General features: G+C 39.9%; 56 protein-coding genes (2 of these 56 cut by a window edge). 21 read left to right on the forward strand and 35 right to left on the reverse strand.

All coding sequences use genetic code 11. The features are described from left to right. Both MSI_RS14980 and MSI_RS14985 read right to left on the reverse strand, forming a co-directional pair. Positions 1-35: the start of a hypothetical protein gene (locus MSI_RS14980; RefSeq protein WP_009103412.1), read on the reverse strand. Its footprint begins 214 nt before the window's first position; the window shows 35 of its 249 coding nt (coding positions 1-35); its start codon is at positions 33-35; its stop codon lies beyond the left edge, outside the window. Positions 36-148: 113 nt separating this feature from the next. Continuing rightward, positions 149-346: a hypothetical protein gene (locus MSI_RS14985; RefSeq protein ID WP_009103414.1), complete on the reverse strand. Its 198-nt coding sequence runs from the start codon at positions 344-346 to the stop codon at positions 149-151. 209 nt (positions 347-555) lie between these two features. On the opposite strand from MSI_RS14985, the gene MSI_RS13770 reads away from it, so the two are divergent. Further along, positions 556-1,158, forward strand: coding sequence for an isochorismatase family protein (locus MSI_RS13770; RefSeq protein WP_009103416.1), 603 nt, complete (start codon positions 556-558; stop codon positions 1,156-1,158). Between the two features lie 4 nt (positions 1,159-1,162). Here MSI_RS13770 and MSI_RS14260 read toward each other — a convergent pair whose 3' ends face one another. From MSI_RS14260 to MSI_RS14640, 11 genes are read right to left on the reverse strand one after another with little or no spacing between them, the layout of a single operon-like run. After that, positions 1,163-1,297 carry an HAD hydrolase family protein gene (locus MSI_RS14260; protein ID WP_202799322.1) on the reverse strand — a complete coding sequence of 45 codons (135 nt, stop codon included), beginning with the start codon at positions 1,295-1,297 and terminating at the stop codon, positions 1,163-1,165. Positions 1,298-1,299: 2 nt separating this feature from the next. Beyond that, on the reverse strand, positions 1,300-2,115 hold the full coding sequence (locus MSI_RS02640) for an adenosylcobinamide-GDP ribazoletransferase (protein WP_009103422.1): 816 nt from the start codon (positions 2,113-2,115) through the stop codon (positions 1,300-1,302). Next, positions 2,112-2,684, reverse strand: coding sequence for a bifunctional adenosylcobinamide kinase/adenosylcobinamide-phosphate guanylyltransferase (locus MSI_RS02645; protein WP_009103423.1), 573 nt, complete (start codon positions 2,682-2,684; stop codon positions 2,112-2,114). The genes MSI_RS02640 and MSI_RS02645 overlap by 4 nt, the downstream gene beginning before the upstream one ends. Continuing rightward, complete coding sequence (gene cobT, locus MSI_RS02650; protein WP_009103426.1) at positions 2,681-3,715, reverse strand: nicotinate-nucleotide--dimethylbenzimidazole phosphoribosyltransferase; 1,035 nt, start codon at positions 3,713-3,715, stop codon at positions 2,681-2,683. The genes MSI_RS02645 and cobT overlap by 4 nt, the downstream gene beginning before the upstream one ends. Next, positions 3,702-5,234: a cobyric acid synthase gene (locus MSI_RS02655; RefSeq protein WP_237706479.1), complete on the reverse strand. Its 1,533-nt coding sequence runs from the start codon at positions 5,232-5,234 to the stop codon at positions 3,702-3,704. The genes cobT and MSI_RS02655 overlap by 14 nt, the downstream gene beginning before the upstream one ends. A gap of 7 nt (positions 5,235-5,241) precedes the next feature. After that, entirely contained in the window at positions 5,242-6,006 is a 765-nt protein-coding gene (locus tag MSI_RS02660) for an ABC transporter ATP-binding protein (RefSeq protein ID WP_192807732.1), read from the reverse strand. Continuing rightward, on the reverse strand, positions 5,999-7,210 hold the full coding sequence (locus MSI_RS13775; RefSeq protein WP_009103431.1) for an Adenylate cyclase, family 3: 1,212 nt from the start codon (positions 7,208-7,210) through the stop codon (positions 5,999-6,001). The genes MSI_RS02660 and MSI_RS13775 overlap by 8 nt, the downstream gene beginning before the upstream one ends. Further along, entirely contained in the window at positions 7,203-8,396 is a 1,194-nt protein-coding gene (locus MSI_RS13780; RefSeq protein WP_009103433.1) for an adenylate/guanylate cyclase domain-containing protein, read from the reverse strand. Before MSI_RS13780 ends, MSI_RS13775 begins: the two co-directional genes overlap by 8 nt. A 33-nt stretch (positions 8,397-8,429) precedes the next feature. Continuing rightward, positions 8,430-9,428 carry an iron ABC transporter permease gene (locus tag MSI_RS02675; protein WP_009103435.1) on the reverse strand — a complete coding sequence of 333 codons (999 nt, stop codon included), beginning with the start codon at positions 9,426-9,428 and terminating at the stop codon, positions 8,430-8,432. Between the two features lie 46 nt (positions 9,429-9,474). Further along, complete coding sequence (locus MSI_RS02680) at positions 9,475-9,936, reverse strand: hypothetical protein (RefSeq protein WP_009103437.1); 462 nt, start codon at positions 9,934-9,936, stop codon at positions 9,475-9,477. A 33-nt stretch (positions 9,937-9,969) separates the two neighbouring features. Further along, positions 9,970-10,188 carry a hypothetical protein gene (locus MSI_RS14640; protein ID WP_192807733.1) on the reverse strand — a complete coding sequence of 73 codons (219 nt, stop codon included), beginning with the start codon at positions 10,186-10,188 and terminating at the stop codon, positions 9,970-9,972. Positions 10,189-10,232: 44 nt separating this feature from the next. Here MSI_RS14640 and MSI_RS02685 point away from each other — a divergent pair, with 44 nt between their 5' ends. From MSI_RS02685 to MSI_RS02745, 13 genes are all read left to right on the forward strand, one after another. Next, positions 10,233-10,772 carry a hypothetical protein gene (locus MSI_RS02685; protein ID WP_009103441.1) on the forward strand — a complete coding sequence of 180 codons (540 nt, stop codon included), beginning with the start codon at positions 10,233-10,235 and terminating at the stop codon, positions 10,770-10,772. Between the two features lie 14 nt (positions 10,773-10,786). Further along, positions 10,787-11,305, forward strand: coding sequence for a hypothetical protein (locus MSI_RS02690; RefSeq protein WP_009103443.1), 519 nt, complete (start codon positions 10,787-10,789; stop codon positions 11,303-11,305). Between the two features lie 27 nt (positions 11,306-11,332). Continuing rightward, positions 11,333-12,058: a hypothetical protein gene (locus MSI_RS02695; RefSeq protein ID WP_009103445.1), complete on the forward strand. Its 726-nt coding sequence runs from the start codon at positions 11,333-11,335 to the stop codon at positions 12,056-12,058. A gap of 80 nt (positions 12,059-12,138) precedes the next feature. Continuing rightward, positions 12,139-12,639, forward strand: coding sequence for a hypothetical protein (locus MSI_RS02700; protein WP_009103448.1), 501 nt, complete (start codon positions 12,139-12,141; stop codon positions 12,637-12,639). 80 nt (positions 12,640-12,719) lie between these two features. After that, positions 12,720-13,184, forward strand: a complete 465-nt coding sequence (locus MSI_RS02705; RefSeq protein ID WP_009103450.1) for a hypothetical protein — start codon at positions 12,720-12,722, stop codon at positions 13,182-13,184. A 40-nt stretch (positions 13,185-13,224) separates the two neighbouring features. Beyond that, positions 13,225-13,668, forward strand: coding sequence for a hypothetical protein (locus tag MSI_RS02710; RefSeq protein WP_009103453.1), 444 nt, complete (start codon positions 13,225-13,227; stop codon positions 13,666-13,668). 102 nt (positions 13,669-13,770) lie between these two features. Next, on the forward strand, positions 13,771-14,232 hold the full coding sequence (locus tag MSI_RS02715) for a hypothetical protein (RefSeq protein ID WP_009103455.1): 462 nt from the start codon (positions 13,771-13,773) through the stop codon (positions 14,230-14,232). Then, entirely contained in the window at positions 14,229-14,645 is a 417-nt protein-coding gene (locus MSI_RS02720; protein WP_009103457.1) for a bacteriocin class II family protein, read from the forward strand. Before MSI_RS02715 ends, MSI_RS02720 begins: the two co-directional genes overlap by 4 nt. 89 nt (positions 14,646-14,734) lie before the next feature. After that, positions 14,735-15,175, forward strand: coding sequence for a hypothetical protein (locus MSI_RS02725; protein ID WP_009103459.1), 441 nt, complete (start codon positions 14,735-14,737; stop codon positions 15,173-15,175). 30 nt (positions 15,176-15,205) lie between these two features. Next, positions 15,206-15,622 carry a hypothetical protein gene (locus MSI_RS02730; protein ID WP_009103462.1) on the forward strand — a complete coding sequence of 139 codons (417 nt, stop codon included), beginning with the start codon at positions 15,206-15,208 and terminating at the stop codon, positions 15,620-15,622. A gap of 38 nt (positions 15,623-15,660) precedes the next feature. Further along, entirely contained in the window at positions 15,661-16,062 is a 402-nt protein-coding gene (locus MSI_RS02735; protein ID WP_009103465.1) for a hypothetical protein, read from the forward strand. 122 nt (positions 16,063-16,184) lie between these two features. Continuing rightward, entirely contained in the window at positions 16,185-16,712 is a 528-nt protein-coding gene (locus tag MSI_RS02740; protein ID WP_009103468.1) for a hypothetical protein, read from the forward strand. 18 nt (positions 16,713-16,730) lie between these two features. Then, entirely contained in the window at positions 16,731-17,282 is a 552-nt protein-coding gene (locus MSI_RS02745) for a hypothetical protein (RefSeq protein ID WP_009103471.1), read from the forward strand. A gap of 78 nt (positions 17,283-17,360) precedes the next feature. Here the strand turns inward: MSI_RS02745 and MSI_RS02750 are convergent, their stop codons facing one another. The 8 genes from MSI_RS02750 to MSI_RS02785 all read right to left on the reverse strand — a co-directional run bounded on the left by MSI_RS02750 (position 17,361) and on the right by MSI_RS02785 (position 25,489). Then, the gene (locus tag MSI_RS02750) at positions 17,361-18,842 is read right to left on the reverse strand and encodes a leucine-rich repeat domain-containing protein (protein WP_009103473.1); all 1,482 of its coding nucleotides are present in this window, start codon (positions 18,840-18,842) and stop codon (positions 17,361-17,363) included. A 15-nt stretch (positions 18,843-18,857) separates the two neighbouring features. Next, positions 18,858-20,375, reverse strand: coding sequence for a leucine-rich repeat domain-containing protein (locus MSI_RS02755; protein WP_009103476.1), 1,518 nt, complete (start codon positions 20,373-20,375; stop codon positions 18,858-18,860). A gap of 39 nt (positions 20,376-20,414) precedes the next feature. After that, positions 20,415-22,019, reverse strand: a complete 1,605-nt coding sequence (locus MSI_RS02760; RefSeq protein WP_009103478.1) for a leucine-rich repeat domain-containing protein — start codon at positions 22,017-22,019, stop codon at positions 20,415-20,417. A gap of 27 nt (positions 22,020-22,046) precedes the next feature. After that, a complete protein-coding gene (locus MSI_RS02765; protein ID WP_009103481.1) occupies positions 22,047-23,300 on the reverse strand; it encodes a leucine-rich repeat protein in 1,254 nt (417 codons plus the stop codon). A 7-nt stretch (positions 23,301-23,307) separates the two neighbouring features. Next, positions 23,308-23,790: a hypothetical protein gene (locus MSI_RS02770; protein WP_009103484.1), complete on the reverse strand. Its 483-nt coding sequence runs from the start codon at positions 23,788-23,790 to the stop codon at positions 23,308-23,310. Positions 23,791-23,805: 15 nt separating this feature from the next. Next, positions 23,806-24,366, reverse strand: a complete 561-nt coding sequence (locus MSI_RS02775; RefSeq protein WP_009103486.1) for a hypothetical protein — start codon at positions 24,364-24,366, stop codon at positions 23,806-23,808. 17 nt (positions 24,367-24,383) lie between these two features. After that, on the reverse strand, positions 24,384-24,881 hold the full coding sequence (locus MSI_RS02780; RefSeq protein WP_009103488.1) for a hypothetical protein: 498 nt from the start codon (positions 24,879-24,881) through the stop codon (positions 24,384-24,386). A 128-nt stretch (positions 24,882-25,009) separates the two neighbouring features. Continuing rightward, positions 25,010-25,489, reverse strand: a complete 480-nt coding sequence (locus MSI_RS02785) for an RNA polymerase sigma factor (RefSeq protein ID WP_009103490.1) — start codon at positions 25,487-25,489, stop codon at positions 25,010-25,012. A 143-nt stretch (positions 25,490-25,632) separates the two neighbouring features. Between MSI_RS02785 and MSI_RS02790 the strand changes: the two genes are divergently transcribed. Genes MSI_RS02790 through MSI_RS02800 form a run of 3 tightly spaced genes read left to right on the forward strand, consistent with a single transcriptional unit; the run spans position 25,633 to position 29,594 of the window. Next, complete coding sequence (locus MSI_RS02790; protein ID WP_009103492.1) at positions 25,633-27,120, forward strand: hypothetical protein; 1,488 nt, start codon at positions 25,633-25,635, stop codon at positions 27,118-27,120. Further along, complete coding sequence (locus tag MSI_RS02795) at positions 27,117-28,364, forward strand: hypothetical protein (RefSeq protein ID WP_009103494.1); 1,248 nt, start codon at positions 27,117-27,119, stop codon at positions 28,362-28,364. The genes MSI_RS02790 and MSI_RS02795 overlap by 4 nt, the downstream gene beginning before the upstream one ends. A 9-nt stretch (positions 28,365-28,373) precedes the next feature. Further along, entirely contained in the window at positions 28,374-29,594 is a 1,221-nt protein-coding gene (locus tag MSI_RS02800) for a hypothetical protein (RefSeq protein WP_009103497.1), read from the forward strand. Between the two features lie 20 nt (positions 29,595-29,614). Here the strand turns inward: MSI_RS02800 and MSI_RS02805 are convergent, their stop codons facing one another. The 7 genes from MSI_RS02805 to MSI_RS13785 form a co-directional block, all read right to left on the reverse strand. Further along, positions 29,615-31,321, reverse strand: coding sequence for a TolC family protein (locus MSI_RS02805; RefSeq protein WP_009103499.1), 1,707 nt, complete (start codon positions 31,319-31,321; stop codon positions 29,615-29,617). Between the two features lie 3 nt (positions 31,322-31,324). Beyond that, complete coding sequence (locus MSI_RS02810; RefSeq protein WP_009103501.1) at positions 31,325-32,560, reverse strand: ABC transporter substrate-binding protein; 1,236 nt, start codon at positions 32,558-32,560, stop codon at positions 31,325-31,327. A gap of 16 nt (positions 32,561-32,576) precedes the next feature. Further along, complete coding sequence (locus MSI_RS02815) at positions 32,577-35,240, reverse strand: NHLP bacteriocin export ABC transporter permease/ATPase subunit (RefSeq protein ID WP_009103503.1); 2,664 nt, start codon at positions 35,238-35,240, stop codon at positions 32,577-32,579. Positions 35,241-35,251: 11 nt separating this feature from the next. Further along, entirely contained in the window at positions 35,252-37,453 is a 2,202-nt protein-coding gene (locus MSI_RS02820; RefSeq protein WP_009103505.1) for an NHLP family bacteriocin export ABC transporter peptidase/permease/ATPase subunit, read from the reverse strand. Between the two features lie 14 nt (positions 37,454-37,467). Further along, positions 37,468-38,583 (reverse strand): NHLP bacteriocin system secretion protein, encoded by a 1,116-nt coding sequence (locus MSI_RS02825; protein WP_009103507.1) that lies wholly within the window; start codon positions 38,581-38,583, stop codon positions 37,468-37,470. Positions 38,584-38,650: 67 nt separating this feature from the next. Next, on the reverse strand, positions 38,651-41,221 hold the full coding sequence (locus MSI_RS14265) for a sirohydrochlorin cobaltochelatase (RefSeq protein WP_009103508.1): 2,571 nt from the start codon (positions 41,219-41,221) through the stop codon (positions 38,651-38,653). An 83-nt stretch (positions 41,222-41,304) separates the two neighbouring features. Beyond that, positions 41,305-43,773 carry an EAL domain-containing protein gene (locus MSI_RS13785; RefSeq protein WP_009103510.1) on the reverse strand — a complete coding sequence of 823 codons (2,469 nt, stop codon included), beginning with the start codon at positions 43,771-43,773 and terminating at the stop codon, positions 41,305-41,307. Between the two features lie 74 nt (positions 43,774-43,847). Between MSI_RS13785 and MSI_RS02840 the strand changes: the two genes are divergently transcribed. Further along, positions 43,848-44,126, forward strand: coding sequence for an acylphosphatase (locus tag MSI_RS02840; protein WP_009103512.1), 279 nt, complete (start codon positions 43,848-43,850; stop codon positions 44,124-44,126). Positions 44,127-44,185: 59 nt separating this feature from the next. On the opposite strand, the gene MSI_RS02845 is transcribed toward MSI_RS02840, so the two are convergent. Continuing rightward, positions 44,186-46,279 (reverse strand): methyl-accepting chemotaxis protein, encoded by a 2,094-nt coding sequence (locus MSI_RS02845; RefSeq protein ID WP_009103515.1) that lies wholly within the window; start codon positions 46,277-46,279, stop codon positions 44,186-44,188. 147 nt (positions 46,280-46,426) lie between these two features. On the opposite strand from MSI_RS02845, the gene MSI_RS02850 reads away from it, so the two are divergent. After that, positions 46,427-47,398 (forward strand): Gfo/Idh/MocA family protein, encoded by a 972-nt coding sequence (locus MSI_RS02850; RefSeq protein ID WP_009103517.1) that lies wholly within the window; start codon positions 46,427-46,429, stop codon positions 47,396-47,398. Positions 47,399-47,404: 6 nt separating this feature from the next. On the opposite strand, the gene MSI_RS02855 is transcribed toward MSI_RS02850, so the two are convergent. The 4 genes from MSI_RS02855 to MSI_RS02865 form a co-directional block, all read right to left on the reverse strand. Continuing rightward, positions 47,405-48,313: a DUF2156 domain-containing protein gene (locus MSI_RS02855; protein WP_009103519.1), complete on the reverse strand. Its 909-nt coding sequence runs from the start codon at positions 48,311-48,313 to the stop codon at positions 47,405-47,407. Positions 48,314-48,387: 74 nt separating this feature from the next. Continuing rightward, positions 48,388-48,948, reverse strand: coding sequence for a hypothetical protein (locus MSI_RS13790; protein ID WP_009103521.1), 561 nt, complete (start codon positions 48,946-48,948; stop codon positions 48,388-48,390). Further along, a complete protein-coding gene (locus tag MSI_RS13795; protein WP_009103524.1) occupies positions 48,945-49,439 on the reverse strand; it encodes a hypothetical protein in 495 nt (164 codons plus the stop codon). The genes MSI_RS13790 and MSI_RS13795 overlap by 4 nt, the downstream gene beginning before the upstream one ends. 45 nt (positions 49,440-49,484) lie before the next feature. Next, the gene (locus MSI_RS02865) at positions 49,485-51,461 is read right to left on the reverse strand and encodes a beta-galactosidase (protein ID WP_009103526.1); all 1,977 of its coding nucleotides are present in this window, start codon (positions 51,459-51,461) and stop codon (positions 49,485-49,487) included. Between the two features lie 78 nt (positions 51,462-51,539). On the opposite strand from MSI_RS02865, the gene MSI_RS02870 reads away from it, so the two are divergent. Then, a complete protein-coding gene (locus MSI_RS02870) occupies positions 51,540-53,360 on the forward strand; it encodes a methyl-accepting chemotaxis protein (protein ID WP_050983886.1) in 1,821 nt (606 codons plus the stop codon). 3 nt (positions 53,361-53,363) lie between these two features. Next, complete coding sequence (locus tag MSI_RS02875) at positions 53,364-54,470, forward strand: tyrosine-protein phosphatase (RefSeq protein WP_009103531.1); 1,107 nt, start codon at positions 53,364-53,366, stop codon at positions 54,468-54,470. Here MSI_RS02875 and MSI_RS02880 read toward each other — a convergent pair. Beyond that, positions 54,460-57,438, reverse strand: a complete 2,979-nt coding sequence (locus MSI_RS02880) for an insulinase family protein (RefSeq protein WP_009103533.1) — start codon at positions 57,436-57,438, stop codon at positions 54,460-54,462. The genes MSI_RS02875 and MSI_RS02880 overlap by 11 nt on opposite strands. Then, positions 57,428-57,671: the 3' portion of a hypothetical protein gene (locus MSI_RS02885; protein ID WP_009103535.1), read on the reverse strand. It continues 179 nt past the right edge of the window; 244 of the gene's 423 nt are visible here — the last part of the coding sequence; the start codon falls outside the window, past its right edge — the gene reads right to left on this strand; it ends in the stop codon at positions 57,428-57,430. The genes MSI_RS02880 and MSI_RS02885 overlap by 11 nt, the downstream gene beginning before the upstream one ends.

The following is a 57,671-nucleotide window of genomic DNA, read 5'->3' on the forward strand; positions in this document are numbered from 1 at the left end:
GTTACAGGGAACTCTGCAAAAACAGGGGCATTCACATTTTTTGATTTCTCAAAATGAAGGCCTGATTTTTCAATTTTGTTGTCTACTTTGTTAGCAGATTCAATTCCAACATAGTCAGCCGGAATTACGCTTGCAAGAGTTGCAGGGCTTACTGTAAATTCCTTTGTTTTAAAAGGTTTTTTACAGTTTTATGAGAGCCGTCAAGGCACAGAAAAACCTCTTTTGTATCACCAATGCCACCCCAGGCTGCATTCATAGCATCAGGTTTGCCATTTTCATCATAAGTACCGACAATCAAAACCGGCATAGGGAATAAAATTTCTTTTGCACCAATATCTGTTCTCATAAGTTTACCTCACACCGCAGATAATATATGAGCCATAAAATCATGTCAATTCAATTTATTTTAAAAATTCTTGACGCAAAGATTCATCTTCAATAAAATAAAGCAACTTTTTCGAATCAGATTGCCAATTCGGTTACTGTGTCTGGTACCGCACTAAACATGGATTATCATGAAAGGTTCGTTGTGAAAATCACATATTGGAGTCTTTTATGAAAAAATTTATGTTGGGCATGTTGTGTGCCTTTGCCTTCTCTGGTGTTGCATCTGCAGAAAAGAAAATCCTTGCTTTTGTAGACATCCAGAATGATTTTATTGATGGTTCTCTTGCCGTTGGTTATGAAAACTGGGCAAAAGCCTGTTCAGAAATCGAAAATCTTAAAAATTCAACCACATTCGACACATATGTTTTTACCCGCGATAATCATCCGGTAAATCACTGCTCTTTTAAAAAACAGAATGGAATCTGGCCTGCGCACTGTGTTCAGAATACTGCAGGTTCTGAGATTTTCTGGAAATTCCAGGCTGACTACAATCAGAAAAAATCCGTAAAAATTATGAAAGGTGAAAACGTAAATGTTGAAGAATACGGCGTTGACCTGCTTTCATACAAAAAAGCACCAAAAGATGAAGCCTGTGACATTTACGTTGTAGGACTTTGCTATGATTACTGTGTTTCAGAATGTGCAAAACTTACTGCAAAAGCACATCCAAAAGCCCGCGTTCACATTGTAAAGAACGCTACTGTAGCTATTGATCCTTCTGCAGTAATTGATTTTTCTGAATATCCTAACCTTGATGTAATTACAGAGTAATTACTTAATTTGTAAATACTTCAGGTAAATGCCTGTAAAGAGATTCGGCAATTCCGTCGCTGTTATTATCCAGAGTGATTTCATCAGCAACCGCCCTAACCTCGTCACAGGCATTTCCCATTGCAAGGCCGGTTCCCACATCTATCTTTGATAAAAGAGAACTATCATTGCAGCAAGCTCTGATATGCATACAAAAAAACCTGCAAGGTCGCCTGTAATTCCGCCAAAGTTTTTTTTGCTCATGACATAGTAATATAGAAAAGAAAGTAAAATTGCAGACAGCGTAATAAGAGCTGAAATACCGGAAAAATAAACCATAGCGGCAGCAGCAATAATAAGCTGAAGCAAGAGGCTGACAATTACAAAAAGAGGCTTTTTAGTTGTACTTTCCGCAGCTAACATCCCGTCAGGCTTTGCTTTTGGAAAAACCAGAACACTAAAACCGCTAAGACAGCGTGAAATAAAAAAAGAGAAGCAGATGCAAGCCACTGCTTTTGATGACTCCAGGTTTATTAAAGTCAAAAAAGCCAGCGCAAGCATCAAATAAACTGCAAAAGTAATAATGGCAAAAGCCCCCACATGAGGATCTTTTAATATTTCCAGTTTTTCCTTCCTGTCACCATAGGAATGCAGGGCATCCATTGTGTCCAGATATCCATCCAGATGAAAGCCGCCTGTTATAAGAATTGGAATAACAATTGCAATCAGAGAATAAAAGATATGATTTGAGGCAAAAATACCTTCTGCCACTGTGGCTTTATCCAGCAGCTCAAAATAAAGCTTATACCAGCCCCATTCTGCAGCACCGATTACCGCTCCCACCCATGGAAAGAAACAGAGGTGATACTTCATATCGTCAGAAGCCCAGTTAAATCGCGGCACAGGAATTTTTGAATAAATTGAAAAAGCAACTGTAAGCGATTTAAAAAACTGAAAGACTGCACTAAATAATTTCATTTTAACTCCAGGGGAATTCCAACTACCACTTCATATACTTTATCAGAGATTGCGGCAAGTTCACAGTTGATTTTTCCAAGAGCCCGTATATATTTCTGAGTTGCTTCATCATATTTCAGGCCGTCATCAAACACATTGTTTGTAACAATTACAAGGTTTTGGAAAACAGAAGAAAGCTTTTTAATATCCAAAAGAATTTTACGGCAGACCTCATTTTCTGATTTTTGAATACCATCTTCACAACTCCGGCAGGAAAACATTTCGTTTGCACATAGGTTAGACATACATTCCAAAAGTGCAGAAGTCTTTCTGCCGGGAAGACCGCATTCTTTCTGCAGCTCATGCTTATCTTCAATTTCTCCCACATCAAGGGGCTGCTCAATAGTAATAAAACCTTTGCCAGCCCGAAGAGTCTTATGCCGTGCTATTTTTTTCTGTGCGTCAGCGTCATCTTTCCGGGCCATCATGGTAGCAATATAATATTTCTTACAGTCCGGAAATTCTGCCAGCAGCTTTTCTGCGAATGCTGACTTACCGCTTCCGCTTGCTCCGTAAACAAGATAAATCACTTTAACTTCCTTTCGTATTGAGCCACGCCGGAAGCTTCAAACTTCAAGGCCTTATTGTAAACTTCAAGTGTCGTGCGTAAAAGACCGGCCATCATAACAGCACCACTGCCTTCACCCAGAGCCATGCTTGCATCAATTACCGGATCAAAATCCTTTCCAAGTTCCCCGCAGATTTTTGTAGTAAGAGGTTCCCGGCTTTTGTGAGACGGAATTAAATAGTTCCGGCAGCCACTGTCTAATTTTTCAGACAAAAGAGCAGCTGTCAGGCTGATTGCTCCGTCCAAAATCACCGGGAGTCCATATTTTTTAGCGCCAAGACAAAGACCTGCCATAGCTGCAAGGTCAAAACCACCCACAAATTCCAGAATTTCCCGTGCAGACCTGTCTACTAAATCATACTTTTTTATTGCAGTATCAACTACTTGTCTTTTTCTGGCAAGCCCCTGATCAGAAAGCCCGGCCCCGCGCCCGCAAACTTCATCTGCCCCCAGTCGCAAAAGTCCGGCCGCGACTGCAGCACTGGTTGTAGTATTTCCTATCCCCATCTCACCAATACAGACTGCATCATATTTTTTACTGCATTCCCCTGCAAGCTCAATTCCTGTCTGAATTGCCCGCTCACATTCATCAGGGGACATGGCAGCTTCCTTAATAAAATTACGTGTTCCTGCACGAATCTTTTTATTTATTACATTTGGAATTTCATCCTTACAGGCAATTCCAACATCAACCGTAATAAGATCAACACCAAGCAAAGAAGCCATAACACCAGCCGCACTTTTTCCGGCAGCAATATTTCCGGCACAAATTGCCGTAACCTCCTGGCCAGACTGACTCACACCTTCTTCAACAATTCCGTTATCAGAGCACAAAACTATAAGAGCAAGACTATCAAGACACGGGGAAAGGTTCCCCTGTATTGCGCCAATTTTCGCCGTCAGTTCTTCAAAACGCCCCATGCTGTCCAGAGGTTTTGCAATAAGATCCCAGTTATGTTTTATCTGATTGTAGACCTTGTTATACTTGTCCATGACGCGCCTCCTTCTTTTCCGGAAGCCCAATAATCTTGTAAATTGACTTCATATCAAGAGATTTTCTAAGAGTATCAGCCAGTAAGTCATACTGACTTTCCTTAAAGGCCTTAAAATCCACAGTGCGACTACCGTTCTCCACTCCAAACTTAATACCTTTTCTTTCCGCAAGCGCCCTTACAAAACTTAAGGCAATATCTCCCTGGTCAAAAAAACCGTGAATATAAGTACCAAGCACATTAGAACTACCAGTCTCCACCGGGCCTTCAAAAACTTTTCCGCTTTCAAGCAGGGTTTTTCCCGCATGAATTTCGTAGCCGGACACACTTTTTCCCTTCAAAAAACCGAAAAATCCGCCTGCATCTTCAATTTCCAGACTTACCTGACGCGTAATTTTTTCACTTTCAAGGTCAGTGGTCACTTTCAAAAGACCAAGTCCCTGTTCACGACTACCTTTATCCACTTCCACACCGGCAGGGTCACTAACCCATTGGCCAAGCATCTGAAAGCCGCCGCAGATTCCCATTACAACTCCGCCGCGCCCTGCAAAGTCTGTCACTGCATCAGCAATTCCGCTCTCCTTAAGCCAGCGTAAGTCGCCAATCGTATTCTTACTGCCAGGGATAATAATCATATCAGGAGAAAGCGCTCTAAGTTCCGGCGCCTTATCAATATAAGAAAACAATAGCCCCTGACCTGCAAACTGATCAAATACCGAAAAATCACTGAAGTTGGAAATATGAGGCAGACGAATTACGCAGATTTTCACACCTGCGCCTGCAGAAGGCTGTTTCTCCCTTAAAGACTCACCAAACCTCTCCGTCAAACTATCTTCATCATCCAGGCTTAATTTCATATAAGGCACTACGCCAGTCACCGGCACCCTGCCCCTGGCCTCAAGTTCCCGTAAGCCGGGTTCCAGAAGCGACAGGTCACCGCGGAACTTATTAATCACAAGTCCCTTAACTCGCTCCCTTTCACTTTCTGCCAGCAAATCAAGAGTTCCCAAAAGCTGGGCAAAAACACCGCCCCGGTCAATATCACCCACAAGAAGCACCGGCGCATCCACCATCTGGGCAAGCCCCATATTTACAATATCATTATCTCTCAGATTGATTTCTGCAGGGCTTCCCGCCCCTTCAATCACTATTACGTCATTATCTGAACTCAGCTGTTCAAAGGCTTCCATTACAGCCGGTACCAGCTGTTTTTTATATTCAAAATAGTCACGGGCATCCATATTTGCCACGACCCTGCCATTTACAATAACCTGAGATTTTCTGTCACTTGTAGGTTTAAGCAGAATAGGGTTCATCAGCACACTTGCTTCCACACCCGCAGCTTCTGCCTGCATAACCTGTGCACGGCCCATTTCAAAACCATCTGCCGTAACAAAAGAATTAAGCGCCATATTCTGCGATTTAAAAGGCGCCACCTTCCAGCCGTCCTGCTTAAAAATCCTGCACAGCCCCGCCGCCAGAAGACTCTTCCCCGCGCTGGACATAGTACCCTGAATCATTATTACTTTACAATTTGAGCATTCCCGTTTCATTGTCAAATTCATCATCTTTAATCCCGTAAAGTGTCTGTATGAAATTCCCGCAAAAAATCTCTTCCGGCTTTCCTGTACGGACAATACTTCCCTCTCCAACACAGACAACAGTATCTGCCACAGCCTTTACCAGTTCCAGTTCATGCAGACTCATAATAACAGCCTTATTTTCTTCCTTTGCAAGCTTTTTTATAACACGAATCAAATCAATCTTATAGCGCATATCAAGAAAGGAAGTCGGCTCATCAAGAACAATAATTTCCGTATCCTGAGCAATAGCCCTAGCCAGCATAATCCTCTGCTTCTGCCCGTCGCTGACTTTTCCAAATTGTTTTTCAGAAAGTCCTTCCGCGCCAACAATCTTCAGGGCCCGATCTACCGCCTTTTTATCTTCCTGGCTCAAAAGTCCCAGCCGCCCCATATAAGGGTAACGGGCACTCTCCACCACCTCGCGGCAACTCATAAACTCCGGCCTGATTTTCTCAGTCATCACCATAGAAAGATGCCTTGCCGCTTCAAGTTCTGAAAGCCTTTCCGCATCCTTCCCCAGTACAAAAATCTTTCCCCCCAGCGCCTCAAGCTCCCGGGTAAGAGTCTTTAATATAGTAGATTTTCCGCTTCCATTAGGCCCAATCAGACAGAGAATCTCCCCCGCCTTCACTTCAAGGCTAACTCCGCCAACAACAACTTCCCTGCCATAGCCCGCAGAAAGTTCAGAAGCAGTCAATAAATTATTCACAGTCATAAGTTTCCATTAAGCCTTTACCTTTAACTTCAATCGGCGTCCGTTTTACAAAATCATATTTACTTCCAACAAGCTCATAAGTTTCAGGAGAAACCTTAATTTTCATGGAAGAACAGAGGGTTTTCATTCTAAAGGCAATGTTTACCGTATCGCCAAAAACATCATAAATATATTTTTTTATACCCACAATTCCCGCAATTACACTACCGGAACTGACTCCCAGCTTTACTTCAAATTTTACTTCAGAAGACTCATTTCGTTTTTTTACGGTCGCCAGGAACTCTTCTGCGCAGTCCATAATATGCTCTGCATGAAGAGAATTTTCCAGCGGAAGTCCGCAGACAGTCATGTAAATTTCACCAAAAGTCTTTATTCTAAGGCAGCAATTCTTTTCAACAATTTCGTCAAAAAGGTCATAAATGCAGTTCAATTCATTAACAAGAACTTCAGGTTCAAAAACAGAAGAAAGGTCTTTAAAATTCAAAAACTCGCAAAAGAGTACCGTTACGTTTTCATAAATCTCTGGTTCCGCCTTACCGCTTTTTTGCAGCTGTTCTACAATATTCTGCGGCAGCACGTTCAAAAGAAGTCCTTCCGATTTTTTTCTTTCGGCTTCAATCTGGCTTTCGGTATAATATTTTCTTAGGATAATTCCCCTTTTCCAGAAGGCAAGGTAAACCGCAATAATATTTACCAGCATCAGGTTAGCAAGGGTAATTCCTTTAACTTCATCTCTTCCGTGAATCACATTCAGCAAAATCAAGGCAAAAAGCAGCACTTCAGAAAAGAGCAGGCAACTGACATAAACAAGGGGATTCAAATTCAAAAGGATTTCAATCACAAGCGCAAAACCCAGAAAAAAGACTAAAGATTCTATCAGAGATTTGTTTGCAACAAAGAAAATATAAATTGCATAAAAGCTGATTAGAGCAAAAGCCCCCGGAGTATATTTTCCCGAATTAGTACAGCAGAGAATAAGCCCTATAATTCCTGCAAAATAATAATAGCTGTAGTAAAAAAGAGTCATTTTAGTCAGACCTGAAGGGGTAAAATTTGTGTAAACAAGCCCGAAAATACCAAATACTATAGAAAAAATATAAATTTTTTCCAGAATATTTCTGTTTTTTTCGTGAAGGTCATCTGAAATTGTCTTTCCGGCGCGGAACTTTTTTAAAAATTGATAAAGCTTTTTAAACATAAACTTCTCCAAGTTCCACAGGATCAAAAGCTTCTTTTTCTTTTAAAAGCTGGTATGTTTTTTCAGAAATTCTGATATGCATAGGCTGACAGGAATTCTGAAGCTTAACAGCAGTATCAACCGTTTCACCGAGAATATCATAAAGGTATTTTTTCTTCCCGATAATTCCGGCAATTGCACTTCCAGACGCAATTCCCACTCTTATATTCCATTTTATCTGAGACTTTTTGTTTCTTTCATCAAGGCAGGCAATAAAATCTTTGGCGCAGTTCATAATGTTTTCCGCATGCTCAGGATCTTCTTCAGGTAATCCACAGACCGCCATATAGGCATCGCCGATAGTCTTAATTCTTATGCACTTGTGAAGCTCACAGATTCTGTCGTATTCAGAAAAAATTTCATTCAGTTCAAGAATAAGTACATAAGGAGGAAGGTCTGTTGCAGTCTTTGTAAAATCAACAATATCCGCAACCAGAAGTGAAATGTTTTCATAATTTTTTGGAGGAGATTTTCCATCAACCTTCAACTGCTGTATAACAGAATCAGGAAGAATATTGTGCAAAAGCTCATCAGCCTTTTTTCTTTCCTTTTCCAGCCTTGCATCCCGTAAAAGCGATTCAATTATATATTTACGCTTCCAGAAGGAAAGAAAAATAATTACCAGCATAAAAAGGAATACATTTTTTATAAAGGAAGTAGAATCCGGATACTGCATCTGAATATGAGCGCAGGCCTTAAAAACTTCAATAAAACAGATATACAAAATCAGTTGAATTGTAAACATTACGGGGTTCATATTAAGAACCATAATAAAGGCAAAAAAAAAGCCAATAAAAATTACCACAGAGCTCGAAAAAGGCGCCTTCAGAAGATTAACCGTAATTACATACTCCGATAAAATCAAAACCAGAAGAATAAAAAAAGATGAAGGAAGCCTTGTTTTTAAAAGAAGAAGGCCCAGAACCCCAACCAGAAGAAAATAGGAATAATAGGTATATGGATTAGCCCGCAACTGAAATTTAAAAAAAAGATTTAAAAAGAATGATAAAGAAAGAAAGAAGCCTCCAAAAAACACAGACACCATAAAAATAATTTTTACAATATTCCGGTTCTTACGCGATTCTGCTTCATAAAAATCGCCAGGAATCATGACGAATTTTTCATAAAACTTTTTCAAACTTTCCATATTAAAATCATTATAACATAAGAATTTTGTTTTTCAATGTCGGCGAAGCATCATATAAATTACAACAGGAACAAGCAGAACTGCCGTTACAGAGCTTACACTAACTTCGGTCGGGCTGAAAAGAATCCTTGCAAGCCCGTCACAAAAAACCGTAACAATTGCACCGCCTAAGAAACAGGCCGGAATCAGCACCAGCGGTTTTGCGGTATATACCGCAGATTTAACCAGATGAGGCACCGCAATTCCCACAAAACTGACAGGGCCAGCAAAAGCCGTAACACAGGCCGAAAGCAGGCTGGAAATCAAAATTAAAAGCACTCTCAGCAGCTTTACATTTACGCCCATATTGCGGGCATAATTTTCTCCAAGCTGAAAAGCGCCAATCGGTTTGGAAAGAATAAAGGCAGCAGCCGCAGAAGCAAAAACCACAAGTGACATCAGCTTTACCTCGCCCATGTTAATGCCCGAAAAACTTCCCACCGACCAGTTATGCAGATTTACAATATTTGAATCGTTTGCAAAGGTAATAAAAAAATCAGTTACCGCAGAACAGATATAGCCGATTAAAATTCCGCAGACAATCAGAACGCTCATCTTATGAACCCTGAGCGAAAATAAAAGCACAATTCCCATCGTTAAAAGAGAGCCCAGAAAAGCCGACACAACCAGAGCCCCAGAGCCCGGAACAATGCTTTTATTCAAAAGAAAAATCATAGTCATGGCAACAAAAAGCTTTGCGCCGGAAGAAATACCCAGAACATAAGGTCCCGCAATCGGATTTTGGAAAAAAGTCTGCAGCAAAAATCCCGAAAGAGCCAGCGCCCCTCCCAGAATCATTGCCGCCAGAATCCGGGGAAGCCTTATATTCATTATGATTTTTTCATTAACGCTGCCCTGCCCTGCCCCTATTAATATAGAAGAAACTTCTCTAAAACTAATGCGCACCGACCCAATCGAAAGGTTCCAGACAAAGAGCAGGGCCAGCAGCAGAGTCATAATCAAAAATGTAAGAATTATTCGACGCTTTTCCATTTGTATATGGAAAATATTATAGCACCCCGGGCCTTATTTTTCCATTTTAGTGCAAAAGGAAGTTATCTACTCTATCAAGTCGCTTCTGGAGGTCACCGTCAGAAATATTGCTTGGTCTGTTACTTGCACTGCCACTGTCCAGCAGTTTATTAACACCATAAATCAAACCGCCAACAGCTAGAAGAGAAAATGCTGTAATTGCAATCGCCTCTTTGTTCTTCTTAATCCAGCTGCCTACACTTCCACCTGCAACTTCAGCCAGCTCTTCGTCAGAAAGATCCTGTGCTTCTGCAGAAGCTTTTGTACTCGATTCTGCAGCTTCTGTAAGAGCCTTTTTAAATTCATCCTTATGGAAGTCAGGGAAATTTTTTACCATCAAATCACAAAGCTCATCAATATTTTTTGCCCGCGAAATAATTTCATCAACCAGCCCAAAATTAATATTAGCCAGCTGCTCTTCTTTTACACCCAACTCCAAAAGCTGTTTCTTGTATTCATTCTCTGTCATAACGTGCCTCCGTTTTCTTCGTCTTACACTTATTTATACTCCGGCCAGAAAGAAAAGGCTAAAAATTTTGAAAAAGAAAATTCTTCGGCCGTGTCCCCGCTTTCGCGGGGTCGGGTCTTCCGCACTTCCGCTATTCGCTTCATTCGACGCAAGCTCCGCTTGCTTACGAACTGCTTCGCAGGTGCTCCACCCCCTCACGGAGTTTTCTATATAAGTAAATTTTTCTTCCTGCTTTTTTAGCCATTTTTCCACGAGCGGAGTATAAATAGACGTAAGAAGAATAACGGAGGTACATTATGAACGAAAACGACTTGAAAAAAATGATGGTCGAAATGAAACTGGAAAATAACAATCTTTCGGATGAGGATTTTTCAAAATTGACTAATGCTATCAACGGAAGTTCCAGCATAAATGAAGCATGCAAAAAAATCTGTGAAGTTTTCCCAGAACTTTCTGAAGAAGAACTAAAAGAAGCTACAGACCTGATAATTTCAAATCTTAATCAGAAACAGCAGGAGGAAGTTACAAACCTTTCAGAAAATGATCTTGAGGCCGTTGCTGGTGGCAGCTTCGGAAGCTGGATGAAAAAAAATTGGGGCTACGTTGTTGGAGGAGTCGGACTTTTTGCTGCATCTTGGCTAATAGGAAAACGCATTGGTTCATACAAGGCAAATAATGCATATCAAGCGGCAGAGGATACTGCTTATAAAGAAGCCTTTAATCTTGCCGAAGGAAAAGGAAAAATGGATGGCTTTATAGCCACAATGCAGACTAACAATATGGAAAACGTAGTGGGCTGGTTTGACCGTCAAGTAGGCTGGGGTCTAAAGGGTTAAAGGAGGAAATGATTATGAAAGCAGGCAAAGAATTATTAGAAGAACTTAAGACACTAATTACTCAGGCTGATAGCCCGGAGCAGGCAATTGATAACATTATCAAAGCATATCCTGAAATTGACGCTGAAACATTACGGAATCAATTTAAAGCCAGTACAAAACAGGCAGAACAGATGGTTGCTGAACAGCGTACCTCTGAAATAACACAAGATCTTTCCGAGGAAGAGCTTGCAGAAATTGCAGGTGGAAGTTTTGGAAGCTGGATGAAGAAAAATTGGCCTTATGTATTGGGAGCCGCCGTAATTATTACAGGCGGACTAGCCATAGGAATTAAGCAAGGTTCAAATTTATATTCCAGCGATGAAATATCAAGCGCGAAAGAGGCAGCAACAGCTCTAGGAAAGGTTGAGGGATATGACAACGGTATGTTTATCGGAACAGAAACCGGAAATACTGTTGTTGGAGCAGTCAACAAACCTGATTGGCGGGAGACATGGCAGGATGCTGCCGCAATTTTGAAAAGAAGAGTATAAGACAAAACCACAACAGGGGGATAATATATGATTAGCAATTCTACCTATCAGGAACTCATCAAACTTCTGAACAATCCAGATTTTATAAAGGCAGCATCTCAATGTAAGTCCGAATCTGATATCAACCCTCTGTTGAAGCGGTTTGGTATTACACTGAGCGAAGAGGAGCTTTCTGAACTTCTTGAAAAAAAAGCAGAGACAATGAAGCTTCTTTCTGAAGCAGCCGAAATAGCCCGCCAGTTGACTCCCCTTCTGGAAGATCATAATAAGGCAGAGGAATTTTTCAAGATTACCACTTATGAAAGCTTTATGGATTTCTGCAAGGAAAATAACATAGTTCTCTCCGATAACATAACTTCAATTGCCAGGTTAATTTTTGAGCTTATGGATGGTGTTGTAGATCTTTCCGATGACGCCCTTTCATCTGTTGCGGGTGGAAACGCACTTGCAGCAGGAGGAGAGTTAGGTGCAGGAATGATACCATGTATTGGAGGAGTTGCTTCTGCGGTTGTTTCCGTTGCTGATGGCTCTGTAAAAGGAACAGAGAAAATTACTGCACGGCTTGCCGTCGGCGTTGCAACAAGCCTTTTTGAAACCGTAGCTACAATATCAACCGGCGGAATGCTTTCAATAGGACAACAATGGCATAAAGAGGGCTTTACAAGCGACGTAAAACAAAAACTTGCAATGTTTGGCGGTATAAAAGCTCTATCAAGTATTACAAGTTTTGCCGTAGGTCAGGCATTATCTTAATAAGTAAATTTCAATTATTTAACCATTTTTCCCTGAGCGGAGTATAAATAAATGTAAAACCTTAAACACGGAGGAATACTATGAACAAAGAGGAATATAAAGAGCATCTTTTAAAGCTTGGTCTGTCAGAAAAACAAATAGAAAGCATTAACTTCCCTCAACTGGAAGAAATTATTTCGAATGCAAAAGATGTTGATGATATTTGCACTCAGCTGGAAAAAATCTATTCTGGCTTCAATTCAGATGAATTCAAAAAAGTGGTCAAGTATGCTTCAAACCAGGAAGCAAAGGCCTCAGAAAATGTAGAAGATCTTTCTGACGAAAATTTGAAAGAAGTTGCCGGAGGAAGCACTAGTCACTGGTTTAAAGACCATGCCGCTGAGTTTGCCGTTGTTGCAGCCGGCATTATTGGTGGAGCAATCTGGGGTGCTGCTACTGCAAAAGACGGAACTATTGAATATGGCAGAAAAGAAAGTGCGGTGTATGGAGCTATTTGGGGAGGAATAGCCACAGGTGGTTCAGTTTTATTAGTTGACAACACAGTTGGAACTCTAAATCTCCATTGTGATAAAGGTCTTTAATTTTGGAAAGATCTTCTTTAGCCCTTTTATAAACAAGCGGAATATAAATAAATACAGATTGTTAAGCCCGGAGGTTTATTATGAACGAAAAGGAATTTAAAGCACAACTTCGTGAAGCCGGAGCACCGGAAGAAGCGATTGCAAAAATTGACTTTGCAAAAATTGAAGGCATTGTAGATGGGGCAGAAAGTCTTGAAGGTCTTTGCAAAACTATGAAAGAAGCCTTCCCTGCCTTTGATGAGACAGAATTCAAAAAAGCCATTGCTCAGAACGCAAAAAACAACGATGAGGTAGAAGACATTTCTGAAGAAGCCCTCGAAGCAGTTGCAGGCGGCAGCGTAGGAAGCTGGATGAAAAAGAATAAGGAATATGTTATCGGAGCAGCCCTTCTCGGGGTCGCTGTTGGAGTAGGTATCGGAATGTACTGCAAGGGAAGAAGTACTGCACTGGCAAAAGGAAGACAAGAAGGCTTAGAACGTGGACAATACCTGGCTGAAGGAGAAGCAAAATTAGCTGCTAAATACAAAGAACAATATATGGAATAAACCAGGAAGAATTTCACCAGAAATATAAAGGAGTAGCTTTATGGAAAACAAGATTAACGAATTGATACAATCATCTAACAGCCCTGAAGAGGCATTCAAGAAGATTTGCGAGGCTTATCCAAAAATCAGCATGGAAGACCTGAAAAATCAATTTGAAATTGAAGTTAAAAAGGCAGAGGAAAATTTTTCAAAGTCTGCAGATTCTGAGGAAGTTGAAAATCTTTCAGACAATGATTTGGAATCCGTTGCTGGCGGCAGTTTCGGAAGCTGGATGAAAAAGAACTGGCCTATTGTTGCCGGAGCAACAGCGATAGTCGTATTGGGCGTAGGCGGATATCTTTTGGGCCGCAATACTGATCAAAATGAAGTTTACCAAAAAGGTATTGACGAAGGACTCGAATCAGGTCTGAAACAAGCAGGTTTAGCAAATCCTGAAGGCAAGAAACTAATACAAAAGGCACTAGATGCGAAGGTCCTGTTTTAATAAAAACAGAAAGAGATGAGCAAAAACTCATCTCTTTTTTTTAGCCATTAATCTTTGAGCGGAGTATAAATATAAGTAAAGCAAAGATTCAGGAGGCAAATTATGAACGAGCAGAAAATTAAAGAAGAATTAATTGCTGCAGGCGCAACAGAAGATATGTTTGAAAAGATTGATTTTGCAAAATTCGAAGAAATCTTTGACAATGCCAGCAGTATTGACGATTTATGTAGAAAAATGAAAGCTGCTTTTCCTGATTTTGACGAAGATAATTTCAGAACGACAATTCAGGCTCAGACTGCAGACAGCGAAAAAATTGAAGAACTTTCTGATGACAGTCTTGAAGGGGTTGCAGGAGGCAGTGCTGGCAGCTGGCTCAATAAAAACAAGGACTGGATTATTCCTGTAGGATTAATCCTTGCTGCAGGTGCAGCTTATATGGTTACTAAATACGTTAATTATAGAAAAGAGGCAAACTGGACGGCAGAAAAACTCAGACCTAAATTGGTAGAGACAAATAAAATACAACCATCTGCAGCACAAATAAACACGGAGGCAAAGGTATGAACGAAAAAGAATTTAAAGAACAACTGATTACCACAGGCATAAAAGAAGAACAGATTGCCAACCTTGATTTTTCAAAAATCGAAAAGATCTTTGATAGCTCGCAGAACATAGACGAAATATGCAAAAACATAAAGGGAAACTTTCCAAACTTTGATGAAACAGGCTTCAGACAGATAATTTCAGAGCAGACAAAAGAAAGCGAAAATACCGAATACCTTTCTGAGGACGCTCTTGAAGAAGTTGCCGGTGGAAGCGTAACTTCCTGGATGCACAGAAATAAGGACTGGGTTATCGCAGCAACCGCACTTGCAACAATAGGAGCATGCTATATGTTCAACAAATATCTGGAAAAAAAGAGTGCCGCTAATATGAGGGGCGAAAAGTTAAATGCTCTTAGTGAAAATTATAATTAGCAATGCCAGGCTTGTCCCGGTAATATTTTAGCCATTTCTCCCTTAGCGGAGTATAAATAAGTGTAAAGCAAAGATTCAGGAGGCAAATTATGAACGAGCAGAAAATTAAAGAAGAATTGATTGCCGCAGGCGCAACAGAAGATATGTTTGAAAAGATTGATTTTGCAAAATTCGGAGAAATCTTTGACAATGCAGGCAGCATTGATGAACTTTGCAGAAATATGAAAACTGCTTATCCTGATTTTGATGAAGCAGGCTTCAGACAGTCAGTTCAGGAACAGGCTGCAGAAAGCGAAAAAATCGAAGATCTTTCAGATGAAAGTCTTGAAGCTGTAGCAGGTGGCAGCGTAAGCAGCTGGCTCGACCGCAACAAGGACTGGCTGATTCCTTTAGGATTAATGGCAACCATTGGAGTCACTTATTTTGTAAAGAAAAAACTTGATACCAGAAGTGACCGAAAATGGGCTGCAAAGAAGCAGAAACAGAATTTGAAAATCTTTGATGTAAAAAACGGTGATGTTCTTATATAAAGCAGACATAATAATTAAGGAGGCAATAATATGAATAAGATGGAACTTAAAAACGATCTTCTTGCTGCAGGAGTAACAGAAGAAGCTCTTACAAAACTTAATCTTTCAAAAATTGAAGAAATTATAAGCGCTGCAAATAACCTTGATGAAATCTGTACAAAAATGAAGGAAGCATATCCTGATTTCAATGAGACAGAATTCAAAAAAAGCATTGCAGAAACAGCAAAGAATTCTGAAACCACTCAGGATCTTTCTGATGAAGCCCTTGAAGAGGTTGCAGGTGGAAGTGCCGGCAGCTGGCTTAAAAAGAACTATGAAACCATTTGCAGGGTTGCAGTTCTTGCAGGTATACTCGGTTTTACATATGTCGGTGGTAAGTATGTTGGTAATATTATTTCCAAAAAGATTTCTCAGAAGCAGTATCAAAACGCACTGTTTAACAAGTAATTTTTTGACTTAAGAGAAAGGATAAAGGAGGAAGAACTATGGAAAAACTAGATGAAAAACTCAAGAAAGAAATAGAAGCAATTGTTGCAACAGCAAACAGCCCGGAAGAAGCTATTAAAAAGATTTCACAGGCATATCCTTCAATAAGCGAGGAAGAGCTTCAGAAGAATTACGAAGCAGAAAAGAAAAAGGCTGAAGAAGAATTCAAAAATCTGTCGAATTCAGAGGCTGTAGAAAATCTTTCTGACGAAGCCCTGGAAGAAGTTGCCGGAGGAAACTTTGGCAGCTGGGTAAAGAAAAACTGGCCTTATCTGGTTATGGGTGCTGCCGTCATTGGTTTTTCTGCCGGAATTATTCGTAAAACCTGCATTGGCCGTCCAAATACAGCTTTAAATGCATCTGGAGAAACACACCTTACATCGGCTAGTTTGGATCTCTAACTGGTTTAAAATCTGATACTTAACTGCTATTGCCGGGTAAAATCCCCGGCATTTTTTTTAGCCATTTATCGCTAAGCGGAGTATAAATAAGAGTAAGACAAATACATTAGGAGGTAAATAAAATGACAGAAATGGAATACAAGAAAGAGTTACTGGAACTCGGTTTAACAGAAGAACAGATTTCAAAAATTGACTTTGATAAAGTTAATACCATAATAAATCAGGCAAAAAACATGGACGAACTTTGCGAACTTCTGATTAAAAATTACCCTGATTTTAATGTAGCAGCCTTCAAAAAAGCCGTAAAAGAAGCTGAAGCTGCAAACAATAAATCTTCTGATGAAATCGAAAATCTTTCAGATGAAAGTCTTGAAGCTGTAGCCGGAGGAAGCGTAGGCAGCTGGCTTAAAGAGAACGGTCTGAGCACTTTAATGATGGTTGGAATTGTTGGCGCAACTATTGGTTCAATGTATCTTATTGATAAAATGATGGCACCTAAAACTGCCGCTACTGGAGCTGCCAATGCAGGAGCAGAGGGCGAAAACCTGCTTAATAACTCTGTTGCCAGCCAGGAATCTGTAATGCCAAAGGTTGAAGCACCTAAAGTACGTTCAAAATCATTTTCAATTTCCAGATCAGCCGGCTTATAACGGGAGTGTGTAGTTATTATGAGTAAACCAGAATTTACAGTTGAAGTAAACTGTACAGACGAAGCACTTGCAGAAAGATACAATGAACTTGCAGGCAAAATGGCAGACGACAAGGATTTTACAGACAGACTTAAGGAATGTAAATCTGAAGAAGCTGTCTATGAGTTATATAAAGAAAAGGGCTATACAGACTTGCCTTATGAAGAATTCTTAAAGCAGCTTAGTTCAGACCTTCAAAAACTGCACAGCCAGATGGATGAGTTCGACCTTACAGAAGAAGAACTTGAAGGCGTTTCTGGTGGTTTTAATGCCTTCAGATTTGCAACTACAGTTGTAAGCTGTATTCCTATTGCAGGCCCAATTATTGCCGGAGTAGCAAAATCTGTAAAAGCAGGAATTGACGGCAAAGGCGCAGAAGGAGTAACCCTTGAAATGGCAAAAGCTACAGGTTTATCCCTTGTAGATGCAATTGTAATGATTTCAGGCTCATCATTGAAAGGTAAAGGCAAGTGGGGCTTAATGCTTGGTTCTGCCGCAATGAAAGCCGGACTCAACGAAGCCGAAATCTAAGTTCCCCTGCCCTACAAAAAAAACTCGCCCAGACAGGCGAGTTTTTTATTTTTAAGACCCTTCTAATAGTTCTCCATTCTAATCGTTTTCATCAACATAAAAAATACCCAAATTGAATTCAACACCATTCTTATCAAGAACAGGGTACTGTTTAGGCATGTCATCATCATTTGGCTTTATAGGGGCAATATTCTTTTCCCAGTATTCTTTGGTGCCATTGTAGGTTGCAGAGTCTTTTAACTTGTAGGAAGAAAAAATGAAGAAGAACATACTTACTTTCGAAAGTGTGCTTGGATAATATACCTTATCCATTGGTCCACACCAGCCAAAACAGCCGTCTTCAAGAGTTTCTACACCTTCCGGTATAATTAATTGTGGAAGTGCTTCACACTGTGCAAAGGCCATATAAGGAATAACCTTCAATGTAGATGGAAGTGTTAATTTCTTAAGTGTCTTACACTTTCTGAAAGCTTCCTCCCCTATTTGGGTTACGCCTTCAGGAATTTTTACATTAGTAAGACTAGAACAGTTCATAAAGGCTCTTTTACCAATAGAAGTTAATTTAGAAGGAAGCTGAAGCTGCAGGTTAGTACAATCCCTGAATACCTCATTAGCTATTTTAGTAACACTTTCAGGTAATATTACCATTGTAAGCTTTTCGGCACCTCTAAAGCTTCTGTAATAAAGCGTCTCAAGAGAAGTCCAATCACGCATATCCAGTATCACACTTTTACTCTTGAGTTTGCTTAATAAACTCAGATTTACAGACTTCTCATCACTTTTTTCTGTATCTATGTCTGCGTCTTCATCATCTCTCTCAAAAGTAATTCTCGTATCTCTTTCCTTTATAGTTACAGCGCCTGCTTCTCCTACTGCCGGTGCAATACCTTCTGTAGTTTTTGCAGAATTATCTACAATTACAAAAGCTCTGCTTTGATTTTCATCATTAAACCAGTCAGCATCTTTTGAGTTCAGAAAGGTCAAAAAATTACCCCAGGAACCTCTAAAATCGTCATAATAACTGTAAAGAGTAATATTTTCTTCGATAGGAGTATTAAAATCAAATTCTTTTTTGTAGTACTTATTGGTGTACCATTTTATTGAACGATCCAATTTAGGTACACTGGCCTTTCCCTTATAAGGAACTTCCTGAGAAGCAACAGTATTCTCAGGCTGCCCTTCTATAACAAATTTTACAGTATGAGGGAATTCGTCTTTTATCCACTGTGCATATACGGAAATCCTTGAATATACAGGTTCTCTATCCTGGAATTTAAGGTCATTGCCATCAACATACCATCCGACAAAACGATAATATCTGCGGGTAGGATGCTCTGGTAAATAGTCTGTACAAGCCTGCCCATAAGGAACCTTTACAACCTTCTGTCTTATCTCCAGGTCATCATCATCAATCCAGGCACCTTCATTGTCTCTGCACATAAAAACAACTTCAACATACCTGGCCGGTTCATCCGGGCTGTCCTGCTTACAGCCCGCAAGACAGGTTAGAAGAGTAGCAAATACAAGAGTTATTATAAAAATCTTAAATTTATCTCTCATAAGGCACCCCCAGGTCTAAGGAATAAGAGGTTCTGGTATGCGTTTCCAGCCATCAAAAATCAGGTGTGACTGAAAATCAAGTTTAGCCGAATCAACGAAAGTATCATTTTTAATTTCAAGGTAACGGTTTCTCAACCAGTCACATTTGTAAATTTTTTCCCAATCTTGAAAACTGCCATTATATTTTTTCTTATCACATGAACATTTCCAGAAGGTATACTCGTCTATTTTTTCAAGTGATTCTGGAAGCTCTATCTTGTCCAGTTTTCCAAGGCAGGCAAAGCTACCATTCTCGACAGTTTTAACACCTTCCGGCACAATGACCTCTTTAAGCCCTTCACAGCCCATAAAGGCAAGCTGACATATTTTTTCCACATTTCCAGTCAGATTTACTTTTGGAATTGACTTACAGTCTCTGAATGTCTGAGCTGCAATTTCTTTAACGCCTTCAGGAATTGAAATCTCGTTCTCAATTGAATAACAGTTTTTAAAGGCTGCTTCGCCAATCTCTGTTACCCCAGAAGGAATTTTAAATTCGCAAAGGTTATTGCAATCTAAAAAGGCTTCCTTTCCTATTCTTGTTATAGAAGAAGATAAAGGAAGATAAAGCTTATAAGGTGATGTAAAGCCTGCAAAAGAGTTATCAGAAAATTCATTAAGATTTGGCATGTTGCGTAAATTAAAGTATACTTTCTTAGACTTTAACTTACTAAGTATACTTAATTTCTGCTCTATTGTATTACCAGTTTGAATTTCCTGAATAGCCTTGTCAAAATCTGTGTCTTCGACATCTTCTAATGAAAGATATTTTATTTCAAACACATTTACGTCTTTGCTTAAGCTTGCAAGCTTCTCTGTACTTGTTGCCTGGTCATCTTTAATTATAAAGCCGCGGACAGTTGTATCATTGAACCATTTCTCATCCCTTTCAACCAGGAAGAAAATAAAGTCATCCCAGGTGCCGTGATAATCTGCCCAAAGGCCATACAGGGTGAGGTCTTTCCCAAGCTCCTGACTTGTATCATATTCCATTGTAAAGTCTTTATCCTCGTACCATACTACATCACAATCGGTTCTAGATAATTTAGGCAGAACTGTTTGAACGGACTCCCTAGGTTCTACTGTTTTAGGAGGTCCCATATCCTCGCCTTCCATAATAAACGTAACTTCATGCTCAAATTCAAACGGCGTCCACCTTGCATAGAGGGTAATAGATTTATAAAGCGGCTCGTTAGAATTAAAACGAATATCATTATCTTTATCATCCCGGCTTTCAAACCAGCCGAGATATTTGTAATGTTGCCAATAAGGAGGCCACTTTGGTGTATATTCCCTCAAGGGCTCACCATAAGGAATTTCTATAACCTTAATTTTTGGTAACTTCATGTCGTCAAGCCATACTCCGCCATTACAGTCAAGGGTGACCTGAATAGTCTTAGCATCTTCCTCCGGGCTGTCCTGTTTACAGCCGGCAAGGGGCAATAAAATACATAAGGCAAGAGCTGATATTAATAAATTGAATTCTTTTCTCATACGCCGCTCCTTTATACAATGTGATAGCCTTCTATCCTTTTAAATATCTGGGCCATAATGTGTAGTACCAAACTTCCATTCACTAAAAAGCAATCTTGACCTGAATTTACCCTTACCACCAGCCAGAAATTGGTCATCTAGCGGTATAAGTCCATGCCATCGAGGTGCTAAGTATTTATTTTCCCATGCAAGCAAAAAACTATCATTATATACTTTGTTATCACACGAACATTTCCAGAATGCATACTCGCCAACCCCTCTTTCTTCTGGCGTCCACGAGTCTTCTGAATTCTCAACTGAACATGGAATCTCTAAATAATCCAAATGTCCGCAGCAGGCAAAACTACCATTATTAACACGACGAACACCCTCCGGGATAATGATTTGACTAAGACCTTCACATCCCATAAAGGCAAGCTGGCATATTCTATACACGTTTCCTGTTAAATTTAATTTTGGGATTGACTTGCAGTTCCTGAATGCCTGCTCTGCAATTTCTGTAACGCCATCAGGAATTGAAATCTCGTTTGCAATTGAATAACAGTTTTTAAAGGCTGCCTGTCCAATATCATTAACACTTGAAGGAATTTTAAATTCGCAAAGGTTATTGCAATCCAAAAAGGCTTCCTTTCCTATTCTTTTTATAGAGGAAGATAAAGGAAGATAAAGCTTATAAAGTGATGTAAAGCCTGTAAAACAGTTATCAGAAAATTCATTAAGATTTGGCATCATGCGGAAATTAAAGAGTACGGTTTTACATTTTAACTTACTAAGTATACTTAATTTCTGTTCTATTTTTTTACCAGTTTTAAGTTCTCTAATAGCATGATCAAAGTCTGTGTCATTTCTGACATCAGATAAATCATCCCAATCTGTATGAAAGTCTTCACTATTATATTCAACTGGCAGATAATATATTTTAAGTTCATCTACCTTTTGGCTTATAGTAGCAAGACCGGCTGTATTTGTTGCTTCGCTGTCTTTAATTATAAATCCGCGGACCCTGGTTTCATCTTCAAACCAGGCATCATCTTTTGAATTTAAGAAATCTATAAAGCCAGCCCAGCTGCCGGCATAGTCTGCCCAAAAGCCATAAATTGTACAGTCTTTTGTAATTTCCTCTTTAGATATATCAAATTCTATTGTATAGTTTGCATCGGAGTACCAGCATACATCACAATTTCTAGATAATTTTGGAAGTCCTGATTCTGCGGGATAACCCGGGTCTATTGTTACAGGAGGCCCCATATCTTCGCCTTCCATAATAAAGGTTACGTCATGCCCGTTCACAACTGGATTCCATTTTGCATAGAGGTAAACAGAGCTATAAAGCGGCTCGTATTCATTAAAGGAAAATTCAGAAAGATCTCCGTCAACAAGTTCATACCAGCCCATATGCTTGTTATGCAGTAAATAAGGCTTCCACATTGGAGCATATTCACTAAAGGCTTCACCATAAGGAACCTTTATAACCTTGGATTGTATTTTCTTTCCATTTTCAACCCAGCAGCCTTCCAGACATATCAAATAAACATCAACAGTTCTTGCCTCTTCCTCCGGGCTGTCCTGTTTACAGCCCGCAAGTCCGGCAAGCAAGGCTCCAAAGGTAAGTGCTAAAATCAGAATCCTGAATTCTTTTTTCATACTTTGCCTCCTGTCTTAGTAAAGGGGTTATAACAGACCGTCTACCACAAGCAGGGTTCTAATTGAACCATCCAGACAGCTTACCCAAAGACCTGTATTAGAACCTGGGCTAACTTCAATATCTATTTTTTCAAACTGAGAACTGGTTCCACTGTATATTACTACATCCATATCTATAATATTTAATGAGTTAATAAGTATCGACTGATCAAGTTTTTTAATGGATTCTGGTAAATACAATTTTCTAAGATCCATGCATTTAGAAAATGCATGGCTACAAATCTCTTCACAGCCTTCTGTAATATTAACTTCACTCAAGTACAAGCAATCCGTAAAGGCGCCTGTTTTAATTGTTCTGAGAGATGCTGGAAGACTGACATATTTAAGACTGTTTATCGCAGAAAAGCCGGCTATTGTATTAAGTTTTGAAGCCTGCCTGAAATCAAGATTAAATTTATATTTTGATGTAGTAAATTTTTGATAATGTTCAGAAGAATTTACTTCATTAATAAAGTCTATTGATTCTGCGGCATCATCAGCTATGCAAACAGTGTAGTCTATATCTTGTTCACTAGAGAATTTATCATCTAAAACCTTAGCTTTAAACTCCTCCCAGGTGCATTTGACATCTGCCCAATAAGCAAATACTGTTATGTCTTCATACACCTCTGCATCATATTTAAACTCTTTTGTACATTCCTGGTCTAAATACCAGCCGCAAAATACAAGGTTACTTCCAGTTTCAACTCTCGAGCGGGAAAGATTATCTAAATCTAATTTATTAGGATCAATTTCCTGGTCAAAGTCTTTCTCTATAGTTTTTTGCGTAGCCCCATCAGTCCATTTTCCGCCATTAGCATCAAAAGTAACATCATGAGCTTCTGTTGTTCCCCATTTTCCGGTAAGAAGCAATTTAGATTTTATTGGAATCCGAAAATCATACTTATAACTGGGGGTTGAACCCTTCCTAAAATACCAGCCCATCCAATGCGCACTTTCATCATCAATCTTAGGATCCTCGGGTTTATAATTATAACCATTAGAACCATAGGGAACCTGTACTTGTATTTTGCTTATTCTCCCGCCATCTTCTGTTTCCCAGTATGCGCCCTCTTCATCAAATGGATTAACAGCACCTGCTTCAAAAGTAACCTCAACCATTTCTTCCTTTGGTTTATTCTCTGAGGTTCCCAAATCACATCCTGTTATAAACACACAAACGGCAGCTGCCGTTATTACAGCAGCCGCCATTCGCACAAAGTTAGCTCTTTGTTTTACCATAGCAATCCTAGAAAATTGTCGAATCAGAATTGTTTGTAGGGTCATTGGTGTCTTTCTTGCTTGTGCTTCCAGCCCCCTTAACATCCTGTGTGGCCTGCTTCTTGGTGAATACATAATCAAGTGCAACTGCTGCAATTCCACCTACCATGAAAGCAAGTCCTGCTGTTTTCCAGTTAGACTTAAACCAGCTTCCCAAACCTCCAGAAGCACCTCCTGCAACTGCTTCCAGATCATCATCTTCAATATCAACAACTTCTTCAGAAGAAGAGTTTCCAGCTTCCTCATGCTGCTTACTCATTTCTTCCAGATTCTTTTTTACCTCTTCCATATTGATGGAAGGAAACTCTTTACTGATTCTTGCAGCCGCGTCTTCAAAAGAAACCGACTCATCCATAATCTTTGCAATTGCCTCATAGTCTTTATGCTCTGTAACCTTCTGAATAATTTCATCAGAAAAGCCAATATTTTTCATATTTTCTACGTAATTCATAGTCATCCTCCTGAATTAATTATCACTCGCTGTCAACATCTGTGGTACTACACCTAATGCCATAAAGCCCAAACCACCAGCAATATTTTTTCCCATAGAAGGTGTTTTAGCTGCTTCAGCTGCCTTTCCTGCTTCTGCTGCTTCTCCTGCTGCGGCCTCAGTTCCACCCGCAGCGGCCTTTGTACCACCAAACTTTTTCATACCAAAGTATGCCAGTGCCGATACACCAACAAAGGTTACAATTGCAGGCCAGTGCTTCTTAAAGAAGCTGCCTACACTTCCTCCGGCTACACTTTCCAGGTCATCATCTTCAAGATCTACAACTTCTTCACTATCAGAATTATTTGCATAAAGCTGCTTATCAAGTTCCTCTTTTACATATTTGTAGCATTCGTCAAATGACTGCTGATCAATTTCCGGATATTTTTCGGCAAGCTTCTTCAAAGCTTCTTCTGTTGTTGTACATGAAAGTACGGTTTCTTCCAGCTCAGCAAAATTAATGCTTCCAATTACTTCGTTATTTAATCCCTCTTTTTTCAAGAGTTCTTTCATCTGTTCTTCATTCAAAGTCTTCATAAGGCTACCTCCAAAGCTTAACCGAAGTTATGGCTTTCATCCTGTTTAGCATCTTTCTTGATATCTTTCTTAGCAACCTCGCTATTAACAAGACCCATTGCAGTCTGTCCTACCATTGCACCAATCATAGGAGAACCCAAAGCAGCACCTGCCACAGTACAAACAACTCCTACCGCAAGACCAGCCCAGTTTTTCTTAAGCCAGCTTCCGATACTTCCACCGGCAACTGCTTCAAGAGCATCATCTTCAAGGTCTACAACCTCTTCGCTCTCTGAATTTTCCGACTTATTCATGTTAGCTGCATATTCATCAAACTGCTTTTTAAGATCTTCAATCTTCAAAACAGGATACTTTTCGTGGAGCTTCTGAAAAGCTTCGTCTTGTGTATCACATGAAGCAATAATATTCTGGATTTCTGCAAGGTCAAAGTTCTTTTCAAAAGTTTCAATAAAATCTGCAGACGCACCCTGCTTAGCTGCAGTTTCAAATAACTCTTTCTTATCAATCTTTTCCATAATTGGACCTCCATCAGTTTTAGTGGCTGTTTAGCGCGCCTGCTCAACCACTGTTTTTGTCTTACACTAATTTATACTCCGCCTCATGAAAAAAGGCTAAAAAAAATTAAATTATGCGAGTTTTTCTTTTAATTCGGAAAAGGCTTTTTTATAATGATTTTTGCATTTGCATAGGAAATTTTAAGTTTTTCGGAAGCGGCCTTCATTGTCATGCCGTCATAGTACATATAGATAATAAGATTTCTGGAACGGTCATCAAGGTTTTCAAGAGCCTGGGCAAGTTCGCCAAGTGTTTCGTCATTCAAAATGTTTTCAAAGCTTGTATCAACAAAGCCTATATCGTCTCCAATATCGTCCCCGCCAAAAAAGAAGAAACGTTTCTGAGCCCGGCTTGTAGTTCTGTAATGGGTAAGAACTGTATTCTGGGTGATTGTATAAATCCAGGTAGAAATAGATGCCTTTGATTCATCAAAAGAGTCCAGGTTATTCATAATTTTGATAAAGACCGCCTGGCAAAGATCGTCTGCATCAAATGGACTAATGTTTCTGCCCAAGATATAACGCATTACTTTGTCGTGGTACTGGTTGTAAATCTCATCCTTATCCATTCAATAACGTTCCTTTATATAGAAAGTATAAGGGACAAATTTAAAAAACACAAAAAAATAACATAATTTTTTAATTTTTTTTAGCCTTTTATTATCCGTCCGGAGTATAAATAAGCAAGAAACACGGATATAGGGGTGCGATTATGAATGAAAAAGACATAAAAGTACTATTAGATTTTCAGCATTTTGCCGCAAACAGGCGTCTTGAAACATTGATTCGAAGCGCTCATGAAGCCGACAATGAAGAAGACGACCGTATTTCAATTATGACTGACTCCCAGACAGAAATGCTTGCAGCCGCTGGTGTTGAATCAGATAAGGATAAACCTAAGAACCGCAAATCTTTGATTCAGTTTTTAGGTGGACTTATGGTTACGCTTTCACTTTGCGCATTTGCTTCATGCTCTAATATTACTGAAACGAAATACATAGACCAGACAACAATTAAAACTTCCGAATATACAAGTTCAGAAGCTACGACTGTCGCCTACTACACTCAGCGTTATTTCACGGATAAAAACGGGGATAAATTTCTTGATGAAAGAGGCGAAAACTATGAATATGTTGGCTCGGAAACAAAGCATGTTCCCGCAGGAACAAGGATTTCTACAATAGGCAGCATAAATGACATAGATGAAACCAAAGGCGTAGACTATGACTGTTATGAACAGTATGGTTTTTCTCAGTCAGGTAAGACTCTGAACCTTTTTTACAGGGCAAAGAAGGTTACCTACAGGTTCTTCCTGATGCCGAATGACACAATTCCGGTTGCAACACTGGAAGGAAAATGTCTGCTGCCTCTTACTCCTCCGCCGACAAAGAATTACAGCACGAACGGAAAGTTTGCCCTGTGGAGGGGTAACGACGGTGCCCTGCTGCAAAGAGTTTACGGTACAAAAAGCATGGATTTTTACGCTCAATGGTTCACTCCTTATGGAAACAAGGAACGCCCGGACACAGTGGGCGATATTGTTTTTTCTGACGGAACTGCTTCTCATTATCAGGATTATCAGGATGATCAGGGCGTAAGTCATCTTTCAGAAGAACAGAAAAAAAATGCAATTGCAGTAATTATAAGTACAACCTATAACCGCACTACAGGAAACGGTACGGGGTACAATGAAGGAAAAGTTGTAATTGGACTTGGAACTATTCCTGCCCCGGCATATCAGTGGTGGTCTAAAGGAGACTATTTTGATACACCATCATCAATGAATGACGGAAGAGTAAATACTTCAATACTCAGAACAAAAAGCGCTTATCCGGAAACTCTTGAAGATTTCCCTATCCTCAACTGGGCATTAAACTATGCAGACTACGCCAGAAGACAAAAAGACATAACAATTAAGGACGAATTATGGGAAGGCTGGTTCCTTCCATCCTATAATGAATGGATGCAGGCATTTATCAGCAAATCCAGCAACTATTCTGACGCTACTTCGGTGTCGGCAGCCTTTGCCGCAGCAGGTGTCAGCTACGACGTAGTAAGTGACAACTTCTGGACCAGCACATGCGCAATGGGAAAGAAAAGCGGCGATGATAAAGTTTCCTGGTATGTACTCCAGACCCCAAAAAAGCTTGTAGAACCTAACACCACTAGCACAGCACTTGCAATGCGGGAGTTTAAATGAAAAGAAAATATCTGATTATTCCTCTTACAATTTTATTTTCTTCTCTTTTTATGATGTCTTCCTGTTCAAACGGAGAAGAAACTTATTCATCTGAACAGACTGATGCTGTAAACGTAAAAAACGGAGTTACTTATAATTTTTACTATTCTAAAGCCAGCACAAATCAGCTTTATTCAATTACTGGTAAACCAGGACAACCCGTTCCCTATATTCCTGTGCCAAAACGCACCTTTTACACCTTTGACTGCTGGGAAGCTGATGACGAAAGCCAGCTTTTAAAAGTTTTTGGAAATCAGTCTCTTGATTTCTATGCCCAATGGAATTCAACTACCCGCATAGGAAACAAGATAAAGCCTTCTGTAGTAGGAGACATTGTATTTACAGACGGAAGCGCAACTTCCTATGCAGATGCCATTGAAACTCCTTTGACAGAAGAGCAGAAAAATCAGGCTGTGGCAGTTATTTACACCACATCATATAATCCGGAAAATGGCAACAATAAAAACGGCAATACAATGCTTGCAATTGCCATAAACCCGAAGAACACAAAATGGTGTGAAGAAACCATAAAAGTTAACAATGATGATGTATATCTTGCTCTCTATGTAGGTTATGACCTTCAGAACATAACATATAAAAATCAAACGGCAGGTTTACTTTCCTTTAATATGTATGACGGAAGCAAAAACCTTGCAAAAACAGATCAGCTCGTTGCCTATTCCTATTACTATGCTCCCGCCTTTTATTATGCCTATACCTATGGAGAGACTGTTGATATGGTAGAAAGCCTCCGCGACGGCTGGTATCTTCCAAGTTACTATGAAATGCGGGTTCTTATGATTGAAGAAGGTTTGCTCAGTACAATTAAGAGTGTTTTCACGCTGGCCGGAAAAACCTTTGATGTAAACGCAAATACATCAAAAACAACCCAGAGTACCTTAATTTTAACAAGCTTTTCAGATTCTTCATACCCGGAAGGAACAAAACCTGGAGATCATGGTGGAGAATACAGCAAAGATGATATGTGGGTTTCATTGCGCATGTATGACATAACAGCTGAGCCTAAAATGCGTGATAAAATCGCACATGTAAATCCAAAAGAAAGCTACGAAAAAGCTTCCATATACAATAGGGCTTATGCGTTAGATTTTAAGGGTGAAGTAAATCTTGTTAATAAAAGTAAAAGTGAGTGGGAAGATGGTCATACAAAATCTTATGCCTTCCCTGTCAGAGCTTTTAAATAGGAGGCAATTTTGAAAAAATCTTTACTTTTGTCTTTAATTTCAGCCTCTTTACTTTCTGCTTTATGTCTTTCTTCCTGCAAGGCAGAGGTAGATTATGAAGTTCTTAAAAAGAATGCTGATTATTCTGACTATTATACAAACAAAGATGCCTACAGAATTTACTACTACAAGCAGCCTGTAACAGGCGAAACAGACCTTACTGCATGGGAGCGCGATACCGACGCGGATACTACAAATACCTATTATCCGGCTGGCTCAAGTGCAAGCTCCCTGAATAACAAGGCTTACGAAGGCTTTGTTTACGCAGGTTTTATTCAGAATGATACAACTATTAATGTATATTACAAACGCTGTACAATCCGCTATGAATTTTACAACATTGCCACTGACACTGTTCCTCTTTTTATAGTTACAGGCTTGTACGGTATGACTTCATTAAAACCAATCTGCAGCGACAGGGATGAAGCCTATTTTGATACCTGGCACACAAAAAATGATACCTTATACACCAGCTATTTTACTATTAACGCAGACAGTAACACTGTAAACGATGTTTCAACAACAAAATGGTATGCAAGCTGGAAAGACAAGGCTACAGTTATGGGAACAAGCATGAATCTTATTAATGTAGGGGATGTTCTTCTTAAAGACGGAAGTGTTATTCCATATGTACACATTCATGCAATGAGTAACGAGCAGAAGGCTGCTGCAGTAGCAGTTCTTGTTTCAAATTCTTACAACCTTAAAACAGGTAAGAATGTGGACGGAAAAACCCGTCTTATAGGAGCTTTAAAAATTCCGGGTAACATTTGGATTAACGCAGATCTTTCTCCTTCTCTCTATAAGCATAATATAAAAACCACAGATTGTGACGGAAAAAAGAACATGGAAATCCTTCTGGAGATTGATAAAGACTACCGCCATAATAATAATCGAGACGTCGCTCTCTTATACAGTTATGACTACGATAAAATGGCAGGAATTGCCGGAGTCTACAAAAATGACTGGTATCTTCCTTCAGAAAAAGAACTGAAGCTTTTACAGTGTAAAGAATTAAACGATGTATACAATACTATGGACAGGAAAATAAACGAAGAATACTGGACTTCTACTGCTAACGGAAACGATAAGGTAAGAACTGTAGTAATACAGGAAGGCGGTGCAACCAACGATAGAGTTAAAGATGACTCAGCTGGTCACTGGATTCTTCCATTCCGCCAGCTTGATTAGTTTTCATTGATTAAATCGCGTTAGTAAGTATCGCGTTCCACTTCTTTAGCAGCTTTTTCTTCACCTTCAGGAGCTGCCTGAGGTGGAGTATCCGGCAGTGGAGCCGGGGTTGGCTCTACATCAATTCCTACAATACTTGCAGTTGCATATTTGTATTCAAGCAGGGCTTCCAGATAATTTACAAGGGTCTGGTAGCGTTCCTGTGTTGCCTGTATAAACTTCTGATCCTGTTCAATAAGGTTATCCAGCTTAATAAGACCCGCACGGAAACGTTCCTGCTCGTTATTGTAAAGCTGGCTCTGCATTTCGTATACGCCTTCTGCCTTTAAGAGGGAATTCCTGTAAAGATTAAGCTTTTCTACACAGTTTTTAAGCTGCAGATAAAGAGTATTACGGTTCTTTTCGTAATCTATCATGAGAGTTTCATAGTTTGCCTTGGCTTCCATAACCTTTCCGCTTGTGTCGCGGTCAAAAGGCTTGATTGTAACTCCGATAGAACCGTTAATATTTGCTCCGCGTACGTTCCAGAAGCCTGAAGTTACTGTTTCACCTGCATCATCAGAATAGGTTGTACCGTTCATCCCGATTTTGAAACCGAGGGTTGCGTCCGGTCTTCCGTTAATTTTTGCAATCTTAATTCCTTTTTTTGCAGAACTAATCTGATCTTTTAGCATTCTAAAGTCAATGCGGTTTTCTTCTACATAGGCAAGAAGATTTTCATCTATGTCATCTACAGAAATTACATCAGGCTCATCATTCAGGTTCATTTCCTGGAACATATCTGCCGGGTTTTCTATCAATTCCAGGTCAGAAGTTCCAAGCATATTTGCCAGATCCATCTTTGTCTTAAAATATTCTACCTTTGCAGAATCCAGACTTCTCTGGTTTGAACTTACGCTAACCTTCATTAAAAGGATATCGTTTTTCATCAAAATACCGGCTCTAACCATGCTGTCTATGTTTGCATTACGGGTATCAAACTTCTGCTGCAAAATTTCAAGCTGGTTCAGGTTTTTATAGGCCATAAAATATGCCCAGTAAGCCTTAGTAGTATTAATTACAGTCTGGCTTATTGTGTCCTGAAGCTGAAAGCGCATCTGGTCAAGGTAATCCTTTGCCTGACTAATCTGTAATGCAGTTACAGAAGAATTAAAGGATTTAAAGAGCGGTAAAGACAGTTCAAGGCTCAGTTCGCCAAGGTTTCTTCCGTGCTCATCTTTGTACTTTTTATAGGTATTTGCGGCATAGGCGTCGCCGTATTCATAATCTGAAACATTATTTGTTCGCTTTACACTGTAAGAAAGCTTAGACTGAAGCCCAATGCTAAAGAGTTTTTGCATAAAAATGGAGCCGCTGCCCTGTCTTGTAAGCGAATTTTTAGAAAAAATACCGTAAACAGATTCCGGTGTAATAAAAGAATAGCCGTAAAGATAGTTTGGATCGCGCGGATCTACCGGGTTCTGGCTGTATGTATAATCGCCTTCTGCACCAATAGAAAGGTCAAGCGCACCTTTAGCCTGTCTGTATTTTGCTTCTGCAATTATAAGAGCCTGCTGCTGCTTACGTACATCGTAGTTATGCTGAATGGCTAAAGTAATTGCATCATAAAGCGTAAAAACTCTGTCTTCATATACAACAGTATTTTCATCCGCCTTCTTTTCTGCAGAAACAACATTTATAGAGAAAAATAAACTAACTACAGCAAATATAAATCTTTTAGAGAACACCCGTTACTCCCCTGTTTTTACAGACTCTGCTTCTACAGCTTTTTCCTGTTCTGCCAGCTTTTCTATATATTCATCACATAATTTATTATAATCACGAATATAAATATTTGCCCCAACTATATCGCCGTTTTTATTAAAATAATATCTGCCGTTCAGACCGTCCCAGGTATTTTTGCGGATAGCATCAGACACATCCTTTGCCTTTACAGAATGAGCCTTTGCCATAGCACCGGTAATAATTTTTAATGCATCGTAGCCCTGTACAGCCTGCTGATCCGGTTCTTTCTTATATTTTTCAGTAAATTTTTCCTTAAAATTTTTGTAAGCTGAATACTGGGCATCGCGGTCATAGCTGGTAACGGCGTAAATATCACGTACGTTATTTTCTACAATCCATTCTTCCATGGCAGGGTGATCAAATGTGTCTCCACCAAGAATAGGCTTTACAAGTCCATTTTCCCTCATGGTCTTAACAACATCCTTTACCTGAGGCATATCGCCAACGAGGAAGACAGCATCATATTCAAAATTGTCGTTCAGCCACTTTGTCATGTGAATAAACTGGGCTTCAAGATCCAGGTCTGAGTAGCTTTCGCGGTCAACAACAAAAATTTCATCCTTTACGCATGAAAATTCGAAGGCATTTGAAATATCTTCACCATAGAGAGTATCCAGATAATAGATAATCATGCGGTTCCAGCCCTGTTTTTTACAGAAAGATGTAGCAGTGTGAGCAAAAATTGTGGCTCTCGGGATATTTCTGAAAACATAAGGGAAGCCCTGAGCGGTAAGTTTTCTTGCCGTTGCCATTGGAGAAAACATTAAAACTCCGTAATACTGGTAAACCTTTGAAGTTTCTACCGCAACTCCCGAAACTGAATGTCCTATAACTGCCGAAATATCAAAACGGTTGGAAATTTCATAAGCGGCATGAAGTCCAGTTTTTTCGGTAATCTGGTCATCATACTGAATCAGCTCTACCTGAGCGCCGTCTACTCCGCCGTTTGCATTAATTTCGTCGCAGGCTAACTGAATTCCTTCCCACTGCAGGTTATCACCGACATTAAGTTCCCAGCTGCCGGCACAGGCAATGCGGATTATTTTTTCTTTGTTAAAAAGTTTTGTCGTTACCTTTTCACGCTTGAGAGCTGGTTTATCTGACTTACAGGAAAGACACAGGCTCAGCACTGATAAAGCAGCGCAAAGGGTAAGTATATTTTTTATATTTCGTTTCATCATTTTTCCAGTCCCCCTTCTATACATTCTGTCGTTTTGCAAGTTCTGCAAAATAACCATTCATCTTAATCAGTTCTTCGTAATTACCGGTTTCTATAACCTTTCCGTCTTTCATTACGTAAATTCTGTCTGCATGAATAATGGTACTTAATCGGTGGGCAATTACAATTCGAGTTACCTTAAGTTCATCAAGACTCTGACGAACTACCGACTGAGTTACGTTATCCAGGGCAGAGGTTGCTTCATCAAAAAGAAGGATATTAGGCTTTCTGATAATAGCACGGGCAATAATCAGACGCTGAAGCTGACCGCCCGAAATGGAAAGTCCGCCCGCTGGAATCATTGTAAACATTCCCATAGGCATTTCCCTGATATCCTTATCAAGGGCAACCGCCTTCGCCGCAGCCCAGGCATCAGCCTCTTTTAAACCGGAACTTCCTACAATATTCTGCAGCATTGTTCCCTGCAAAACCGTATCGTTCTGGAGTACAACTCCCATCTGGCGGCGGATTGAACCAACCTCAAAGTCGTTCATATCCTGCTTGTCAAAATAAATTGCTCCAGATTCAGGTTTTTCAAAGCCCAGAATCATTCTTAAAAGCGTAGATTTTCCCGCTCCCGAAGTGCCTACAATTCCTATGTACTCGCCCGCCTCAATCTTCATGTTTACGTCATCAAGAATAAGAGGGCCTTTTTCTTCATAACGGAAGTTCAAATGGTTAATTTCAATTGAACCTTCAAGCTTTCCTATAGAAGGTTTGTCATCCTGAATTTCAGGCGTTTCATCAAGGATAGATTTTACACGCTTACTCATAGGAATAAGGTTTCTTATAGAAAGAATTGAACCTGTAAAACCAAGAACAGCCCCCTGGAAAGAACCATAAGCCGAAAGGAAGGCCATAAAAGTTCCGGTAGAAAGGGTCGCAATCTTCTTTTCCTTCATGGCAACGCTAAAGAAGAAGTAGAAAAGAATACTTACCAGGGTCGGATAAACCGCATTAATTGTCTGCATTACGTTGTTTACCGCTTCTATGTTGTAGCCGAATGTTCGCTGGCGGGTATATTCGCGCGACCATTCACTGAATACGCGGCGCTCTGAATTTGAGTTTCTGATTTTTTCAATGCCGCTCAAAAACTGGAAGAGCATACCGGTAATCTTACCACCGCTTTCAATCAGGGATTTTTCCCAGTGGTAGGTTGCAAAACAGGCAATAAAGGGAACGAGCACCGGAACCAGCAGGAAGAGAAGTCCAAGCTTTGCAAAATAAGCGCAGTAGTTGAATTCCTGAACCAGGTAAACAACGCTGAAGAGCAGGTTCATTACTGCCGAAAGAATAATTCCCGAAATTGTCTGCTGAATCTGACTGATTGTCATTGCGCGGTCAGAAAGGTCACCCGAAGTAAAATTCTTAAAGAAATTTACAGGCAGGCGGAGCAGGCGGTCTATGATTGCGGTCTGCAGAACGTTCTGGCTCTTGGTCTGAAGTCTCATATTTGCAAGAGATTTTGCAATTGAGCCCAGAAGAGATGCCATATTACATACAAATACCAGCAGACAAATCTGAACTGCCATTGTACGTGCCGCATTCGGAATTACGTAGTCAATAAAGTTTTTGGTCATCATCGGAGTAAGCATTCCGATTAAAGTACACAAAAGACCGATTATTACAAAACGAATAAAATCAACTTTGATGTCCGCAAAGGTAAAGAAGCACAAATCCTTTATGGTGATTTTGTCCTTTGTAATTGTGCGGTAAAGCATAAAGGCCATAGGATTTATGCGCGAAGAATTTTCTGCCGTAATTTTGGTAACGGAATTATCTGCCGGGTCGTACATTAAGTAAGAATCTTTCTTTTTAATGAGGGCAACCGGGCGGTAATTTTCATCAATATCATTACTGTCAGAAAGTTCAATGCTTCCGTCAATTTTATAGAAGGCAATCAGATGGCCGCAGTCATCGTGATACCACTTATCACGCAAAAGAACCTCGCGCAGGCGAACGGTATTATCCTTTGCAATTGCCTGAATTCCCGCCTTTGTATTTGGATAATGCTTTTCATTTTCCTTTACTTCAATGCGGGTTTTCTTGGCAACCATGCGGAATACCTTCTGAACTGCAACTTCATCACTGTTGAAAACGTCTTCAACATCTTTTTTACGGGTTACAACCGCAGAAATTGTGCTCAGGGTATTCTGATAAGCCCTGTCAGAAAGTCTCTGATAGTCTACGCTGGAAATGCGTTCAAATTCCTTATCAGCCTTAAAAAGCTCCAGCGACTTTTGCGCCAGAATGCTGATAACTTGGGGATAAGTTTCCTTAGAAAGTTCAGGGGCTTCTTCCAGCTTAAAGGTTCGGCACAAAACCTTCCAGGAAAGCTTAAGTTCCTTTTCATATTCAGAAAGAGCCTTGTCTATCGGAATAATTTCTACCTCTGTTTCGGTAGTTCCGGCAAGGACAATTTCAAATTTTCCTGCATTTTCTGCATTATCTTCAACTGTAAAGTTAAAGGTAAGGCCGCCTTCTTCATAATCCGCAAGCGGATGTCGGGCTCCATAAGAACCGTCCGGCATTTTTTCTACAATAAAAAGATAGGCGCTGCTCTTTATAATTTTAATTGCAACATTGCTTGAATCAAGCGTGAGGAAATTACTGTTTGTAACGTGCATTTTTCCGGCATTCATAGTCTTCTCTCCTACATCGTCTTGATAAGTTCCTTATACAGTCCTTCCTGACTGATAAGCTCTTCATGAGTTCCACGCTGAACAACCTTTCCAGTGTCCAGAACAATAATTTCGTCGCAGTCGCGGATTGTACTCAATCGGTGGGCAATGATAATACTTGTACAGCCGCGGCGGCGAAGGTTTCTGTCTACGGTAGCCTCGGTTACCGCATCAAGGGCAGATGTTGCCTCATCCATAATCAGAATGCGGGGATTAATTGCAAGGGCACGGGCAATTTCAAGACGCTGTCTCTGACCACCGCTGAAGTTTTTACCGCCTTCAATTAATTTTGCATAATAACCATCCGGACGGGAAATAATGACATCGTGAATACAGGCATCCTTTGCCGCCTGAACGTAATGTTCAATAGGAATTGTTGAATTCCACATTGTGATATTATCTTTTATCGTACCGTCAAAGATAGATATTGACTGGTCTACTACAGAAACAGAAGCAGAGAAAACCTTGCGGTCAATTTCTGAAACCGGCTTTCCGTCAAATAGGATTTCTCCTTCCCAAGGTTCGTAAAGGCAGCTTAAAAGCTTTCCTATAGTAGATTTTCCGGAACCCGAGCCACCTACCAGGGCAATTCGCTTACCAGGAGTCAGTTCCAGATTAAAGCCTTCAAGCAGCGGTGGAGAAAGGCGAGAGTAACCGAAAGAAACATTCCTCATGGAAATTGAACCCTGAAGACGTTCGTAAGGCAGATAGTTTTCATCTGTAACTTCCGGCGATTCCTTAAATACAGGTGGAGCCGGATAGTCCATAACGTCGTCTACACGCTGCATGTCGGCATCAATTCCCATCAGGGTCTTTCCAAGACCGATGAAGGTACTTACAGGGCCCATAAAACTTGAAAGCAGAGACTGATAGGCAATCAACATACCAATTGTAAGGTGTCCGTCCATAACGCGGAAGGCACCAACTGTAAGAACCAGAATATTAAGCACAGAAGAAATAACGTTTGGGGTAACCGAGTTTCCAAGGTTAACCAGGGCAAGATTCTGTCCTTCAAGAACTACCTTGGCCTGCTGACCCGCCCACTGCTGGAAGAAGTCATTTTCAGAACCAGAAGCCTTGAGCGATTCAATCATTTCAATTCCCGAAATTGTAGTTCCGCTCAGCTTACCGCCTTCCATTTCAATCTTAAAAGACTTACTCTTGATTTTAGCAGACGAAATAAGGAAGACAACTGCCATTACAGAAACCAGAACAATACACATAAAGGTAAGAGGCACATCGTACATAAACATAAGTACGCCGAAGAAGACACCTGTTACACCGTTAATTACGACCGAAATCAGCTGTTCACAGATTACATTGGCAATTGAAGTATTCGATTCAATACGATTGCAAAGTTCACCCGGCATTCGCTGAATAAAGAACTGAACCGGCAGTTTAAACAGGTGCTGCACAAATTCGGAGGAGGTCTTTAACGAAATCCTTTCCTGGAACCTTAAAAGACAAGTTTGCTGAACCCAGGTAAGAACGCCGTTTATAACAAGAGAGCCTGCCATAAAGGCAAGCAAAGGTTTAAGCTGCCTCATTGAACCCGCAACCAGAATATCATCTATAAAGAAGCGGCTGAAACTTGGATATAAGAAGCCAAGAATAAACATGAGGAAGCCGATTAAAATCATAAACATAAGGATTGAAAGACGACCTTCAAGCCTTCGTTTAATTTTTGGCCAGATAGCAGGCTTAGAACCACCTTTTTCGAATTCTTCGCCCGGGCGGAACATCAGAACAATTCCAGTAAAGGAATCATCAAATTCATCAAAATCAACGTAGCGGCGGCCGGAAGCCGGATCATCAATATAAGCCTTGCCGTGCTTAAAGCCTTCAAGAACAACAAAGTGGTTAAAGTTCCAGAAAATTACTGCCGGATAACTTGCCTTTTTTAAACCGCCAAGTTCAACCTTAATACCCTTTGCTTCAAGTCCATATTTGCGGGCAGCCTTGAGCATGTTGTTAGCCTTAGTTCCGTCTCGCGAAACACCGCAGTCAAGTCGCAGCTGTTCAAGCGGCACGTACCTTTTGTAGTACTTTAAAATCATGGAAAGTGCCGCAGCACCACACTCCAGCGCTTCCATCTGCAGGGTAGTTTTTGTCTTTTTTACCCCTATGTGATCGAGACCATATTTAGTTGTCGGAAGTTCTTTGAAAAATTTCAATCGCCCACCTTCCCCTACTGCTGCATTGGAGGCTGAATATCAAACTTATCATCAGCGCCAATACCAAGTACCTTCTTCTTAAACAGAGGCACAACCAGTTCTATTGGCCGCTTTCCGTCTACAGTAATCGTACTTGAACACATAATTCCCGGCGACATTCGTTTGTTTGGGCCTTTTGAAGAAGACCATTTATAGCCGGAAGGAGTTGTCGGGTCAGGAATAATGCTGGCACGAACTTCAACCGGATTCTGAATCTGAGAGAAGGTTCTTGTAAGCATGGAATTTTTCAAAACTGTACTCATGTAGGCTTCTGTTACCGGGAAATCAGAAACTTCGGTAACAATTCCCTGAATATAACCATATTCCTCGCGTTTTACAGTTGAAGGAATAATTCCAATATTCATTCCCTGTTCAATCTTCTTTCCGTCTGTTGCCGCAATAAAGAGAATTGCCTCAGAAGGTGAAGATTTATCTTTTCCAATAAGGGCAATTGTTGTTCCGGCATTAACGTAGTCATTTTTATCTACCGAGACTTCAAGAATAACACCACTTGTAGGGGCAACTACCCTTGTAGCCTTCTGATAGTTTTCTTTAAGTACCGCAAGTTCATGTTTTTTTTCATTAACCTGGCGGTCAATATCAAGAGAATTCTGTTTAGAAGCAACGTAATCGTTTTCGGTAATCAGGCCTTTTTCAAAAAGTTCGCGCATACGGCGCTCTTTTGAAATACCATTTTTAGTATTCTTATTGATAAGTTCCTGAGTTTTTAAAAGGTTATCAATTGTTGTCTGCGCCTGAGTAATCTGATCAAGCATATCGGTTCGTTCAATACGGGCAATAACCTCACCATTTTTGATAAAATCGCCGCGCTCAACAAAGACATGCTTTACCGAACCCTGATTCGTATAGGTTACATCAATAACTTCATCAGAGGAAATTAAAACTCCCATGGCCGTAACCTGTTCCGGAATAGATCCTACAATACTCCAGACTAGGGCTGCCAAAACAATAACAAGCATGGCAATAACGGAAATAAAGTCATAAGGCTTTACAACCTTCATTGTCTGATCCAGCTGATCAAGAGAACTGATTTTATCCAAAGCGGATTTTCGAAATACTATACCTGCCATAACCTTTTATACTCCGATAAAACAGGAATGGCTAATAAATTTTTGAAAAATTTAAGAAAAAATTTACTTATAAAACCTTTTCTATAAAAGTAAGTTCGCTTTCCTTTCCGTTAAGAATCTTGTTAACATCCTGAATAAAGTCCCCAAGTCCTGTCGACTGCTGGAAAAAACTTTTCTTTGAGCAATAAACTCTTTTATTCTTAACCGCCTTAAACTCTGCAAAAGCCGCATTTTTCTTTATAAGTTCCTCTACCGAGTTTATTTTTCCGTCAATGGTCGAATTGTAAATAATGATATCAGCATCAGACGCCGCAGCAAAAAAATCTTCCATCTGAATATTGCTGGTTCCACCCATTGATTTTACAAGGCTATCCTTACCCTCGTTTATCTGACCCGGAAGATAATTACCGCCTGCCATTTCAATCATTCTTGCAATATAGTCATCTGGCTTGCGGATATTTACTGCACCATTCTTATTTACATAGAAGAAAACTACGCTTTTTCCTGCTTTTTTCTTATTTAAAACAGGCTGGATTTTTGAAAGCGTCTCTTCAAAAAAGTTATTTGCTTCCTTCTCCTTTCCAAAAAGAAGCCCGTAGAGCTTAATCCATTCAAGACGGCCAAGAGGATTTTTTTCGTAAGTGGAATATTCAACAAGCAGAGGGATACCAAGTTCCTTTAATTTTTCCATAACCTCCGGTTTATGATAAATCATTGTGTTCTGAATAGAAAAATTGCAGCCCTGACTCAGCAAAAGTTCATAATCCGGTGCGCTGTATTTTCCCGCATATAAAAGTTTTCCACCCTGCATGGCATTTACGGCTTCTTCTATATACCAGTCCTCCTGCCTTGTGCCGGAAAATTTAAGTTTGTCTACTGCTCCGATTTTTGCCAGTAAATCCATTACAGAGGTTGAAACAAGATAGGTTTTATCAAGTGGCTGCTTTAAGACAATTACATCAGCAGGCAGATTTTTTGGAAGCTCTTCCTCCTCCGGCTGCAATACAAAATTCTGAGTATTTGGAAGACTAATATAACGGCATTTTGAATTTTTGATTTTTTTTACCGAAAACTGATTTGCATATTTTAATTCAAGGGCAGGTTCAAGCTGGTCCTCAAAGTTATCAGCAAGTTTTACACAGACTTTGTGGTCGTACCAGATTCCTTTTTTTCCAATAAGGGCAAGGTCAAAATCTTTTCCAAGTTTTTCTTTTGTAAGGGGAATATCAAAACCAAAGACCTGATCTGTTGAACCGTCTTCGTAAGTTACGCTATCAAGAGTGGGATTAAGCCAGCCTGCCTGGTCATTTTTGGCAACTTCTGCTTTTCCACAATAAAGATTCAGGATTTTTTTTCCTGCCAGCGTGATGTGAACGCTCATTTTTCCGTCTTTTACGGTGAGCGCTGCTTTTCCGTCCAAAGCTTCGTTCAGACGGAACATCGTGCTGTCAGTTTTAAAAGTAACGGAATAGTTTCCGTCGGCTAGTTCAATTTTTTTTGCGTCTGCAGTGTGGTTTACATATACAGTCTGAACTGCAGGAATACCGCCAAGACCTTCAATCTGGCAGTCAATTTTTTCAAAGGCGCCAGAAGCAGTAAACATAGACTTCCAGCTGTCTTCATCGTCACCAGCCATATCATTATTTGCATGGTCACCGGCAACAACCATAAGAGGACGAAGCACAACCTTTTTGTAACCGGCAGCTTTAACAGCTTCAATTACGTTTTCGCAGGCAGTTTCTTCTGGTTCTCCTTCTACTGTACCAATGAAAACATTACCGTAATCAAGGTTTACCATCTGAGAAGCCATCTGGCTGTAAGTAATTTTTGCAGCGTGGGAAGTTCCATGTCCCATGAAAACAAAGGCTGTTCCGTCTTCATCTGCCTGGGAAAGGCTATTGTAACCTGCAAGAGCAAGAGCACGCTCAGTAATTGCGATTGCAACCGCTCTTTTATCTTCATTTGTGATAGCAGAAGTTTTTCCTACCTTTCCTAAGAGAGGTTCAGAAATTACAAGCTTTTCAAATTTATCTTCATAAGCTTTTACAGCTTCTGAAAGTTCATCATATTCAGCACCGTGCATAAGATGGGTAGGCTGAACAATCAGAGTTTTTACACCGTTTTTTACAGCGCGGTCAAGAGCCTGCTGCATGTTGTCAATTTTTTCACCATCACGGGCCTGAACGTGATTAATAATAATCTGGGCTGTAAAAGCGCGTCTAACAGATGCATCAGGATTTGCTTCCTGAATTGCCTTTTCAATTCCACCAATATCCTGTGCGCGGCTTGCATTGAAAGAAGTACCAAAGCTTACAACAAGGATTTCTGTTTCGCCAATTCCATCCTGATTTAAAGGATTATCAAGACTTGCGTCGCCTGTATCGCGGCCAAAATAATCAGGATCTGCATTTTCGCCTTCAACAAGTTCTTTCTGTGCGTCTGAAAGTTTATCCCAGGCTTTTTTTGCCTGTGCACAAAGCTTGTCTGTGTCGGCATTTCTTTCCTGAACATAGATAGCATCAATCAAAGCGGCAACCTTATCTGCAGCAGCCTTGTCCTTTGCTGCCTTGTTACCACAACCAGTCATTCCGAGCAAAACGCCTAGAGCCAAAACAAAAGAAATGAAAGATTTTTTCATAATAGTTACACCTACTGACTAAGTTGGTGAAAAAGATAACACTTTGTAAGAAAATTTTCAATTATGAAGAAAGATTTGCAGGCTTATTTAGGCTGAAAAGTAATTGCTTCGTCAGCAGGAAGAGGCTTACTGAAGTAGTAACCCTGAATGATATCGGCTTCAAATTCCTTAAGCCGCTCATACTGCCACTCTTCCTCAACACCTTCAATAATCATTTCCTTACCCAAGTCGTGCATAAGGCGGATAATATCTTTAATAAAGGAATCTTTTCCGTCTACAAGATAGGTATCTACCAGCGACTTATCAAGCTTGATTACATCAACCGGAATGTAAGTAAGGTATCCCAGAGAAGAATAGCCTGTACCAAAGTCATCCATCAAAAGCTTAATGCCCATTTCCTGGAAGTTCTTGAAGATAGCATCAGAAAGGGCGCTCTTTGCAAGGAAGAGACCTTCGGTAATTTCAATTTCAATTAAATTTGCAGGAACCTTGTATAAATCAAGAAGTTCCTTCATAAAATCAATGTAACCGTAGTCATTCAGCTGATTGCTTGAGAAGTTAATAGAAACAGGATAAAGCTTTAAGCCCTGATCACGCCAGGAAGCCAGCTGTTTAATTACAAGTTCAGTTGTAATTCGACCGATTTTCCAGATCCAGCCGTTTCTTTCTGCAACAGGAATAAACTGTCCCGGATAGATGCCCTGCTCCTTCATGCGGACAAGGGCTTCAAACCCGCTGACCTTTTTAGTTTTAGTATTAATCTGAGGCTGGTATACCATATAGAAACCATCGTGGTCAAAGGCTTCCTGAAGTTTTGCCTTAACGTGAGATTCTTCATCATCCTTTTTCTTCATTGCACTGTCATAAAGCGCAACGCGGTTCTTTCCGCTGTCCTTGGCAAAATACATTGCCGTTTCTGCATTAATAACCTGACGCTCTGGCAAAGTCTGACCATCTGAATTTGCAATACCAAAACTTGCGGTAATAACTAAAGATTCATCACCAAGCGGAATAGGTGAATGAATTGCATCCATAAGCTTTACAATAAGCTCATCATCCGGAGTCAGATTTCTATCCTTAAAGTAGAGAATGAATTCATCTCCGCCGTAGCGGGCAATTTTACAATCATCGCCTGTACAAATTCCCTTAAATACGGCAACCATGTACTGCAAAATACTGTCCGCAACATGATGACCATAACTTTCGTTCAGATTCTTAAAGCCGTCGATATCGATAATAACAAGGCTGTATTTATCTGCCGGAGAAAGTTCATTTGTAATAAAATTAGTAATGGTTCTGCGATTAAAAATATCAAGAACTTCATCATAATCAACAAGATAGCGGAGCTGGGCTTCTGACTCTATAAGACCATCGCGGGAAGCCTTGAGTTCGGCATTAATTCTCTTACCAGCTGCTTCAGAAAAATTCAGGAAAACAATGGTAATTAAAAGGGCTGTAACAATCAGACCCATTGCAGGAAGAATTCTTCCATAATAATCAAAAATGGTTGCCGGTTTATTGTAGAAAATAGTTCCTTTCTGGAAAACAGAAGTATTAAGCTTGTATTTCTTTACCATCTGCCAGTCAAAGGCACAACGACTATCGGTAATTTCTACCAGCGGGATTTTTGAAACATCTGCACCATCAAGGATTTTTGCAACTGTCTGACCTGCAAGATAGCACTGATTTTCAAAATCCATATAGATTCCGCCAAGAACTCCATGATTTTCTCCGCCCGGATAGTTTCTGATAATAGGGCAAGAAGAATTTCTTGAAATAGTTTTGGCACGAGAATTTACGGTATATATATTTCCTTCTTTATCATCATAACAGTTCATAAAGAAAATAACTGCGTCAGAAGGGATTCCCTTTACCGCCTGAATGAATTCCTTATTTGAAAGAACTGAAGTATCAATATCAGAAAAATCATAATCCGGATAGTTGCGGGAAAGAGCATAGAACTTCTTTTCATCAGAACGGCCGGCAACTGTTTCATCGTGGATGGCAACAAATTTTCTGGAATCAGGGAAGAGCTTGCTTGTAAGCTCAACAAGAACATCAAGATAGGTTTCCTCATAAAAACCGGTAATATATTGATTCTGTGCTGCATGTGTTGCAAGGTCATAATCATTAATACCAAAGAAAACCATTGGAAGGCCTTTAAAAAGTTCCTCCTGATATTTCATTCCGAATAAAAGGGCATTATCGTCACCAAGAATTACTGCTTCATATTCGCCCGGACGCATTCTGTCTTTCAAAAAATCATGGAAAACTTTTATATCATGCTCTGTACCATATTTTTTGGCATCCATAAAAAAGACATCATAGTCAATTCCGCTTTCATCAAGCGAACGCTGCAAGCCTGTAACCTGAGGTTCATAAGTAAAATACTGAGTATTATAGGAACAAAGGCATAAGATTTTATGCACAGATTCAGTCAGCTCACAGTCATGCTTATAAGACTTATCTACAGCAAAGGATAAAAGAAAAACTGCTGCTATTAAACAGAGGATACTGATAGTGTGAGAAATAATCCGAACTCTCTTTTTCAACTAATCCCTCATTAAAATTATACTCTGCCTTTTTTGAAATCGTCAAACAATTTTTTTTGTGATATAATGCCTTCATGTCAGAAAAAATCAGGCAGCAGATAAGATTTACAGGACGTGTTCAGGGAGTTGGTTTCCGTTATACAGCCCAGTATGCAGCTCAGGCTTTTGGGCTTACAGGCTGGGTTTATAATGATTATGACGGCTCTGTTCTTATGGAAATTCAAGGGCAGGGAAGCTCAATAAAACGAATGATTGAAAGACTTGATTCTGACCGCTTTATCCGCATAGATAATATAGAAAGAAAAATAATTCCTATAGACGAATTTGAAAGAAGCTTTAAGGTAAAATATTAAAAAAGACTGCCGGTTTAGTCCGACAGTCTCTCAATAATTAGCCCTTTCAGGCAGGATTTTTAAACCTTAAACTGGTCTATCTGACTGCCAATTTCTTCAATTGACTTTTCCAGTTCAGTAGCAATATTTCTGAGCGCTTCACCGGTTTCGTTAATCTTTTTAGCACCAATTTTCATCTCGCTCATACTTTCTTCCATAACGCCAGTTGCATTCTGCAGGTTATGAACTTCTTCAAGAATAGCCTTGTTTCCTTCTGCCATTTCCTGACCGGCAGTATGAACTTCAATTGTACTGTCGTTCATAGAATGAAGGGCATTGCTTATCTGCTTAGAACCTTCGTCCTGTTCTTCCATAGCGGCCTTAATTTCGCGCACAAGTTCGTCTGTTTCGGTAACCTTTGTGGCCATAGTATTAAAGGCCTTGCTTGACTGTTCAGAAGCATTTACCACATCAATAATAGCGTTCTGAATGTGGGTAAGCTGTTCGCCAATTGTCTTAGACTGTACAGTAGAAGTTTCCGAAAGTTTACGGATTTCATCTGCAACTACAGAGAAGCCCTTACCTGCTTCACCTGCATGAGCCGCTTCAATTGCCGCATTCATGGCAAGGAGGTTTGTCTGCTCGGCAATATCGGCAATTGCGGTATTTGCTTCCTGCAGGGTTTCACTTAAATCCTTAATCTGTTCAATCTTTTCGTTTACATCCATCTGAACCTGAACACCATTTTTAGCATTCTGATTAAGTTCATTAAAGGAAGTGCTCATTTTTTCTACAGAGCCGTTTACAGCGTGAATGTTTCCAATCATCTGTTCAACGGCACTTGAAGCATCAGAAACTCCGGCACTCTGTTTTTCAATCATCTTTTCAAGTGATTCAATATTTGATGCAATTTCGTTTACCGCACCCGCAGTTTCGTGAACACTGTTAGCCTGATTATTAATCTGAGAATGAACAGATTCAATATTTGCAAGAATCTGTGTAATAGAAGAAGCCGTTTCGTTGGTACTCATTTTTAGCGTTGAACCAACGGCGCCAAGCTCATCCTTAGAACCTTTAATCTGGGAAATAATATCCTGAAGTTTTGCCATAAAGGTATTAAAACCTGCAACAACATCAGAAACTTCATCATTTCCTTTCTGAGGAATACGCTTTGTAAGGTCTGCATCGCCGGAAGCAACATCATCAATGGCAACCTTAACCCCCTTAAGTGGCTTAAGACTGATAGACATTGTAGCACCAACAGCGATAAAGGCTACAATAATTGTTCCGATTGCAAGGAAGCCGATAACCCGGCTCATAGTATCAAGTTCACTGTAGAAATCATCATAACCGCAAACGCCAAGAACAGACCATGTTGTGCCTGGAATATCACGATATGCTGCAAGCATTTTCATTCCGTTTGCAGGATTAATAAATGCTTCGCTTCCTACTTCTCCCTTCATCAGTTTTTCAAGGATAGGGCGTATTCCTTCATCTGCATCTGTATCAACTTTCTGGAAAGAAGTAACCTGCTCAAAATGGTTAGAAGCAATTGTAAGACCTGTCTGGCGGTTTACAACCTGAATATGAGAATCTGAATAGCCGAAGCTCATCTGTTCAATTTTCTTAGAGAGGGTATCGCCCAAAAGGTTTGCTGAAAGACATCCCACAGGTTTGTGGTTGTAATCATAAACAGGAACAGAATAAATCTGGAAAAGAACGTTTGTTACAGGGTTTATTGCTGTGTCGGCAACGTAGCGCTCGCCTCTTTTTGCAGCATCAATATAGGCACGTTTAAGCTGGATTTTCTGCCCCTGAGCAGTATAACTGTTTCCATCAAGATCATAGAAACCAAGGTTTTCGTATTCGGTACTTACGCGGGCAACACTCGTAAGCTGCTGGCATTTTGCAAGAAGCGGAGTATCTTCACGGCGGATAAAATCCATCATAGCAAGGGCATCAAGCATACGGTACTGCTTATCCATTTCACCCTTAATTTTATTTGCAACACTGTCTGTTACCGCATCAAGAAGATGTTCAACACTATTTGTCGTTGACTGTGTAGAAAGCTTGAGGGCTGTACTTACAATAACAACATTTGCAACAATAAAAATTGCCAGAACAATCGCAATCAGCCTGAACTGAAGACTCTGGAAAAATTTTGAAATTTTCATATAAACTCGAAACCTCGCTGTGAAAAACGTTATCTCTTTTATTGTAAACCCGTTTGGTGTTTTTAACAAAAATTTTATTATTTCTTCTTCAGTGCAAAAACAAAGAATTATTTTCCTTTTAGAAAAAGACATAATATAATTCAAGTTATGAATGTAGGAATTATAGGCGCAGGACGAATTGCGGGTACGCTCGCACAGACGATGGCTGGTATGAAGACAGTAAAACTTTATGCGGTGGGGGCACGCTCTCTTGAAAGAGCTCAGGCCTTTGCAAAAGAGTACAAGGCAGAAAAAGCCTACGGTAGTTATGAAGAGCTTGTACGCGACCCGGCAGTAGACCTGGTTTACATTGCAACGCCCCACTCACATCATGCTGAACACGCAGAGCTTTGCATTAATAACGGAAAGCCGGTACTTTGCGAAAAGGCCTTTACCATGAATGCAGGTCAGGCAGAAAAGATTATTGAACTTTCGCGCAAAAAAGGCGTTTTTCTTACAGAGGCAATCTGGACCCGCTATATGCCTAGCCGCCAGATTATTAATGATGTAATTAACAGCGGAATTATAGGAAAGATTCGGGTTCTTACGGCAAACCTTTCGTATGCCATGGAAAAGAAGGAACGAATTGTGGAGCCGGCGCTGGCGGGAGGAGCTCTTCTTGACGTTGGTGTTTACACGCTGAACTTTGCGGCAATGCATTTTGGAACTGATATCGAACGCATAGAATCTTCCGTGCAGATGACAGATAAGGGCGTAGACGGACTTGAATCGATTACGATTTTCTACCGCGACGGAAAAATGGCAGTTTTAAATGCCGGCATTTACACCAGAAGTGACCGCAAGGGAATTTTCTACGGAGAAAAGGGCTATATAATAGTAGAAAACATAAACAATCCTCAGTCGGTAAGCGTTTTTGATGATTCTGATCGTCTGATAAAAAAGATTGACGTACCGCCACAGATTACAGGCTACGAATACGAACTTCTAGAATGCGAAAAGTGTCTTGCAGAAGGCAAAATTGAAAGTAATTCAATGCCGCTTTCGGATTCACTTTATATGATAAAGCAGATGGACGGCCTTAGAAAAGACTGGGGACTTGTTTACCCTCAGGAAAAATAAGAAGGCTTACAGTTCAACATTAAACTTTGGAAGGAGGATTTCCGGGTAGTAAGAGCGCTTTGCTTTGCGAAGACCTTCAATGCCCAGATCCTCCTCTCTGTTTATATACTTACTTGTAATAGTTTTGGCATATTCATTGTTGATGACTGCATAGCCGCCGTCGCGGGCAAATGAAGAAAGGCATTTTTCAAAGTGAATGTCTGTAACGTCCGGGCTCAAAGTACTGGAAAGACAGAAAGCGGCAGGCTCTTGGCCCACAAAAAGGATTCCTCCCTTCATTCCAGCCTTAAGGGCAAATTCTTCGTAATTCTTAAGCGCCGCACAGATTATTTCTGCTTCCTGCTGTAAATCAAGGCTTTCTGAGCTTTCAGAAAACCAGGTCTTTTCCAGAGTACAGACTGTTTTGAAATTTTCTGGACTAATAAGTTCCAGCCTGAATTCAGGGTATTTTTTTCTGAACTGATTTATGTGATTTCGCTTTTTGCTGTATTTTGAACCGGGCAGCCCTGCCAAATCTTCCTGATTATAAATATAGTCGCTCAAATCTGGGGCTTCTTCGATTTTTGAAGCAGTAAAATTTGCAAGTAATAGTTCTTTTTCTTCTGCCGTAATATTCCTGAAAATACAAGGTTTGCCGCTTTCTTTAGCTTCCCCTACAAGAAGTGAAAGAGCCTCTTTTACACCTTCAGTCTTTCCATCCGTGCGATGAGGAAAAGCATAGGCAGATTCGCCGCCAGCATAATACTTTTCAAAAATCCAGCCGTCCTGAATTGCAATCTGAGAATCATATTTTTTTGCGTATAAAATAGAATTTACCGCGCTGTAATTATTTGCAAAAACGCCATTATTAATAGAAGTTTTCTGCAAAAGTTCCAGTTCTTCAATTGTGGCTGTGTGCCAGTTCAAATTACTCACAGTTTAAATTTAACATTAAAATTCTCAGAAGTGAAAGAAAAAAGCGTTATCCTGCTAAAATAATTCCGCCCTAGCTAAAACTTAAAATCCACCTTTTTTACGTTTTCGCCGTAGATGGTTTTGAAGTCATCTCGCATGGAAATTACGATGTAACCGGCTTCTTTCCACTGCTGACCAAGTTTAAGGGCTTTTTCGCGATTGGCATGGTCGTCTTCGTCATCATCGGCAATAAGCATAAAGGCACAAGTCTTATATTTTGTGTTGGCAAGACAGTAATTATGCATGGCAGAGTCGCCGCCACTGTTTCCGAAAGAAAGAACAGGCACCTTTCCGATTTCCTGGGCAATATTTTTTACCTTGTTTGTCTTAAGGTTTTTGATAAGCAAAACATCTGTTCTAAGAAGAGTATCGGAAGTCTTAAAAGTATAATCAACGCCTTCTTCATCTCCCTGATTATCAGATTTTAAAAGCACATCCATACCGATAACACGGTTTGGTGCAATGCCAAGTGAATCCACAAGGGCACGGCAGATAAAACGGTCCGAACCGGAAACTACATAAAAGGTAAAATTATTAGCAGTCAGATAATCAAAAACTTCCAGCATCGGCTTATAAAACGATTCTGCATAAGTCATACCCTCAAAACCGTTTGGTGTTTTTTTGCAAAATTTTTTACATAGGCATCAAACTCCGGGATAGTCATTCCGGCATAAGCCTTTGCAGCAGCCCGTCCGTGAATCACATCAAAATGGTCAGGAAGTTTTTTTCCATTGCGGACAAAATCTCTGATTGCATTTGCTGCAGCTAATTCACTTTCAGAAGCCTTGCCCTTATAATCAGGATCATCAAGAACGCGGTACTCAAGCATATTGTATTCAAAATATGAAGGATAAAGCTCACCGATAAAGGTTCCATCCATATCAAAAGTAACGATTCGGTCTTCTACCGGAATATAATTCGGCGATTTTTTATTTGTTACGTCTTCAACATATTCAATCAAAGCGTTTAAAGAATCGCAATCATTCCACAATTTAAAATACTGAGCGCTTTTTTTGCCACAGCCAAAAAATGTCAGCATTACAAAAGAAATAATAAATACTGTGAGAATTTTTCCTGTCTTTTTCATAAAAGTTTCTCCTTACTTGTATTATAGCATTATTATATCATTGTATTATTGTTCTTCCAGAATTACAAAATCCCAGTCCGCAATTTCAATTTTATCACCGGTAAAATAAGGTTTTTCACTTATTATATCAAGGCTATCCGGGAAAGGATTATCAATAAAATAATCTTCACTCGAATAATTGAAAATATAGTGAACTTTTTTACCCTTTGAGTTTACTCCACTTCTTATAATAACCGGGAACTTTACCGGATAAAGAGAAATTCCAGCTTCTTTAAGAGCATCTTTTAATATTTGCGAAAGTACTTCCTGCGAAGTTTTTGCGGCAAAATAATAGGCAATGCCCTTACGGAATTTGTTTTTTGTAATAGCAGCATAATTGCCCCAGTATTTATGCTGGTAAGTGGCAATCACCTGAGCATTTTTATTTTCCAAAAGCTCTGCGTAAACCTCAACCGGGCTTCCCATAAGCTTCGCACTACCCGCCTGGGTTATCATCGAATATTCCATGCCAAAAATATCTGTAAGATTATAAGGATGAGGAGCATCGTAAACACTTCCTTTTGTATCAGCGTAGAAAGAACGGAAGGTCGAAAAAAGAATACCGCCCTCTGCCACATAATCGTAAAGCTTCTTTGCATTTTCAGGCGAAATACAGTAAAGAGCCGGTGTAACAATCATCTTGTAATCTGCAGGATTCAGCGCATTAATATCAACGACATCACATTCAACATTCATTTTATAAAGGGCGTCGTAGCTCCAGCGTACAGCATCATTGTAAGAAAGGCCGCCTGTCGGATAATCCATAGGGAAAAATTTAAGAGCCGTAAGGGAATCTGTGTCTGTTACCAGAGCAACTTCGTTTTTCTTTTTCAGATTGATAAGCTGGGCTCCGTATTTTTTATATTCCTTCCCGATTTCTTTTGCATAATTATAAATTACGCCCGGCTGAAGCTCGTGTCCCAGAACTCCCTTCCAGTAAGTTTCCATACTGTTGTGAATGGAATGCCAGTTCCAGTACATGTGTCCGTTTGCCCCGCTTGCAAGATGACTGAAGGCCTGAAGCCTCAGCTGCTTAGGATATGGAGTCCACTCCTTAAAGCCCTGAGCCTCGGTTTCCAGAATCAGATAATTAGTCTTTTTGAGGGAACGGATTTTATCTCCGCCAAAGGCAATTTCAGCCCCGGTAAGTTCGTCCTGACTTGGGTGATAAATATCACAGCCTGCAAGACTGACAGCGGAACTTGCCTCATAATGATTAATTCCCGGCTGCTCGCCATAAGAATAACCAATCCAGCCAAAATCAAAGTTGTGGGTTATAAACTGCTCAGGACGCTTATACTGGCTGATGATTTCAGACTGCCATTTGAGATAGTCAGCAGCACAAGTCCTGAGAAAATGCTCGTATTGGCAGTGGAGGTTCCAGTTTATGCTGTTAGAAATATCAGGCATATCCTCCCAGCTGTTAATTGAATTACTCCAGTAGGCAAGAGTAAAGGCTTTATTGAAGGCATCTGTTGTCTTGTATTTTTCCTTAAGATATTTCAGGAACTTTTTCTGGGCATATTTTCCGTAATTGTCGTAGTGCTTTGTTTCGTTATCCAGCTGAAAGCCAATTACGCATTTATAAGGTTGAACTGCTTCTGCAAGTTTTCTGATAATCCGTTCGGCATAACGCAAAAAATCCGGATGAAGAATATCCATACTCTGGCGCGGACCGTATTTTACCTGACCGGAACGGTTTGTCACCATTATATCGGGATATTTTTTTACAAGCCAGGCAGGGACTGCGTAGGTTGGGGTTCCGATAATTACCTGCATGCCGATTTTTTCAGCTGCATCAAGCACATCAGTTACCGGCTTAAAGTTGAAAACTCCGTCTTCTGGCTCTTCCGTACTCCAGGTTGATTCTGCAATGCGGATTGTATTCATTCCGGCATCTTTCATCAGCGTCAGGTCTTTTTCAATTCGGTCATAAGGCATATATTCGTTGTAATATGCCGCTCCAAAAATCAGTTCTTTCATCCTGCCTCCATTTTTTTAATTATACCATAGAAAAAGTATAACTGGAGAAATTTGTATTATCATATTATAATTATCACCATGGCAAAGAAAAGAAACTCTATTTCCTTTAAGATTATTTTATGGGCATCCCTGGTAATGACTTTTATCCTTATGATTATGGGCCTATGCCTTTATTACAGAATTTCCGGTATTGATGAAAAACAGTACACAAAACTTACAAAAAAGAACCTTGCAACAACCGATGCAGCAATCAACAAGTATTTTCACGGTATAGAACAGGCCGGAAATCCTATGGTTATGAACCAGATTGCTATGATCAGCGGTTCAGTTAATCAGATGGAAGATTATAAATCCTTTAAAACCTTCCTTGAGGGCGTAATTGCCCATGATGAATCAGAAGTAAATGAAAAAATCATCATTGTTGATAAAAGCGGAACTGTCCTTATAGATCAGCTGGATTCCTCTTACGAAAATAAAAAGCTTGCAAATCACAATCTTGCAGGGCTGGAAAATTATAAGCTTGGTGACAAAGTATGGTACCGTACCACTTTTGGCGGCACAAAATACGAAATCAGAAGTTATCAGTCGGAAAACCATTACGTTCAGATGGATTACGTTTTTGTAATTCCACTTTCTATTGTTGATGCGGCAGATAATTCCATTTACATCACGCTGGCATTTGCCTTTGTACTTGGACTTATTACCACAATCATAGTTATGAAGATTGTCTGCGGTACAATCATACGTCCGCTTAAAAATGTTTCCAGCATCCTTAAGGATATTTCTGAAGGTGAAGGTGATTTAACACAGCGTCTTCCTGTTCAGGGAAATGACGAAGTAACGGATATCGCAACTTACTTTAATCAGACAATCCAGAAAATAGACGGCACAATGCAGACAGTTCAGAGTGAATCTTCTGTAATGAAAAACGCTGCAACTGTTCTCTCAAACAATATGACTGAAACCGCAAGTGCCCTCAACCAGATTACAAGTAACATTTCAAGCATCAGAGGCCAGGTTACAAATCAGACCGAAGCCGTTGAACAGAATACTAATATTGTTAACGAAATTTCAAACAGCATTACAAACCTTAACCACAGCATTGAAGCGCAGTCTAACAGTGTAGTTCAGTCTACAAGCGCCGTTGAAGAAATGGTTGCAAATATCCGCTCGGTAACCGAAATCCTTGAAAAAAATGCCTTGGCCGTAGAAAAACTCACTGACTCAGCTGATAACGGCCGCGAAATTGTTCAGAAGACTGCAGATTCTATCCGTCAGATTTCTGATGAATCAGAAGGCCTTATGGAAGCCACCTCAATTATTCAGAATATTGCAGAGCAGACAAACCTTCTTGCCATGAATGCGGCAATTGAAGCGGCTCACGCGGGTGACGCTGGAAAAGGTTTTGCTGTAGTTTCAGACGAAATCAGAAAACTGGCAGAGGATTCTAACGAACAGAGCAAGAGAATTTCTTCTATGCTGGGCGGTCTTGAAGAGCTGATTGCAAAGGTAACCGAAGATTCAAAGGAAATCCAGCAGCAGTTCAACATTATTTTTGAAAATACTCAGGACGTAAAAAATCAGGAAGCTGTAATTAAGAGCGCAATGGACGAACAGTCTGCCGGCGGTCAGCAGATTCTTGATGCAATGCAGCAGATTAATTCGATTACCTCTCAGGTAAAAGACGGAGCCAAAATAATGGCAAGCGGAGGCGAAAAAATCCAGAATGAAATGGAAAAACTTGCTTCTGTTACCCTTGAAATTTCTGGCAGCATGAACGAAATGTCTACCGGCGTAAACGATATCAATAATTCCATGCAGGCTATAAATGACCAGAGCCGCCAGAATATGGAAAGTATTGAAAAGGTTACCGGCGAAATTAATAGGTTCAAGGTGTAAGGGATGTATAAGCTTTCGGACGGCGGAAAAACTGTAACTTTTGAACTGAACTTAAAGAATTTCGCTCTGTCTGATACAGCTGCTGAGGACATAGAAAGCGTTACTGTAACTGCAAGCTTTACCCTCTGGCGGAAAAATCCGGATTTTGAAATGAAGCTTTCTTCAGATGAAATCTGGACTCTAACAAAACCTTATGAAGAAGTTTCTGCACCGGGTAATATTGGCTTTCCAGAATTCAACTTTTTAATTTATTATAAAAACGGCAGCTGTGACTATGTTACAGCTCAAACACCCCTTTCCAAGTCAGCCTTAAAAAGTGGTCTTACTCCCTGCACAGAAAGTTTTGGAAACAACTTCGTAATTCTTACTGATAAATCTTTTCTTCCAGAAATCAAAGAAAAGGAAAAATACCTTAATAATATAGAAGAACTTTGCAATATTAACTTAAAAGCTCCTCAAGAGCGGGCCAGAATTTCAAATGTTCGGAAGGTTCCTGCTACAAAAAATCTCTGGCGGGGTTATCATCCATATAAGAAATCGCGTCCGGCCTTCAGCACAGAAAATATCCGGATAAAACTTGTAAATAAGGCACTTTCCAAAAATAAAATCCGCTCGGTAATTACCCTTTGCGGCGATGAAGGACTTAATAAAGAGCTTGGAGAAAAGTTTTACCGCCCCATGAAAAAAATCCGTAAAACCGGAAATCAGCTGCTTATAGACACCTCTTACGAAACTGTATATTTTGACCCGCAAAGTCAGGAATATGGTCAGACAGTAAAGAAAATTGTGGACTTTATTATAAATCACCCTGCCCCTTTTTATATCCACTGTCGTCTTGGTTCAGACCGTACCGGGACTATGAGCAGCATTCTTGCAGCCCTATGCGGCGCCAGCTGGAAGGAAATCACAGAGGATTACGAAAAAACTTCAAAAGCGGGCTTTGGAGAATTCAGAAGTCCCCGCCTGTTGGAATATTCTTATAAAAAACTTCTTGGAAAGTCCCCGTCAGAAATTCCAAACCTGCAGCAGGCGCTAAGCGATTACTTTATAAATGCAGCAATCCTTAGCCAGGCAGAAATTATAGAGCTCAGGAAAAAACTTACTTCATAAACTCTGTAATAATCAGGTCAAACATAGTCTGATTATCGTAAATAGCTTCTGCACTGCCGACAACAACTCTGACTCCGTTCTTTATCAGCATATCAAGATATAAGGCAAATTGGCTTAAATCTTCAGCTTTTACAGATTTCACCTCTTTCATAGTACGCAAAGTTTTTTCCTGCTCGTAATCCTCAGAAAGGTAACGGCTGATTTTACTGCTCATCAAGGCAGAATCAGAAACAGGCTCCTGTAATTTTGAATAAATAGAAGTAATGTACCCGTCCAGATCTTTCTGGCTTATAGAAGCCTTTTTTATAAAATCAGAAGCTTTAGAAAAAATTCTGAAGGTATTTAAAAGTTCCGGATCGCGGTAAGAAAAAAGTAGGAAACCGCTGTCACTTATAGAAGATTCAGCTCCATAAGCCCCATATTTATAGCGGAGTTCCGGGAAAAGATATGTATCATCAAGGAAAGAAGTAAGTACACTAAACTTAGCATTATGTTTATCTGCAAGTGCCGCATGTGAGATTTCCGTAAAACAGTAATTTGCCTTTCCAGGAATGATTACAGCAACAGTTTTTGGAAGGGCTTCGTGCTCACCAAATACTTTCTGGAGGCTGAGTTCTTCCCCGTTTAAAGTTTCATAAAAAGCCTCTTCATATTTCAGGCACTTTTCTATCTGTTTTTTGTCGCCTACACAGGTAAAAGTAAGGTTCTGACGGTTAAAGACGATTTTCAATCCTTCCTGAATTTTGGTCACAAGAGAATCAAGCTCTTCCTTATTCATTTTTGAAACTTTTTCCAGAAAGTCCCAGTAATTAAAGCGGGTTGCATAATATCGGGCTGTGTATGCAGGGTGTGCTGCAGTAAAGGCAAGTTCAAAACCAAGACCTGCAGGATTATTCATATTTCCCTGACGTTTAGATTTTGCAAGTCGGCCCGCAAGACTTTTTATAGTCTCATAATCATCAAGCTTTGTTTCTGTAAGAATTTCGTGAACTAATTTCTGTGAATCTGCCAGTTTTTCGTTCAGGCACATAAATTGAGCAGTTGCATAAATGTCTGTTCCACCAGTTTCCAGTTTATCTTTTAAAGTATAGAAGCCTGTGTAAAAGGATGAAGAATAAGTAGAAAGCATATCAAGCGTTTCAAGTTCTTCAAGACTATGATTTTTTGTAGGCAGATTCTGCAAAAGAGAAAAATAAAGCATTACCGGATGAAGATATTCCGGCGGGAGGGTATTGAGCTTAAACATGGCAGAAGCAGTTACATACTGAAGACCAGGTTTTTCTCCAGTAAGAGTCCTGAAACCTTTTTCTCTGGAATCCTTTATTTCTACGTCTACTGCCTCTTCCGGAAGATTCTGAGCACTTACAACCTTTACCTTATCTATAAGATTGATTTTTTCATTTTGGGTAATCCATTCATTATACTGTTTATTGTCTTCTACAAGGGCTGCAATTTCTCTGGCAGACATTTTTGCTTTTTTATCAGCAAAATACTTTGCATTTTCTTCAGCACGTTTTTCTGAAAGACCTGCTACAGGTTTTGTAACAAGAACAACGCTCTGTTTTGGATTTAAAAGGAACTTTCTTGCAGTAGCAAGTACAGAATCTGGAGTAGAATTTTTTGCAAGCTTAAAAAGATCATTTCTGTAGGAGATAAAATTTACAGGATCATCAGAAACCGACCACAAAATTCCTGCAGAACGTAAATCAGTAATTCCATCCGGATTTTCCTCATCAAAAATTGTGGTCATTTTAAAATGATTTGCAAAAATTTCTATGTATTTTTTATCAATTTTTTCTTCACAAAGCTGATTTACTGCCTCTTCAAAAATCTTTTTCAGTTCTTCCTTATCTTCTTCGTTAATATTCTGAACTTCAAAAGTATAATAAGGACGACGGCAAAGATTATTACAGAAACAGCTGAAATTTGCGTTAGGGAAACGCTCCTTTAGAGTACGGCTCAACCAGGAAGATTCCTGACTAAGATAATTATTTATAACCCTAAGGTCATTATAATTATCCGGACTTGCACCATTTACTGCAAAGGCATAAGAGAATATAGAAGAATTATTTGTCTGAGTATCCTTTGTTACCGGAAATTCCGCAGTCTGCTCCCGGAAGCCTTCCCAGTCTTCATAATATTTATCTGATAGATCAATTTCTGTACGTTCATATTTTGATAAAAATTCTTGGTCAAAATATTTAAGGAAACGGTTTATATCAAGATTTCCGTAAAGATAAATTACCATGTTGGAAGGCTGATAGTATTTTTTGTGATAATCCTTTACGCTCTGCCAGGTCACATTCAGGATATCTTCTGGTTTTCCGCCGGTGATAAAAGAGTCAGTACTGTTCGGATACAAAAGTTTTCGCAGATTGTAATAGTGGACCATGTTTTTATTTGCCATTACTCCGGTAAGTTCATTATAAACAGCACCGGTAGCAGAAATCTGACCATCTGGAGAATCCAGAACAAAACGGACAGCCTCACGCTTAAGGTCATTTTCCTGAGTAAGAACAATCGGGTCAAATATTCCGTTCATGTAAACGTCCAGACTGGCAAAAAGCTGGTCTTCAGAAAGTGAAGCAATCGGATAGCAGGTAAAAAGCTGATAAGTCAGGGCATTCTGAAAGGTATTGTAGGTTTGAGCGCCCATCTGGAAGGTTAAATTTGAACTTGGATATTTGTTTGAACCGGAAAGACAGGAATGTTCAAAAATATGAGGAAGTCCTACATCGTCATAAGAACGGGTCTGAAAGGCAAGATTAAAGGCACGGTTTGTATCCTTGTTTTTAAGCCAGACAAGGCGGGCACCAGATTTTACGTGTTCATAATAAAGCACCTGAGTACCCGGTGTATATTTATAAGTTTTCAGATTACGAAATCCAAAAGTTTCTTTTGCAAAAAGCCCGGTAAAAAGAGAAAGAAAAGCAAGTATAATAATGGAAGAAAATCTTTTATTTTTCATTTTTCAACTCCGAAAGTTTTTGATTTACTGCATCTAGTTCCAGATTTGCTTTTTCTGCCTGCAGGGTCAGTTTTTCTTCCTCTTCAATAGATGCCGAAATCTGCTGGCTGTGAAGATCTGAAAGCAGGGCTTCAAGTTCATTTTTCTGCTTTTTAAGGTCGGTCACAAACTTAGGAGGGCGGCCACCCTTCTTTCCGTTTTCCCGGCTGGCAGCAACCTTTGCATTGCTTTTT

The organism is Treponema sp. JC4 (assembly GCF_000260795.1).
Taxonomy (GTDB): Bacteria; Spirochaetota; Spirochaetia; order Treponematales; family Treponemataceae; genus Treponema_D.

Coding starts and splice junctions, on each gene's coding strand:
- MSI_RS02845 (WP_009103515.1), bottom strand. CDS start 46,279: ATGAAAATTTCAAAATTTTTCCAGAGTCTTCAGTTCAGGCTGATTGCG.
- MSI_RS02700 (WP_009103448.1), top strand. CDS start 12,139: ATGAACAAAGAGGAATATAAAGAGCATCTTTTAAAGCTTGGTCTGTCA.
- MSI_RS02735 (WP_009103465.1), top strand. CDS start 15,661: ATGGAAAAACTAGATGAAAAACTCAAGAAAGAAATAGAAGCAATTGTT.
- MSI_RS02780 (WP_009103488.1), bottom strand. CDS start 24,881: ATGGAAAAGATTGATAAGAAAGAGTTATTTGAAACTGCAGCTAAGCAG.
- MSI_RS02710 (WP_009103453.1), top strand. CDS start 13,225: ATGGAAAACAAGATTAACGAATTGATACAATCATCTAACAGCCCTGAA.
- MSI_RS02680 (WP_009103437.1), bottom strand. CDS start 9,936: ATGACAGAGAATGAATACAAGAAACAGCTTTTGGAGTTGGGTGTAAAA.
- MSI_RS13780 (WP_009103433.1), bottom strand. CDS start 8,396: ATGGAAAGTTTGAAAAAGTTTTATGAAAAATTCGTCATGATTCCTGGC.
- MSI_RS02840 (WP_009103512.1), top strand. CDS start 43,848: ATGTCAGAAAAAATCAGGCAGCAGATAAGATTTACAGGACGTGTTCAG.
- MSI_RS02690 (WP_009103443.1), top strand. CDS start 10,787: ATGAAAGCAGGCAAAGAATTATTAGAAGAACTTAAGACACTAATTACT.
- MSI_RS02785 (WP_009103490.1), bottom strand. CDS start 25,489: ATGGATAAGGATGAGATTTACAACCAGTACCACGACAAAGTAATGCGT.
- MSI_RS02810 (WP_009103501.1), bottom strand. CDS start 32,560: ATGATGAAACGAAATATAAAAAATATACTTACCCTTTGCGCTGCTTTA.
- MSI_RS02705 (WP_009103450.1), top strand. CDS start 12,720: ATGAACGAAAAGGAATTTAAAGCACAACTTCGTGAAGCCGGAGCACCG.
- MSI_RS02755 (WP_009103476.1), bottom strand. CDS start 20,375: ATGAGAAAAGAATTCAATTTATTAATATCAGCTCTTGCCTTATGTATT.
- MSI_RS02745 (WP_009103471.1), top strand. CDS start 16,731: ATGAGTAAACCAGAATTTACAGTTGAAGTAAACTGTACAGACGAAGCA.
- MSI_RS02655 (WP_237706479.1), bottom strand. CDS start 5,234: ATGATTCAGGGTACTATGTCCAGCGCGGGGAAGAGTCTTCTGGCGGCG.
- MSI_RS02770 (WP_009103484.1), bottom strand. CDS start 23,790: ATGAATTACGTAGAAAATATGAAAAATATTGGCTTTTCTGATGAAATT.
- MSI_RS14265 (WP_009103508.1), bottom strand. CDS start 41,221: ATGAAAAAATCTTTCATTTCTTTTGTTTTGGCTCTAGGCGTTTTGCTC.
- MSI_RS02850 (WP_009103517.1), top strand. CDS start 46,427: ATGAATGTAGGAATTATAGGCGCAGGACGAATTGCGGGTACGCTCGCA.
- MSI_RS02750 (WP_009103473.1), bottom strand. CDS start 18,842: ATGAGAGATAAATTTAAGATTTTTATAATAACTCTTGTATTTGCTACT.
- MSI_RS13770 (WP_009103416.1), top strand. CDS start 556: ATGAAAAAATTTATGTTGGGCATGTTGTGTGCCTTTGCCTTCTCTGGT.
- cobT (WP_009103426.1), bottom strand. CDS start 3,715: ATGGACAAGTATAACAAGGTCTACAATCAGATAAAACATAACTGGGAT.
- MSI_RS02640 (WP_009103422.1), bottom strand. CDS start 2,115: ATGAAATTATTTAGTGCAGTCTTTCAGTTTTTTAAATCGCTTACAGTT.
- MSI_RS02870 (WP_050983886.1), top strand. CDS start 51,540: ATGGCAAAGAAAAGAAACTCTATTTCCTTTAAGATTATTTTATGGGCA.
- MSI_RS14985 (WP_009103414.1), bottom strand. CDS start 346: ATGAGAACAGATATTGGTGCAAAAGAAATTTTATTCCCTATGCCGGTT.
- MSI_RS02675 (WP_009103435.1), bottom strand. CDS start 9,428: ATGGAAAAGCGTCGAATAATTCTTACATTTTTGATTATGACTCTGCTG.
- MSI_RS02880 (WP_009103533.1), bottom strand. CDS start 57,438: ATGAAAAATAAAAGATTTTCTTCCATTATTATACTTGCTTTTCTTTCT.
- MSI_RS02790 (WP_009103492.1), top strand. CDS start 25,633: ATGAATGAAAAAGACATAAAAGTACTATTAGATTTTCAGCATTTTGCC.
- MSI_RS13775 (WP_009103431.1), bottom strand. CDS start 7,210: ATGTTTAAAAAGCTTTATCAATTTTTAAAAAAGTTCCGCGCCGGAAAG.
- MSI_RS02875 (WP_009103531.1), top strand. CDS start 53,364: ATGTATAAGCTTTCGGACGGCGGAAAAACTGTAACTTTTGAACTGAAC.
- MSI_RS02795 (WP_009103494.1), top strand. CDS start 27,117: ATGAAAAGAAAATATCTGATTATTCCTCTTACAATTTTATTTTCTTCT.
- MSI_RS13795 (WP_009103524.1), bottom strand. CDS start 49,439: ATGAAAAAGACAGGAAAAATTCTCACAGTATTTATTATTTCTTTTGTA.
- MSI_RS02715 (WP_009103455.1), top strand. CDS start 13,771: ATGAACGAGCAGAAAATTAAAGAAGAATTAATTGCTGCAGGCGCAACA.
- MSI_RS02685 (WP_009103441.1), top strand. CDS start 10,233: ATGAACGAAAACGACTTGAAAAAAATGATGGTCGAAATGAAACTGGAA.
- MSI_RS02775 (WP_009103486.1), bottom strand. CDS start 24,366: ATGAAGACTTTGAATGAAGAACAGATGAAAGAACTCTTGAAAAAAGAG.
- MSI_RS02720 (WP_009103457.1), top strand. CDS start 14,229: ATGAACGAAAAAGAATTTAAAGAACAACTGATTACCACAGGCATAAAA.
- MSI_RS02730 (WP_009103462.1), top strand. CDS start 15,206: ATGAATAAGATGGAACTTAAAAACGATCTTCTTGCTGCAGGAGTAACA.
- MSI_RS02865 (WP_009103526.1), bottom strand. CDS start 51,461: ATGAAAGAACTGATTTTTGGAGCGGCATATTACAACGAATATATGCCT.
- MSI_RS02825 (WP_009103507.1), bottom strand. CDS start 38,583: ATGGCAGGTATAGTATTTCGAAAATCCGCTTTGGATAAAATCAGTTCT.
- MSI_RS02695 (WP_009103445.1), top strand. CDS start 11,333: ATGATTAGCAATTCTACCTATCAGGAACTCATCAAACTTCTGAACAAT.
- MSI_RS02765 (WP_009103481.1), bottom strand. CDS start 23,300: ATGGTAAAACAAAGAGCTAACTTTGTGCGAATGGCGGCTGCTGTAATA.
- MSI_RS02815 (WP_009103503.1), bottom strand. CDS start 35,240: ATGAATGCCGGAAAAATGCACGTTACAAACAGTAATTTCCTCACGCTT.
- MSI_RS02760 (WP_009103478.1), bottom strand. CDS start 22,019: ATGAAAAAAGAATTCAGGATTCTGATTTTAGCACTTACCTTTGGAGCC.
- MSI_RS02725 (WP_009103459.1), top strand. CDS start 14,735: ATGAACGAGCAGAAAATTAAAGAAGAATTGATTGCCGCAGGCGCAACA.
- MSI_RS13790 (WP_009103521.1), bottom strand. CDS start 48,948: ATGACTTATGCAGAATCGTTTTATAAGCCGATGCTGGAAGTTTTTGAT.
- MSI_RS02740 (WP_009103468.1), top strand. CDS start 16,185: ATGACAGAAATGGAATACAAGAAAGAGTTACTGGAACTCGGTTTAACA.